Origin of the sequence: Sphaerisporangium krabiense (assembly GCF_014200435.1) — a bacterium.
Taxonomy (GTDB): Bacteria; Actinomycetota; Actinomycetes; order Streptosporangiales; family Streptosporangiaceae; genus Sphaerisporangium; species Sphaerisporangium krabiense.
In genome coordinates, this window is the sequence record NZ_JACHBR010000001.1 from 6100467 (window position 1) to 6155812 (window position 55346).

53 protein-coding genes (2 of these 53 cut by a window edge) are annotated in these 55346 nt (G+C 72.6%); 27 read left to right on the forward strand and 26 right to left on the reverse strand.

Features of this window, described 5'->3' with window-relative positions; all coding sequences use genetic code 11:
* Nucleotides 1-45: the 5' portion of an aminotransferase class IV gene (locus BJ981_RS26705; RefSeq protein WP_184614867.1), read on the reverse strand. 741 nt of this gene lie to the left of the window's left edge; the window shows 45 of its 786 coding nt (coding positions 1-45); it begins with the start codon at nt 43-45; its stop codon lies off the left edge, out of view.
* A 79-nt stretch (nt 46-124) separates the two neighbouring features.
* Entirely contained in the window at nt 125-832 is a 708-nt protein-coding gene (locus tag BJ981_RS26710; RefSeq protein WP_204070405.1) for a hypothetical protein, read from the reverse strand.
* Nucleotides 833-984: 152 nt separating this feature from the next.
* Here BJ981_RS26710 and BJ981_RS26715 point away from each other — a divergent pair, with 152 nt between their 5' ends.
* Together BJ981_RS26715 and BJ981_RS26720 are read left to right on the forward strand one after the other, a co-directional pair.
* The gene (locus tag BJ981_RS26715) at nt 985-1767 is read left to right on the forward strand and encodes an HAD-IIA family hydrolase (protein ID WP_239139399.1); all 783 of its coding nucleotides are present in this window, start codon (nt 985-987) and stop codon (nt 1765-1767) included.
* Nucleotides 1768-1845: 78 nt separating this feature from the next.
* Nucleotides 1846-2484, forward strand: coding sequence for a hypothetical protein (locus BJ981_RS26720; protein ID WP_184614869.1), 639 nt, complete (start codon nt 1846-1848; stop codon nt 2482-2484).
* Between the two features lie 41 nt (nt 2485-2525).
* Here BJ981_RS26720 and arfB read toward each other — a convergent pair whose 3' ends face one another.
* Complete coding sequence (arfB, locus tag BJ981_RS26725) at nt 2526-2951, reverse strand: alternative ribosome rescue aminoacyl-tRNA hydrolase ArfB (protein WP_184614871.1); 426 nt, start codon at nt 2949-2951, stop codon at nt 2526-2528.
* Between the two features lie 248 nt (nt 2952-3199).
* On the opposite strand from arfB, the gene BJ981_RS26730 reads away from it, so the two are divergent.
* From BJ981_RS26730 to BJ981_RS26750, 5 genes are all read left to right on the forward strand, one after another.
* Nucleotides 3200-4051: a hypothetical protein gene (locus tag BJ981_RS26730; protein WP_184614873.1), complete on the forward strand. Its 852-nt coding sequence runs from the start codon at nt 3200-3202 to the stop codon at nt 4049-4051.
* 20 nt (nt 4052-4071) lie between these two features.
* Entirely contained in the window at nt 4072-4677 is a 606-nt protein-coding gene (locus tag BJ981_RS26735; RefSeq protein ID WP_184614875.1) for an HAD family hydrolase, read from the forward strand.
* 88 nt (nt 4678-4765) lie between these two features.
* Nucleotides 4766-5044 (forward strand): GlsB/YeaQ/YmgE family stress response membrane protein, encoded by a 279-nt coding sequence (locus BJ981_RS26740; RefSeq protein WP_184614877.1) that lies wholly within the window; start codon nt 4766-4768, stop codon nt 5042-5044.
* A gap of 185 nt (nt 5045-5229) precedes the next feature.
* Nucleotides 5230-6819, forward strand: a complete 1590-nt coding sequence (locus tag BJ981_RS26745; protein WP_184614879.1) for an alkaline phosphatase D family protein — start codon at nt 5230-5232, stop codon at nt 6817-6819.
* Between the two features lie 27 nt (nt 6820-6846).
* Nucleotides 6847-8292, forward strand: coding sequence for an FG-GAP-like repeat-containing protein (locus BJ981_RS26750; RefSeq protein WP_184614880.1), 1446 nt, complete (start codon nt 6847-6849; stop codon nt 8290-8292).
* Here the strand turns inward: BJ981_RS26750 and BJ981_RS26755 are convergent.
* Nucleotides 8211-8843 (reverse strand): ATP-binding protein, encoded by a 633-nt coding sequence (locus BJ981_RS26755; protein WP_184614883.1) that lies wholly within the window; start codon nt 8841-8843, stop codon nt 8211-8213. The genes BJ981_RS26750 and BJ981_RS26755 overlap by 82 nt on opposite strands.
* A gap of 258 nt (nt 8844-9101) precedes the next feature.
* Here BJ981_RS26755 and BJ981_RS26760 point away from each other — a divergent pair, with 258 nt between their 5' ends.
* The 5 genes from BJ981_RS26760 to BJ981_RS26780 all read left to right on the forward strand — a co-directional run bounded on the left by BJ981_RS26760 (nt 9102) and on the right by BJ981_RS26780 (nt 14804).
* Nucleotides 9102-10463, forward strand: coding sequence for a helix-turn-helix domain-containing protein (locus BJ981_RS26760; protein ID WP_204070406.1), 1362 nt, complete (start codon nt 9102-9104; stop codon nt 10461-10463).
* The gene (locus BJ981_RS26765) at nt 10460-11371 is read left to right on the forward strand and encodes a phosphotransferase enzyme family protein (RefSeq protein ID WP_184614885.1); all 912 of its coding nucleotides are present in this window, start codon (nt 10460-10462) and stop codon (nt 11369-11371) included. The genes BJ981_RS26760 and BJ981_RS26765 overlap by 4 nt, the downstream gene beginning before the upstream one ends.
* Before the next feature lie 81 nt (nt 11372-11452).
* On the forward strand, nt 11453-12700 hold the full coding sequence (locus tag BJ981_RS26770) for a cytochrome P450 (protein WP_184614886.1): 1248 nt from the start codon (nt 11453-11455) through the stop codon (nt 12698-12700).
* Nucleotides 12701-12747: 47 nt separating this feature from the next.
* The gene (locus BJ981_RS26775; RefSeq protein ID WP_184614888.1) at nt 12748-13884 is read left to right on the forward strand and encodes an aminotransferase class V-fold PLP-dependent enzyme; all 1137 of its coding nucleotides are present in this window, start codon (nt 12748-12750) and stop codon (nt 13882-13884) included.
* 98 nt (nt 13885-13982) lie between these two features.
* A complete protein-coding gene (locus BJ981_RS26780) occupies nt 13983-14804 on the forward strand; it encodes an SAM-dependent methyltransferase (protein ID WP_204070407.1) in 822 nt (273 codons plus the stop codon).
* A gap of 23 nt (nt 14805-14827) precedes the next feature.
* On the opposite strand, the gene BJ981_RS26785 is transcribed toward BJ981_RS26780, so the two are convergent.
* Entirely contained in the window at nt 14828-16165 is a 1338-nt protein-coding gene (locus BJ981_RS26785; protein ID WP_184614892.1) for a glutamine synthetase family protein, read from the reverse strand.
* Nucleotides 16166-16327: 162 nt separating this feature from the next.
* On the opposite strand from BJ981_RS26785, the gene BJ981_RS26790 reads away from it, so the two are divergent.
* The 3 genes from BJ981_RS26790 (at nt 16328) to BJ981_RS26800 (ending at nt 20634) form a co-directional block, all read left to right on the forward strand.
* A complete protein-coding gene (locus BJ981_RS26790; protein WP_184614894.1) occupies nt 16328-17128 on the forward strand; it encodes an acetoacetate decarboxylase family protein in 801 nt (266 codons plus the stop codon).
* Between the two features lie 64 nt (nt 17129-17192).
* Nucleotides 17193-19886, forward strand: a complete 2694-nt coding sequence (locus BJ981_RS26795) for a CHAT domain-containing protein (RefSeq protein ID WP_184614896.1) — start codon at nt 17193-17195, stop codon at nt 19884-19886.
* A 175-nt stretch (nt 19887-20061) separates the two neighbouring features.
* Complete coding sequence (locus tag BJ981_RS26800; protein ID WP_184614898.1) at nt 20062-20634, forward strand: MarR family winged helix-turn-helix transcriptional regulator; 573 nt, start codon at nt 20062-20064, stop codon at nt 20632-20634.
* Between the two features lie 7 nt (nt 20635-20641).
* Here the strand turns inward: BJ981_RS26800 and BJ981_RS26805 are convergent, their stop codons facing one another.
* The gene (locus BJ981_RS26805; protein WP_184614900.1) at nt 20642-21337 is read right to left on the reverse strand and encodes a gamma-glutamyl-gamma-aminobutyrate hydrolase family protein; all 696 of its coding nucleotides are present in this window, start codon (nt 21335-21337) and stop codon (nt 20642-20644) included.
* Nucleotides 21338-21467: 130 nt separating this feature from the next.
* On the opposite strand from BJ981_RS26805, the gene BJ981_RS26810 reads away from it, so the two are divergent.
* The 3 genes from BJ981_RS26810 to BJ981_RS26820 are packed head-to-tail and all read left to right on the forward strand — an operon-like array spanning nt 21468 to nt 24688.
* Nucleotides 21468-22916: an aldehyde dehydrogenase gene (locus tag BJ981_RS26810; RefSeq protein WP_184614902.1), complete on the forward strand. Its 1449-nt coding sequence runs from the start codon at nt 21468-21470 to the stop codon at nt 22914-22916.
* On the forward strand, nt 22904-23803 hold the full coding sequence (locus BJ981_RS26815) for a 3,4-dihydroxyphenylacetate 2,3-dioxygenase (RefSeq protein ID WP_184614904.1): 900 nt from the start codon (nt 22904-22906) through the stop codon (nt 23801-23803). The genes BJ981_RS26810 and BJ981_RS26815 overlap by 13 nt, the downstream gene beginning before the upstream one ends.
* Nucleotides 23804-23842: 39 nt before the next feature.
* The gene (locus BJ981_RS26820; RefSeq protein WP_184614914.1) at nt 23843-24688 is read left to right on the forward strand and encodes a fumarylacetoacetate hydrolase family protein; all 846 of its coding nucleotides are present in this window, start codon (nt 23843-23845) and stop codon (nt 24686-24688) included.
* 134 nt (nt 24689-24822) lie between these two features.
* On the opposite strand, the gene BJ981_RS26825 is transcribed toward BJ981_RS26820, so the two are convergent.
* Genes BJ981_RS26825 through BJ981_RS26835 form a run of 3 tightly spaced genes read right to left on the reverse strand, consistent with a single transcriptional unit; the run spans nt 24823 to nt 26740 of the window.
* Nucleotides 24823-25569, reverse strand: a complete 747-nt coding sequence (locus tag BJ981_RS26825; RefSeq protein WP_184614916.1) for a VOC family protein — start codon at nt 25567-25569, stop codon at nt 24823-24825.
* Nucleotides 25570-25613: 44 nt separating this feature from the next.
* Nucleotides 25614-26567, reverse strand: a complete 954-nt coding sequence (locus BJ981_RS26830; protein WP_184614918.1) for an SDR family NAD(P)-dependent oxidoreductase — start codon at nt 26565-26567, stop codon at nt 25614-25616.
* Nucleotides 26552-26740 (reverse strand): putative antibiotic biosynthesis monooxygenase, encoded by a 189-nt coding sequence (locus tag BJ981_RS26835; RefSeq protein ID WP_184614920.1) that lies wholly within the window; start codon nt 26738-26740, stop codon nt 26552-26554. Before BJ981_RS26835 ends, BJ981_RS26830 begins: the two co-directional genes overlap by 16 nt.
* 303 nt (nt 26741-27043) lie before the next feature.
* Between BJ981_RS26835 and BJ981_RS26840 the strand changes: the two genes are divergently transcribed.
* Nucleotides 27044-27934, forward strand: coding sequence for a helix-turn-helix transcriptional regulator (locus tag BJ981_RS26840; RefSeq protein ID WP_184614922.1), 891 nt, complete (start codon nt 27044-27046; stop codon nt 27932-27934).
* 123 nt (nt 27935-28057) lie between these two features.
* On the opposite strand, the gene BJ981_RS26845 is transcribed toward BJ981_RS26840, so the two are convergent.
* From BJ981_RS26845 to BJ981_RS26855, 3 genes are all read right to left on the reverse strand, one after another.
* Nucleotides 28058-28522 carry a hypothetical protein gene (locus BJ981_RS26845; protein WP_184614924.1) on the reverse strand — a complete coding sequence of 155 codons (465 nt, stop codon included), beginning with the start codon at nt 28520-28522 and terminating at the stop codon, nt 28058-28060.
* A 608-nt stretch (nt 28523-29130) separates the two neighbouring features.
* Nucleotides 29131-29523, reverse strand: a complete 393-nt coding sequence (locus BJ981_RS26850) for a nuclear transport factor 2 family protein (protein WP_184614926.1) — start codon at nt 29521-29523, stop codon at nt 29131-29133.
* 90 nt (nt 29524-29613) lie between these two features.
* Nucleotides 29614-31038, reverse strand: coding sequence for an aminobutyraldehyde dehydrogenase (locus BJ981_RS26855; protein ID WP_184614928.1), 1425 nt, complete (start codon nt 31036-31038; stop codon nt 29614-29616).
* A 108-nt stretch (nt 31039-31146) separates the two neighbouring features.
* Between BJ981_RS26855 and BJ981_RS26860 the strand changes: the two genes are divergently transcribed.
* Nucleotides 31147-32856: an amidohydrolase gene (locus BJ981_RS26860; RefSeq protein WP_184614930.1), complete on the forward strand. Its 1710-nt coding sequence runs from the start codon at nt 31147-31149 to the stop codon at nt 32854-32856.
* Here the strand turns inward: BJ981_RS26860 and BJ981_RS26865 are convergent.
* The 3 genes from BJ981_RS26865 to BJ981_RS26875 form a co-directional block, all read right to left on the reverse strand.
* Nucleotides 32853-33713, reverse strand: coding sequence for a hypothetical protein (locus BJ981_RS26865; protein WP_184614932.1), 861 nt, complete (start codon nt 33711-33713; stop codon nt 32853-32855). The genes BJ981_RS26860 and BJ981_RS26865 overlap by 4 nt on opposite strands.
* Nucleotides 33710-34207 (reverse strand): SigE family RNA polymerase sigma factor, encoded by a 498-nt coding sequence (locus tag BJ981_RS26870; RefSeq protein WP_184614934.1) that lies wholly within the window; start codon nt 34205-34207, stop codon nt 33710-33712. The genes BJ981_RS26865 and BJ981_RS26870 overlap by 4 nt, the downstream gene beginning before the upstream one ends.
* Nucleotides 34208-34288: 81 nt before the next feature.
* The gene (locus tag BJ981_RS26875; RefSeq protein WP_184614936.1) at nt 34289-35314 is read right to left on the reverse strand and encodes a glycoside hydrolase family 113 protein; all 1026 of its coding nucleotides are present in this window, start codon (nt 35312-35314) and stop codon (nt 34289-34291) included.
* A 113-nt stretch (nt 35315-35427) separates the two neighbouring features.
* Here BJ981_RS26875 and BJ981_RS26880 point away from each other — a divergent pair, with 113 nt between their 5' ends.
* On the forward strand, nt 35428-36033 hold the full coding sequence (locus tag BJ981_RS26880) for a TetR/AcrR family transcriptional regulator (RefSeq protein WP_184614938.1): 606 nt from the start codon (nt 35428-35430) through the stop codon (nt 36031-36033).
* Between the two features lie 15 nt (nt 36034-36048).
* On the opposite strand, the gene BJ981_RS26885 is transcribed toward BJ981_RS26880, so the two are convergent.
* Together BJ981_RS26885 and BJ981_RS26890 are read right to left on the reverse strand one after the other, a co-directional pair.
* Nucleotides 36049-38037, reverse strand: a complete 1989-nt coding sequence (locus BJ981_RS26885; RefSeq protein WP_184614940.1) for a glycoside hydrolase family 44 protein — start codon at nt 38035-38037, stop codon at nt 36049-36051.
* A 184-nt stretch (nt 38038-38221) separates the two neighbouring features.
* Nucleotides 38222-38623 (reverse strand): ATP-binding protein, encoded by a 402-nt coding sequence (locus tag BJ981_RS26890; protein WP_184614942.1) that lies wholly within the window; start codon nt 38621-38623, stop codon nt 38222-38224.
* A 237-nt stretch (nt 38624-38860) separates the two neighbouring features.
* On the opposite strand from BJ981_RS26890, the gene BJ981_RS26895 reads away from it, so the two are divergent.
* Both BJ981_RS26895 and BJ981_RS26900 read left to right on the forward strand, forming a co-directional pair.
* Nucleotides 38861-39706 carry a helix-turn-helix domain-containing protein gene (locus BJ981_RS26895; protein WP_184614944.1) on the forward strand — a complete coding sequence of 282 codons (846 nt, stop codon included), beginning with the start codon at nt 38861-38863 and terminating at the stop codon, nt 39704-39706.
* Nucleotides 39688-39897 carry a DUF397 domain-containing protein gene (locus BJ981_RS26900; protein ID WP_184614946.1) on the forward strand — a complete coding sequence of 70 codons (210 nt, stop codon included), beginning with the start codon at nt 39688-39690 and terminating at the stop codon, nt 39895-39897. The genes BJ981_RS26895 and BJ981_RS26900 overlap by 19 nt, the downstream gene beginning before the upstream one ends.
* Nucleotides 39898-39940: 43 nt before the next feature.
* On the opposite strand, the gene BJ981_RS26905 is transcribed toward BJ981_RS26900, so the two are convergent.
* Complete coding sequence (locus BJ981_RS26905; RefSeq protein ID WP_184614948.1) at nt 39941-40249, reverse strand: putative quinol monooxygenase; 309 nt, start codon at nt 40247-40249, stop codon at nt 39941-39943.
* A gap of 218 nt (nt 40250-40467) precedes the next feature.
* On the opposite strand from BJ981_RS26905, the gene BJ981_RS26910 reads away from it, so the two are divergent.
* Complete coding sequence (locus BJ981_RS26910) at nt 40468-40731, forward strand: winged helix-turn-helix transcriptional regulator (protein WP_184614950.1); 264 nt, start codon at nt 40468-40470, stop codon at nt 40729-40731.
* On the opposite strand, the gene BJ981_RS26915 is transcribed toward BJ981_RS26910, so the two are convergent.
* Both BJ981_RS26915 and BJ981_RS26920 read right to left on the reverse strand, forming a co-directional pair.
* Nucleotides 40732-41631: a hypothetical protein gene (locus BJ981_RS26915; RefSeq protein WP_184614952.1), complete on the reverse strand. Its 900-nt coding sequence runs from the start codon at nt 41629-41631 to the stop codon at nt 40732-40734.
* 172 nt (nt 41632-41803) lie between these two features.
* Complete coding sequence (locus tag BJ981_RS26920) at nt 41804-42256, reverse strand: MarR family winged helix-turn-helix transcriptional regulator (RefSeq protein WP_184614954.1); 453 nt, start codon at nt 42254-42256, stop codon at nt 41804-41806.
* Between the two features lie 53 nt (nt 42257-42309).
* On the opposite strand from BJ981_RS26920, the gene BJ981_RS26925 reads away from it, so the two are divergent.
* The gene (locus BJ981_RS26925; protein ID WP_184614956.1) at nt 42310-43161 is read left to right on the forward strand and encodes an alpha/beta fold hydrolase; all 852 of its coding nucleotides are present in this window, start codon (nt 42310-42312) and stop codon (nt 43159-43161) included.
* A gap of 90 nt (nt 43162-43251) precedes the next feature.
* Here the strand turns inward: BJ981_RS26925 and BJ981_RS26930 are convergent, their stop codons facing one another.
* Nucleotides 43252-43929 (reverse strand): tetratricopeptide repeat protein, encoded by a 678-nt coding sequence (locus tag BJ981_RS26930; protein ID WP_184616429.1) that lies wholly within the window; start codon nt 43927-43929, stop codon nt 43252-43254.
* Between the two features lie 147 nt (nt 43930-44076).
* Nucleotides 44077-45726, reverse strand: coding sequence for an MFS transporter (locus BJ981_RS26935; protein ID WP_184614958.1), 1650 nt, complete (start codon nt 45724-45726; stop codon nt 44077-44079).
* Nucleotides 45727-46217: 491 nt separating this feature from the next.
* On the opposite strand from BJ981_RS26935, the gene lon reads away from it, so the two are divergent.
* On the forward strand, nt 46218-48596 hold the full coding sequence (lon, locus tag BJ981_RS26940; RefSeq protein ID WP_184614960.1) for an endopeptidase La: 2379 nt from the start codon (nt 46218-46220) through the stop codon (nt 48594-48596).
* A gap of 149 nt (nt 48597-48745) precedes the next feature.
* On the opposite strand, the gene BJ981_RS26945 is transcribed toward lon, so the two are convergent.
* Nucleotides 48746-49660, reverse strand: coding sequence for a M12 family metallopeptidase (locus BJ981_RS26945; protein WP_184614962.1), 915 nt, complete (start codon nt 49658-49660; stop codon nt 48746-48748).
* A gap of 315 nt (nt 49661-49975) precedes the next feature.
* Between BJ981_RS26945 and BJ981_RS26950 the strand changes: the two genes are divergently transcribed.
* On the forward strand, nt 49976-51292 hold the full coding sequence (locus tag BJ981_RS26950; protein ID WP_184614964.1) for a S1C family serine protease: 1317 nt from the start codon (nt 49976-49978) through the stop codon (nt 51290-51292).
* Nucleotides 51293-51457: 165 nt separating this feature from the next.
* On the opposite strand, the gene cydC is transcribed toward BJ981_RS26950, so the two are convergent.
* The 3 genes in view from cydC to BJ981_RS26965 are tightly spaced (at most 7 nt apart) and all read right to left on the reverse strand, a layout consistent with a single transcriptional unit that may run on beyond the window.
* Nucleotides 51458-53248: a thiol reductant ABC exporter subunit CydC gene (gene cydC, locus BJ981_RS26955; protein WP_184614966.1), complete on the reverse strand. Its 1791-nt coding sequence runs from the start codon at nt 53246-53248 to the stop codon at nt 51458-51460.
* Between the two features lie 7 nt (nt 53249-53255).
* Nucleotides 53256-55052, reverse strand: coding sequence for a thiol reductant ABC exporter subunit CydD (gene cydD, locus BJ981_RS26960; RefSeq protein WP_184614968.1), 1797 nt, complete (start codon nt 55050-55052; stop codon nt 53256-53258).
* Nucleotides 55053-55059: 7 nt separating this feature from the next.
* On the reverse strand, nt 55060-55346 hold the 3' portion of the coding sequence (locus BJ981_RS26965; protein WP_184614970.1) for a cytochrome d ubiquinol oxidase subunit II. It continues 520 nt past the right edge of the window; only the last 287 of its 807 coding nucleotides appear in the window; the start codon falls outside the window, past its right edge — the gene reads right to left on this strand; its stop codon occupies nt 55060-55062.

A 55346-nucleotide genomic window follows, 5' to 3' on the forward strand; every position in this document is an offset into this window, starting at 1 on the left:
GTCGTCCACGGTGGCGGGGCGCCCGTCGATCTCGATTCGCTCCACCTTCCCGGACTCTAGCCGCACGGCCCTCGAAATGGGCAGGGCCCTCGGGGAATCGAAGCGGGCGAGTGGGAGCGTCGCGTTACGAGAACGGAAATCCGCTCAGTTCGCCGTTGAAGCAGTGCCGGGCGTGGTGACGCATTCGGGGGCCATAGTCCGGATGGGTTTCCAGGGCGGTGATCCCGCGGGAGAAATCGATGTCCAGCACGCCGGCCATGTGCGCGAGGTACACGTCGAAGCCGGGGTACTGCACGCCGAATTCCGGCACGTCGCGAGCGAGCTCGGCGTAGTAGAAGACCGGGTGCTCGCCGAACTCGTCTCCCTCGCCGGTCACGAGGACGAGATGAAGGCCGGCGCTTCGTCCCGGGCTGGGCAGTGGCAGGCATTCACCGAACCGGGCCAGAGGCCGGAGCGCTTCGCGTCCCCAGATGTCGTTCCAGGACACGCCTTCCTCGTCGGGCTCGTCGAGGTCCGCGTCCTCGTACCCGCGTATCTCGATCGCACGGACGAAGTCCGTCAGCGTCACCGGGGTGAGCCGATCGGTGTCCTTGCCGGCGAACCAGTCGGACCGGCGCAACAGGCCGGTGTCGAAGGCGAGCCACGTGAGCAGGCCGGCCGGGAGCGGCCGGCCACTCGGCAGCGTCAGACTCTCCAGCGACGCGGCCGCCATCGGCTCGGGTTCGCCGTCGATCCACGGCCCCAGCCACCGGTCGTGTCCGGCGAACAGCCGACCTGGGTCGGACCTGACCGACTCGATGACCCGTTCGACGAGTCCAGCTCCATGATCCACGGGCGCGAGGCTACCAGCCACCAGCGACCCGGCCGCCGCCTGGACCGGCCGCCCCGGCCGGAGCGCTTGGGGAGGACCCGGACGTGCGGGTGGCGTGAGGGGGCCTGGCATTCTTGTTGCGTTGAAGGCCGGCACGCACATCCGGGAGAACGGTGAACGAGCGCAAGCCGATCGAATGCTGGCTGTCCGACATGGACGGCGTCCTGGTGCACGAGGGACACCCCGTGCCGGGGGCCGAGGAGTTCATCCGCCGGCTTCGCGATTCGGGCAAACGATTCCTGGTGCTGACGAACAACTCCATCTACACGCCACGCGATCTCTCGGTGCGGCTGCGCGGCGTCGGGCTGGAGGTGCCGCCGGAGTCCATCTGGACCTCCGCGCTGGCGACCGCGAAGTTCCTGGGCGACCAGCGGCCGGGCGGCTCGGCGTACGTGATCGGGGAGGCGGGGCTGACCACCGCCCTGCACGAGGTCGGCTACATCCTCACCGACACCGCTCCCGACTACGTGGTGCTCGGCGAGACCCGCACCTACAGCTTCACGGCGATCACGCGGGCGATCCGGCTGATCGACGCGGGCGCGCGGTTCATCGCGACCAACCCCGACCCGATCGGGCCGTCCGCCGAGGGGTCGCTGCCGGCCTGCGGCGCGGTCGCCGCGATGATCACCAAGGCGACGGGCGTGGAGCCGTACTTCGTGGGCAAGCCGAACCCGATGATGATGCGCAGCGCGCTGAACGCCATCGACGGGCACAGCGAGACCACGGCGATGATCGGCGACCGCATGGACACCGACATCGTGGCGGGCATGGAGGCGGGGCTGCACACGATCCTCGTGCTGACGGGGGTCACGTCCAAGGACCAGGTCGAGCGGTATCCGTTCCGTCCCTCGCAGGTGGTCGACTCCGTGGCCGATCTGATCGACGTGGTGGAGTAGCGGCCGGTTCCCGAGCGGCACGGTCGGCGATTTAAGTAGTTGTCAGGTTGTGACAGGTATACGGGGAAGTATGGCGTCATGACCGATGTGTATCTGGAGATCGGCCCCAAGAAGGTCTTCGCCTGCGCGCATGACTGGCCGGGGTGGTGCCGTATCGGAAAGGGCGAGGAGGACGCCCTGGAGAACCTCGTCCGGTACGTCCCCCGTTACCGGCTGATCGCCGAGCGGGCGGGACTGCCGTTCGATCCGGACGCCTTCACGGTGGTGGAGCGGGCGCGGGGCGGGACGACCACCGACTTCGGGGCCATCGAGGCGATCCCCGAACTCGACTCACGCCCGGTGGACGCCGCGACGGCCGAGCGCGACGTCGCGCTGCTGCGCGCCGCCTGGGAGGTGTTCGACGAGGTCTTCACGGGGTCCCCGGAGGAGCTGCGCAAGGGGCCGCGGGGCGGTGGCAGGGACCGCGACAAGATGGCCTCCCACGTGGTGGAGGCCGAGCGCGCGTACGCCCGCAAGATCGGCGTCCGGCACCGGCCCTTCCCGTTGGACGACCTGACGGCACGGGGCGCGATGCGCCAGGAGATCACCGCCGTGCTGGGCGTGCCGTCCGACGGCTCGCCGCCGGTACCGGGCGGCTGGCCCCCGCGCTACACGGCCCGGCGGATGGCCTGGCACGTGATCGACCACCTCTGGGAGATGGAGGACCGCCGCGACTGACCCGGCGCGCGAACCACAGGCGGCCGGGGGATGGACGAGGGTCAGGCGTCGTCGGCGCGGCGGAGGCGCTTCAGCTCGGAGCGGTGCCGCTTGGCGGCGAGGCGGCGCTCGGCCACGCGGCGGGACGGCTTGGTGGCCCTGCGGCTCTTGGGCGGGGGAGCGATGGCCTGGGCGATCGCGTGGGCCAGCCGCGCGCGGGCGGCCTCCCGGTTGCGGAGCTGGGAGCGGTATTCGGAGGCGGCGATGGTGAGCACGCCCTCGACGAGCCGCGGGGCGAGCCGTTCCAGGGCGCGGGCCTTCAACGGCGGGGACAGGGCCGTGGTGGCCGCGAGGTCGAAGCTCAGCTCCACGCGGCTGTCGGTGGTGTTGACGCCCTGACCGCCCGGCCCGGACGAACGGGAGAAACGCCAGGCGAGCTCGGCGTCCGGAATGACGACCGAGCCCCCGACGAGCAGCGGACCAGGCATGGCACCAGCGTAACCGCACCCTCCCGTCACCGATCAACCCATTTGTACGGCGATGGAGGTCCCGCTCGGGGGGTGGTGCGGGGACGGGCGGCGTGAGGGGGGACGGGCAGGGGTTTGCGGGAGGGAATTGTGGCTTGCGCATGTGGGGGATCGGCTTGTGGGGATCAAGCCGGTCCGGCACAGTGTGCTTGTCGTTGAGCGCCGGTCGTGCCCGGCGGTGGGCGGGGCGACCGTGGGAGGGCCGTACTGTGGCGGCGATCGTGGGTGTGCACGGCATCGGGAAGTACCGCTATTTCCAGGCGGCCGGCACGGCCGAGGGCGCGGCCGGGACGATGCGCGCCAAGTGGGACCGTTACCTGCACGCCGGCCTGACCGGCGGCGCCCCTTACACCGGCCAGTCCTACATCACCGACGTCGCCTACTACGCGCACCTGCTGCGCGCGAGCACCCCCGCGGCGCTCAGAACCGATTTGCGCAAGATGGACACCGAGTCCCAGCTCGTGCTGACCGGGTGGATGCGCCAGCTCGGCCAGGCCGGTGACTTCGCGGGGGAGCGGCTCACCGGGCTGATCCACCGGCTCGCCGAGTGGCTGCTGCTGCGGCTCGGCCCGCACGCCAAGGACTTCGCCGAGGACTTCTGCCCCGAGGTCGCCGCCTACCTGGCGAGCGCGGACGCGGCCGCGCGGGTGCGCGCCCGTGACGCCGTCGCCGCGACGATCCGCCGCCATCGGCCCGCGGTGGTCATCGCGCACTCGCTGGGCAGCGTGGTGACCTACGAGGCGCTGTGGGCGCACCCGGACCTGTCGGTGGACCTGCTGATCACCCTCGGCAGCCCTCTGGGCATGCGCGGAGTGATCTTCGAACGGCTCCAGCCGCTGCCGCAGCAGGGGCGGGGCCGGTGCCCGCGCGGGGTGCGCCGCTGGGTGAACATCGCCGACAAGGACGACATCGCCGCCATTCCGGGCGCGCTGAAGGGGTCGTTCGACGGCGTCGCGCTCGACGAGAAGGTGAACATCGACTGGGCCGACTTCCACACCGTGCGAAACTACCTCGCCTGCGGGGCGGTCAACGAGCATGTGGAGCCGTTCCTCAAGGTCTGACGTTCGGTAATATCGCGATCATGAAATGGGTGCTCTTCGACTACGGGGAAGTGCTGAGCCAGTCTCAGCCGGAGGCCGACCGCGCGCGCATGGTGGAGGCGTCGGGCGTCGACCCCGACCTCTTCTGGCGGGGGTACTGGGAGCACCGGCTGGAGTTCGACCGCGGCACGCTCACTCCGGCCGCGTACTGGTCGGAGGTCCTCGGCCGCCGGGTGCGCGACGCGGAGGTCGAGCTCCTGGTGCGGCTGGACATCGCGAGCTGGACCCACGCCAACGAGGGCGCCGTCGCCGTCCTGGAGGAGGTCCGCGCGGCCGGCAGGCGCGTGGCCCTGCTGTCCAACGCGCCGGTGTGCGTGGCGGACGGCATCGAACGCCTGCCGTGGATCACCACCATGAACGCCCGCTTCTACAGCGGGCACCTGGGCCTGGTGAAACCCGACGCCGAGATCTACCTGCGGGTGGCCGCCGAGCTGAGCGCCCGCCCGTCCGAGTGCGTGTTCATCGACGACCGCCTCGTGAACGTCTCCGGCGCCGAGTCCGCCGGCATGCCGGCCATCCATTTCCGCGGCGCCGACGCGTTGCGGGACGGTCTCAAGGCGGTCCTGGACGGCCCGGGGACGCGGTAACACACCCCTGTTGACCTGCGCTGACGCGTATCGGTCCTCCATCTTTGGGGCATATGGAGGGCAACCGAACTACGGAGGCGTGAAGGCAATGCAGATAACCGGAATCTTCAGCGCGATCATCGTCGGTCTGGTGATCGGCGTGATCGCGCGGCTCGTCGTGCCCGGACGGCAGAACATCCCCATCTGGCTCACGATCGTGATCGGCATCGTGGCCGCGCTCATCGGCACCGCCATCGCCGACGCGCTGGGGGCGGGCGCCACGCGGGGCATCCACTGGCTGGAACTGGTCCTCCAGATCGTCCTCGCCGTCATCGGCGTGATCATCGCGGCCAGCCTGTACGGCAAGAATCGCAGCAAGGTGACCTAGCGCGGCGGGGGCCGGCGGCGGGGAGCGGCGAGCGGGGAACTTCGCCCGGCGTCCCGGAAGAGTACGCCTCGGCGTAGACGGGCGTTCAATCACCGTGGGTAGCGCCGGTGCCTGTCCCGCAGTTGTTCACGTGGCCGACATCGGGCAATCGCCCGCAGGTCGGCCAGGCGGACTGCACTTGTGGCGTGGAGCAGAAGCCGTCACGAAGAGTATTCCTGATCGCCACCGCGGCGGGGGCCGGAGGACTCCTCGTCCCCGGGTCCGCCGCCGCCTCCGGACCGCCTCCGGCCGGCTCGCGGGCCGCCTCCACACGAGCCGGGCGCCTCGCGCCGGACCCGTTCACGCTCGGCATCGCCTCCGGGGATCCGGCGCCGGACGGCTTCGTCCTGTGGACGCGGCTCGCCCCCGACCCGCTGGCCCCGGACGGCCGCGGCGGCATGCCGTCCCGCGACGCCGAGGTCGGCTGGCAGGTGGCGGCCGACGAGGGCTTCCGCCGGATCGCGCGCGCCGGGACCGCGACCGCGCGGCCGGGCTCGGCGCACGCCGTGCACGTCGAGGTGCAGGGGCTGGAGCCCGGGCGCGAGTACTTCTACCGCTTCCGCGCCGGCGGCCACGTGTCGGAGACCGGGCGCACCCGCACCGCGCCGGCCGCGTCCACGGCGACCGGCTCGTTCACGTTCGCGGCCGTCTCCTGCGCCCAGTACGAGCACGGGTTCTACACCGCCTACCGCCGGATGGCCGAGCAGCACCCCGACCTGGTGGTCCACCTCGGCGACTACATCTACGAGTACTCCGGCGGCGTCTACACCGCCGCGCAGGGCAACGTGCGCCGCCACGTGGGCGGCAAGCTGCAGACGCTCGCCGACTACCGCCTGCGGCACGCCCAGTACAAGACCGACCCCGACCTCCAGCTCGCGCACCGCACCAGCCCGTGGGTGGTCGTCTTCGACGACCACGAGGTGGAGAACAACTGGGCGGGCGACGTGCCCGGCACGCAGGCCCCGGACTTCGAGACGCGCAAGGCGGCGGGCTTCCAGGCGTACTACGAGAACATGCCGCTGCGCGCCTCGGCCGTCGCGCGCGGACGGCACGTGAAGATCAGCCGCCGCGTGGACTGGGGCGCGCTGGCCACGTTCCACCTGCTGGACACCCGCCAGTTCCGCGACGACCAGCCGTGCGGCGACGGCATGCGCTCCGGCTGCGACGAGCGGCTCGCCCAGGAGCGGGTCATGCTCGGCGAGGACCAGATGACGTGGCTCACCGCCGGCCTCGGGGCCTCGCCCGCCACCTGGAACCTGATCGCGCAGCAGGTCGTCGTGGGCCAGCGCGACTACCACCTCGGCCCGGGCCGCGAGCTCAACGTCGACGCCTGGGACGGCTACCCCGCCGACCGCGACCGCCTGCTGCGCGCCCTGAGCTCCTCGAACGCCGGCAACCCCGTGGTGCTCACCGGCGACGCCCACGTGGCCTCCGCCTCCGACCTCACGGCCGACTTCGAGGACCCCGATGCCCGGCGGGTCGGCGTGGAGCTGGTCAGCACCTCCATCTCCAGCGACGGCGACGGGTACCACGACCCGGCCAGGGACGCGGCGCTGCTGGCGGAGAACCCGGCGCTGAAGTTCGTCAACGAGCGCCGCGGCTACATCATGTGCACCGCGGGCCCCGACGCGCTCACCGCCGACTTCAGGACGCTGGACTTCATCAGCCGCAAGGGCGCCCCGGCCAGGACCGCCGCCACCTTCACCGTCCCCGCCGGCGAGCGCACCCTCACCTGACCGCCCCACCCGAGGGAGATCCCGAACATGACCCCCTGGCGCGCGCTGCGCGTCCTCGCCGCCACGTCCCTGGCGCCCGGCCTCCTCACGGCCCTCCCGGCGCACGCCCTGGCCGCCGTTCCGAGCAAGGCCCTCGCCGCCGCGTGCGCGGGCCCGTACCTGGCCGTGGCGGCGCCGTACGACACCGTGGACGGCCAGGCGCGGGCCGGCACGGTCACGCTCTACCGGGGCGGGAAGAAGGCCGCGGTGCTCGCGCAGGGCACGGCCGGGCTCGGCGACGCGCCCGAGCGCGGCGACGCCTTCGGCGCGGCGGTGGCCTCCGGCGACTTCGACGGCGACGGGTGCGCGGACCTGGCGATCGGCGCCTCGGAGGAGTTCGCGGGCACGCCGGTCCCCGACGGCGCCGACGGCAACGGCGTCGTCCACCTGCTGCGCGGCACCGCCCGCGGCCTCGTCGCCGACGGCACGCTCGACGTGACCCGCCTCGGCCGCTCCCGCGACACCGACCGCTTCGGCGCGGCGCTGACCGCGGCCGACCTGGACGGCGACGGCGACGACGAGCTGATCGTCGGCGTCCCTGGCCTGGAGGAGGGCGGCGGCGTCGGCCTGTTCGGCCTCGGCGGGCGCCCGGTGCGGGGGAAGGGCACGCTGCTGACCGAGGCGACGCCGTGGATCGCCCAGGAGCACACCGAGACCGACCTGTTCGGCGCGGCGGTCGCGGCCGGCGACTTCGACGGGGACGGCAGGGCGGAGCTGGCCATCGGCGCGCCCGGCGCCAACGTGGGCACGACCTCCGGCGTCGGCGCGGTCACGATCGCCGACCCGCGCCGCAGGCAGGCGGGCGTCTACACCCAGAACAGCCCCGGCATGCCGGGAGAGGCCGAGAAGTGGGACAACCTGGGGGCGGCGCTGGCCTCCGGCGACTTCGACGCGGACGGTCGCGACGACCTGGCCATCGGCGTGCCCGGCGAGGGCCTGGACGCCTACCAGGACGGCCCGATGTACGGCAACGGCGCGGTACACGTCCTGTACGGGACGGCGGACGGGCTCACCGCGGCCGGTAGCGAGTTCTGGTCGCGCAAGACCAAGGGCATCAGCGGCAAGAGCCTCAGCACCGACAGGCTCGGCTCCGCGCTCGCGGCCGGGGACCTCAACGGGGACGGCGACGCCGAGCTCGCCGTGGGCCTGCCGGGCGCGGGCGAGGTGCTCGTGCTGGCGGGCACCCGTACCGGCGGCCTCACCGCCGACCACCACGTGGTGGTCGGCGGCCGGGACCGGCGGCCGGGGGACCTGTTCGGGTCGTCGGTCGCCATCACCGGCTCCGGCCTGGTCGTGGGCGCCCCCGGCGCGGGCAGGGTCACCGTGATCCCCACCCGGGTCAGGAAGGGCTCCTACACGGGCCTGCGCACCTCGGACGCCCGCGCCCTGACCGGCGCCGCCGGCGGCCTGTTCGGCTTCGCGGTGTCTTCCTGAGCGCCGCGGTCGCGGACGCAGGCGGGCGCGGGGAGGCGGAAGGCGACGGCCTTGGCGGGCCCGCCGCCGCAGGACAGCGTGGTCGGATAGGCGTAGCAGCGGCCGTGCGAGAGCCGGTGGGCCAGCAGCAGCCCGCGCCCGCTCTCGGCGAACATGGGGCCCGTCGCCGGCGCGGTGCTCAGGCGGCGCAGGATGGCGGGGACCTCGCCGAGCTCGCCGCCGTCCACCATCTCGCACCAGATGGGGACGCCGTCCACCTGGTGGACGCGCAGCTCGTAGGGCTGGCCGGCGTGCCGCTCGGAGTTGGCGGCCAGCTCGGCCACGATGATCTCGGCGTCGCCGATCGCGTCCTCGGCCACCCCCGCCCACGTCAGCGCGCCGCGCACGACCAGGCGGGCGACGCGGGACGCCGAACCGGGGGACAGGCGGGTGACCAGCACGGTCAGCCGTGTGGAGCCCCGGGGATCTCGCAGGCCGCCGTGGGAGGGCCGCTCCTGCGCCGTGACCCCGGTGCGATGGAGAGCCTTGGTGACGGGCTGCTCGGCGCGCATCAGTCGACCACTCCTTGTGATCTCTCGACCTCGGTGACGGGCGGAGGAAGCGCGCGGTGATCCCTCCGGGGTGTGAACTCGATGGTGGGGGAAGTTTGCACCCGGAGGGAAGCAGTACCACCGATAGCCATCCCGGATCTGCCCCTGATCGGCCGAACCGATCAGCCCGCACGATCGCTCCTCCCGTTCACCCCCCAGGAAGCCCTTGTCACCTGGTTAATTGGGAGGTCAGCCCCCTAGGCTTGGCGAAAGGTCGGCATGAACGTCACTCATGCGAGCGAGCAGACCATCAGCTTCACCGTCTGGGAAAGACCGCAAATGCGGCAGGCCCTCTCGTCCCGTGACATCGCAACCGTCTATCTCCTCCTGCAGCGCATCGGCGTCTCCCAGCGCCGCATCGCCGCGCTCACCGGCCAGTCACAGTCCGAGATCTCCGAGATCATGAACGGGCGTCAGGTCATGGCCTACGACGTGCTCGCGCGCATCGCGGACGGCCTCGGCATCCCGCGCGGGTACATGGGCCTGGCCTACGACGACTCCGCCATGCCCGCGCTCGCGCCGGCCCTCCCCGAGGACGACGCCGACGAGGACGAGAAGGCGCGCCGCCTGCTGGCGCACGCCGCCCAGGTCGCCATCGGGGCGAGCGCGGCCGATCTGGACGACTGGAGCCTGCCGGTGACCCGCGTCGACACCCCGGTCCCGTGCAGGATCGGCGACACCGAGGTCGACCAGGTCGAGTCGATCACCAAGGCCCTGCGCCACCTCGACTACCGCTACGGCGGCGGCATCTGCCGGGACTCGATCGTGGCGCAGCTGTCCTGGTCGCAGCGCCTGCTCGGCGCCTCCTGCTCGCAGGACGTCGGCCTGCGCCTGCACCGGGCGCTGGCCGACCAGCACAACCTCGCCGGGTGGACGTCCTTCGACGTCGGCCTGCACGTCCACGCCCGCCGGCACCTGGCGCGCGCGCTGGAACAGGCCAAGCACGCGGGCGACGCCTCCCTCGCGGCCAACGCCCTGTACCGGTTGGGCCGGGTCTTCCTGCACATCGGCCGCGTCGAGGACGCCCTGCGGTTCTTCCAGCTCGGCCAGATCTGCGCCCAGGACGCGAGCTGCGAGCTCACCGTCGCCATGCTGTGCGCCAACGAGGCGTGGGCCTACGGGCTGCTCGGCGACCGCAGGCTGGCGCTGAAGTCGATGGAGCGGGCCCGGGACGAGTTCATGCGCGCCGATCCCCTGAGGGCTCCCGCATGGGTGAGGTTCTTCGGCCAGGCCGACCTCAAGGCCGCCGAGGGCATGACCTATTCCGCGCTGTCGTACCACTATCCCGGGCAGCTGGAGAAGGCGGCCGACTGCCTGTCGGGCAGCGTGCGCCAGCGGGGCGACACCTACGTGCGCAGCAAGGTGTTCGAGCTCATCGCGCTGGCGACCGCCCAGCTCCTGCTCCGCGACGTCGAGAACGGCGTGGACAACGGCAACGAGGCCGTCACGCTGGTCACCCAGATCAGGTCGGTCAGGACGGTCGACCGGCTCAAGCCGCTGCAGGCCGCGGTGAAGGAGCTGCCGCGCGACCCCGAGGTGCGGGAGCTGGGCCGGCGGATCGCCGACGTGCGCGCCCTATGAGCCTCACCACGGTCGACCCCTCGGGGGGCCTCACCCGCGACAACCTCCGTTCGCTGCTGGCCGCCGTCTGCGCCGGGACCGGCCTGGACCCGGCGCACGCCGAGCTGATCAAGTTCACCAACAACGCCGTCTTCCGGCTCGTCGCGGACCCGGTCGTCGTCCGCATCGCCGGGTCCACCGCCACGCGCGAGCGCGTGGAGACGGTGGTGCGGGTCGCGCGCTGGCTGGAGCGCCACCGCTTTCCCGCGGTGCGGCTGCTGGCGGGCGTCGAGCAGCCCATCCGGCTGGACGGCCAGGTGATCACGCTGTGGGAGCGGGTGCAGGACGTCGGGCCGCGCCCGGACGGCGCCCAGCTCGCGGGGCTGCTGCGCCGGCTGCACCGCCTGCCCCCTCCGCCCGGCGGGCTGCCGCCCTGGTCGCCGATGGACGAGGTGCGCAGGCGGCTGGCGGAGCCGGAGGAGCTGTCGGCGGAGGACCACGCCTTCCTGCTGCGCGAGTGCGACGAGGTGGAGGCGTCGCTGGCCGGGCTGCGGTTCGTGCTGCCGCCCGGCGTCATCCACGGCGACGCGTTCCTCGGCAACCTCATCGCCGGGCGGCGCGGCCCCGTGCTGTGCGACTTCGACGGCACGAGCGTCGGCCCCCGCGAGTGGGACCTGACGCCGGTCGCGGTGGGCCGCCTGCGCCTGGACTACCCGGGCGACGACCACGCCCCGCTGGCCAGGCGCTACGGCCTCGACGTGATGCACTGGGAGGGCTTTCCCGTGCTGCGCCGCCTGCGGGAGCTGAAGCTCGTCACCAGCGTGCTGCCCATCCTGCGCAGCAACCCGGCCGTGCGCGCCCAGTGGGAGCACCGCATGCGCACCTACAAGGCCGGCGACCTGACCACCAGGTGGCAGCCGTACCGGTGAGCGCCGGGGGCCGGCCGCCTCCAGGCCGTGGGCGTGCCTTGCCCGTGCCCGGCCGAATCATGACCGTGCCAGGATTGGACCGTGACGACGGCGGTGGAGACGGGCATCGATCTGGCGGACCTGGCGTTCTGGCGCAGGCCCCCGCACGAGCGCGAGCGCGACTTCGCGCGGCTGCGCGCGCTCCCGCACCCGGTGTTCTTCCCCGAGCGCCGGGTGCCGCTGCTGCGCTCGGGCGCCGGTTTCCACGCGCTCGTGCGGCACGCCGACGTCGTGGAGGCCAGCCGCAACGCCAAGGTGTTCTCCAGCGAGCCCGCCGTCACCAACCCCGAGCCGCCGGGCTGGGTGAAGCACGTCTTCGGCGACTCGATGGTCAACCTCGACGACCCCCGGCACGCCCGCCTGCGCAGGATCGTCTCGCGGGCGTTCTCCCCCAAGATGCTCGCCCGGCTGGACTCGGGCATCGCCGAGGCCGCCGCGCGCATCGTCGACGACGTGGCGGCGCAGGGGCCGCGCGACTTCGTCGCCCAGGTCGCCGCCCGGCTTCCCATCACCGTCATCTGCGACATGATGGGCATCCCCGGCGACATCCGGGCCAAGGTGCACGCGCACGTGGACGCCTCCACCGCCTACACCGGGGTGCGCATGAGCCTGGCCCGCACGGCCGCGATGGCCGGGCGCAACATGGCCGCCCTGTTCGCCCTGCAGCGGCTGGTGATCCGGCTCGGACGGGCGCGCGAGCGCGAACCCGGGGACGATCTCGTCTCGGCCCTGGTGACCGCCAACGTCGACGGCGAGCGGCTGACCCCGCGCGAGCTCGGGTCGTTCTTCACGCTGCTGCTGGTCGCGGGCAACGAGACGGCGCGCAACACGATGGCCCACGGCCTCAAGCTGCTCACCGACAACCCGGGCGAGCGCGAGCGCCTCGCCGGCGACTTCGAGGGGCACATCGGCGGCTTCATCGAGGAGACCGTCCGGTACGTCTCGCCCATCATGCAGTTCCGCCGCACGGTCACCGAGCCGTACGAGCTGCGCGGGGTGCGCCTGTCGCCCGGCGACAAGGTCGTGCTGTTCTACGGCTCGGCCAACCGCGACGAAGAGGTCTTCCCCGACGCCGGGCGCTTCGACATCACGCGCAAGCCGAACCCGCACGTCGGGTTCGGCGGCCCCGGCCCGCACTTCTGCCTGGGCGCCAACCTGGCCCGCCAGGAGATCAAGATCATGTACCGCGAGCTGTTCACCCGCCTGCCCGGGATCAGGACGGTCGGCGACCCTGACCTGCTGCTCTCCAACTTCGACAACAGCGTCCGCTCACAAGACTTCACGTTCTGAGCGGGCCGTGCGCCGCGGGCGGGGGCGCGCGGGTTAGGGTCCGTTGCGTGAACGCCGACGATTTCCGCCTGGACCCGTCCGTCGCCCACCTCAACCACGGGTCGTTCGGCGTGGTGCCCGCCGTCGTGCGGCGGCGCCAGGACGAGTTCCGCGCCGAGGCCGACCGGGACCCCGACGGCTACCACGCGACCCTGGGGGAGCGCGTGGCCGAGGCCAGGGAGGAGGTGGCCGCGTTCCTCGGCGCCGACCCCGGCGGGCTGGCGTTCGTGGACAACGTCACCGAGGGCGTCGCCGTGGCGCTGGAGTCGGTGCCGCTCGCGCCCGGCGACCGGATCCTGGTCTGCGACCACGCCTACGGGGCCGTCGACATCGCCGCCCGCCGCAGGGCCCGCCGCGCCGGCGCGGCGGTGGACACCGTGACCCTGCCGGGCCGCTCGGACGGCGAATGGTCGGCGCAGGACGCCGCCGCGGCCCTCCTCGCGGCCGTCACCCCGCGCACGAAGGTCGCGGTCTTCGACCACATCACCTCCACCACGGCGCGGCTGCTGCCCGTGCGCCACCTCGTGGCGGAGTTGCGCGCGCTCGGCGTGGTCACCGTCGTGGACGCCGCGCACGCGCCCGGCATGCTGGAGGTGGACCTCGGCGGGATCGGCGCCGACTTCTGGACGGGCAACCTGCACAAGTGGGCGTTCGCGCCCCGGCCGTGCGGGGTGCTGGCGGTGGCGCCGGCGTGGCGCGAGCGCGTCGAGCCGCTCATCGCCTCCTTCTACCTCGGCGAGGGGTTCCCCCACAGCGTGGAGTTCCAGGGCACCCGCGACCACACCACCTGGCTCGCCGCGCCGTACGGCCTGCGGTTCCTGAAGGAGCTCGGGGCCGCAGAGACCCGGGAGCGCAACGCCGCGCTCGCCCTGCGCGGCCAGCGGATCGTGGCGGAGGCCACCGGGCTGCCGGCGTGGCGGGGCGACGCGGAGCTGTCCATGCGCGTCCTGCGCCTGCCGCGCGGGGTGGCGGTGACCCAGGACGCGGCCGGGGCGCTGGCCGACCAGATTTTTCGCACCTGCGGCTGCCGGACCGCGGTGAGGCCGTGGCCCGACGCGGGCTTGTTGCGGGTGTCAGCGCAGGTCTACACCAGAGAAAGCGACTTCGAGCGCCTTGCGGCCGGTTTGCGCGACATCTTCTCGTAAGGCGCGACTCCCGGACATACCGGCCAGTTACGTGGCGGATGATTTGGAAAGCCGATAATCTCCAGCGAAAAGGGGGGATCAGCTCCATGGAGGACGCGGTGCCATCGTCAACTCCGGCACGGCCGAAGCTCGACACCACCTCGCCGAACATGGGCCGGGTCGCCGACTACATCCTCGGCGGGAAGGACAACTTCGCGGTCGACCGCGAAGCGGCCGAGGCCGCGATGGCGATCATCCCCAACCTGTCCCTGCTGTGGCACGAGGGACGTCGCTTCCTCGGCCGCGCGGTGCGCTACCTCGCCGGCGAGGCCGGGATCCGGCAGTTCATCGACATCGGCTGCGGCCTGCCCACCCAGGGCAACGTGCACGAGATCGCGCAGGCGGTGGCCCCCGGAGCCCGGGTGGCCTACATCGACAACGACCCGATGGTCGTGGTGCACGGCCAGGCCATCCTGCAGGACGACGGCATCACCGCCGTGATCGAGGCCGACGCGCGCGACCCCGAGAAGCTGCTGGCCCACCCGGCGCTCACCGAGATCATCGACCTCGACCGGCCCGTGGCGGTGCTGCTGTTCGGCATCCTCCAGGACATCACCGACGACGCCGTGGCCGCGCGCATCGTCCAGGGGCTGCGTGAGGCGATTCCGCCCGGCAGCTACATGGCGATGTCGCAACCGGTGTCCGACCTGTCGCCCGAGTCGACCACCGAGATGGCCGTCATGTACGAGGACAGGGGCGCGGTCGAGGGGCCCACCCGCAGGGGCGGCGTGCGCAGCAAGGCCGAGGTGGACCGCTTCATGGACGGGCTCGCGCTCGTCGAGCCCGGCCTGGTGTACATCCCCTGGTGGCGTCCGGACGGCCCGATCATCCACGGCGCCGAGTCGGTGTGGGTCGTGGGCGGGGTCGGCCGCAAGGACTGACCCCGCGCCCCGCCCGGCGCCGCCTACAGGTGGTAGGCGTACTCCTGGAACTCCCAGTCGGTGACGTGCCGGGAGAACCGCTGGACCTCGTGGCGCTTGTAGGCGACGTAGGCCGTGGCGAACTCCTTGCCGAGCACGTCCAGCAGCGCCGCGTCGGCCTCGAAGGCGTCCAGCGCCTCCGGCAGCGACTCGGGCAGCACCGGCGCCTTGGCCGGGTCGTAGCCGTAACCCTCCAGCGGGCCCGGCGGTTCGACGCGGTCGCGGATGCCCAGGTACACGGCGGCGAGCAGTCCCGCGACGCCGAGGTAGGGGTTGGCCGAGGCGTCGCCGAGGCGCACCTCGACGCGGCTGCCCGCGCCGCGCTCGGGCGGGATGCGCACCATGGCGCTGCGGTTGTCCAGCCCCCAGTCGGCCAGCCACGGGGCGAGTGAGTCGGGGCCGAGCCGCTTGTAGGAGTTGATCGTCGGGGTGAGCAGCGCCGCGAGCGCGGGGGCGTGCGCGAGGATGCCGCCGATGGCGTGCAGGGCGGTCGAGGAGAGCCCGTAGGAGGAGCCCGGGTCGTCGAAGACGTTGCGGCCGTCGCCGTCCACGCACGAGATGTGGACGTGGAAGCCGGAACCGCCCTCGTCGGTGAACGGCCGCGCCATGAACGTCGCCATGAGGCCGTCCTTCCGCGCCAGCTCCTTGATCGCGGACTTGAAGCGGAACGCGCGGTCGGCGGCGTCGGGGGCCTCGGAGTGGTGCAGGTTGATCTCGAACTGGCCGCCGGAGAACTCGTGGTTGCCCATGGTCGCGCCGATGTCGAGGTCGCGCAGCAGGCGCAGGCTGCGCAGCAGGTGGGAGCCGCGGTCGCCCTTGCGCCCGGTGACGTACACGTTGCCGGTCGCGTCGTCGTACCGCCGCCAGTTGGGGCCGTCCGGCTCCAGCAGGAAGTACTCCAGCTCGGGGCCTGCCACGCCGGTGAGGCCGAGCTCGCCGAGCCGCGCGGCGACCGAGCGCAGCAGGGTGCGCGGGGACTCGGAGAAGGGCTCGCCGGTCTCGGGCAGGAACGCGTCGCCCAGGCAGTGCGCCACGCCCGGCTCCCAGGGCAGCTTCACCAGCGTGGACAGGTCCGGCTTGATGGTGATGTCCGGCAGGCCGCGGTCCAGCCCGCCAGGCACGGGCACCGTGTCGCCGCGCGGGGAGGTGTAGTACACCGCCCGGCAGAACGCCACCCCGCGCTCGGCGACCTCGGGCAACTGCTCCAGCAGGACGTCCTTGCCCCGCTCGGTGCCGATGAGGTCGGGGTAGCCGATCCGGACGACGTCGACGCCGTCGCGCGCGAGCCGCTCGACGATCGCCTCCACCGATTCGGCGCTCACTTGGCCTCCCGCTGTCCAGGAAATATCGTTTGGGTGCGAACAATACGCGCCGCGTCCTCGGAGCCACAAGGTGGCCCCGGGTGACAGGAGGGCCGGTGGCGGCCTATCGTGTAGGAAATCGTATGGGCCCAAACAGTCCAGGGTTCCGAGGTCGGAGGCGCCATGTCCACGGTACGCGGCTTTTTCACCCCACGGACGGCGACCGGCCGCTCCTCGCTGGTCCCCGCCCCGCCGTGGTACTACTCCGGGGACCTGCTCACCGTCGAGTACCGCACCGACCCCGCCAAGGTCGCCGAGCTGCTGCCGGGCCCCCTCACGCTCGCCGAGGAGGACCCCGGGGCGGTCGCCGTCATCTGGGCCGACTGGCAGTCCTGCTCCGAGGGAGGGGAGGAGCTGCTCGACCCGGTCCGCTCCCAGTACAAGGAGTGCTTCGTGGTCGTGCGCTGCTCCTACCAGGGCCGCACCTACTCGCGCTGCGTCTACATCTGGGTCGACAAGGACTTCGCCATCGCCCGCGGCCTGCACCAGGGCTACCCCAAGAAGCTCGGCTCCATCCACATGACCCGCCCCCACCCCTTCGGCCAGGCGGCCCCGCGCATCGGCGCGGGCGGCCTCTTCGGCGCGACCCTCGCCGCCGCCGACCGCCGCCTCGCGCAGGCCGTCGTCCGCCTGCGCGAGCCCAGCCCGTCCGCCGGGTTCGTCAACGGCCACCCGATGGCCCACAACCGCTGGCTGCCCTCCATCGAGCCCGGCGCGGCCCCCGCCCTGAACGAGCTCATCAGCAGCGGGGCGGCCGAGTTCGAGGGCGGCCAGGCCTGGGCCGGGGACGCCGAGCTGGAACTGTTCGACGCCCCCACCGAGGAACTGGCCGGCCTCACCGTGGACGAGATCATCGGCGGCTACTACCGCCAGGTGGGCGTGGTCTGGAACGGCGGCACCCTGCTCGAACGCGGCGCCCTGTAGCGTCTCCGGCCGGGGGGCCGATGGAGCATGCGAGGCCCGCGCGTGCCGGCCCCCGAGGAGGCGCATGTTACGCCGGATGTTCCGCCGCCTGGGCGGGGCCGTCATCTTCCACGCCTACCGCAAGACGCTGATGACGACCCAGGAGCACATGCTCGCCGGAGACTTCCGCAAGGCGCGGTTCACCGCGCTGCTCGCGCTCCGGACCGCCGTGGACACGTTCGGGCCCGACGACGAGCGCACCGCGTTCGTCCTCGCGACGCTCGCCTCCGTCGACATCGCCGAGGGGGACCTCGACGCGGCGGCCGAGCTGATCTCCGCGGCGCGGCGCATCCTGGACGGGCTGCCGGACGCCGACCCGCACGCGCGGGCCCTGCTGCTCGGCCAGCACGCGGCCGTCCAGGGCATCGCCGGACGGCACACCGCGGCGCTGGAGGACATGCGCGCCGCCGTCGCCCTCCTCGCCTCCGCCCCCGGCGCGCCGCCCTTCGCCGAGGCGCTGCTCCACGCGGGGCTCGGCGCCGCCGAGGCCGAGGCCGGGCTCCCGCGCGACGCCCTGCGCTCCTACCGCGCCGCCCTCGCCGTCGTCCGGGCCGCCCGGGACGACTCGGCGGTGCTGGAGCCCCAGATACTGATCGACGTCGCCCTGATCCACCGCGACCTCGGCGACCGGCGCCGCGCCGACACCCTGGCCGGCGAGGCGATGGCCGTCGCCGCGGCCATGCCCGCCGTCCACGGCGCCGCGCTCGCGCGGATGCGCGTCACCGCCGCGCTGATCAAGCGCAGGACCGGCGACCTGGAGAGCGCCGAACACCTGATCCGGCAGGTGGAGGACTTCTGGAGCGGCCTGCCCGGCCACCAGTCCGAGCGGGTCGCCGCCACGATCGCGCGGGCCGCGATCGCCGCCGACCGCGGGAACCCGGCCGAGGCGCATCGCGTCCTCGCCGGGCTCGACGGCGTCGTGTCCGGCGGACCGGCCGTCGTCGCCGGGTACGGGCTCGCCCTGTCGGCGTACATGGCGGGGGACCTGGGCGAGGCGGAGCGGCGGCTGGAGCGGCTGGAGGAGGAGTCGGCGGCCGCGTTCGGGGCGGGCCACCTGCAGACCGCGCAGACCCTCGTCCTCGCCGCCGCGCTGCGATCGGCCGGGGGAGAGCACGGCCGGGCGCTCGACCTGGTCGCGCGGGCGACCGCCGCCGAGGCGCGGATCCAGTGGACCTCCTTCGGCGCGGGCGGCAGGGACGTGCACAGCGCCATCATGGACAGGCTGGCCGTCTCGCTCGACGTCGAGCTGACCGTCGCGCTCGCCGCCGAGGGCCACGACCCCCGGGCCACCGAGACGGGCTTCGCCGCCGTGCTGCGCCGCAAGGGCGGCCTGCGCGAGGCGTTCACCGCGCTGCGCTCCGCCCGCGACCGGGAGACCTGGGAGGAACTGCGGGAGGTCTGCGGGCGCATCCTGGCCGCGACCACCGGGCACCCCGAGGGCGCGCTCGTGTCCGAGCTCACCGCGCTGTACGAGCGGCAGGAGGAGCTGGAGGCGCGCCTGGCCGACGGCGTCCCCGAGGAGGCGCTGCGCGCCCGCGCCCGGCACGCCACACCCACCGCGGTCCTCGGCGCGCTGCCCTCCGGCGCGGCCGTGCTGGAGCTGTTCCGGTGGGTGCCCTTCGACCTGCGCGCCGGGGTCAGCCGGGGCGCCGAGCACGCCGAGTACCTGGGCTACCTGCCGGCGGCCGGCGAGACCCGCCTGATCCGCTTCGGCCCCGCCGCCGCCATCGAGGCCGCGATCCGCCGCTGGAGCCTCGCCGAGCTCTCCGGGATGCTGGCCGGGCCGTTGCTGGGCGCGCTGGACGGCGTGGACGTCCGGCACCTGTACGTGGCGCCCGACGGCGCGCTCGGGCTGTTGCCCTGGGAGATCCTGACCGGGCCCGACGGCGTCCCGCTGCTCGACCGGCTGTCGCTGAGCTACCTCACCGCGGCCCGCACGCTGCTCGGCGCCGGCCCCCGCACGGACCCGTCCGGGGACCCTCTCGTCATCGGCGGCCCCGACTTCGGGCACGCCCCCGCGGGCGGCCCGGCGGCCGAGGCGGAGGGCGGGGTGGCGGGGATGGCGTTCGCGGCGTTGCCGGGGACCGTCCGGGAGGCCAAGGCGGTGGCGCGGCTGCTCGGCGTGAGCCCGTTGCTCGGGGCCGAGGCGACCCGGGCGGCGGTCCTCGGGGCGCGGTCCCCTCGCGTCCTGCACCTGGCCACCCACGGCTTCTTCCTGGACACCCCGGACGGCGCGTCCTCGGGGCTGTGGGCGATGTGGGACGCCGAGCCCGCGCCCGAAGGCGCGCCGCGCCGCCGCGTCCCCTGGTACGCCGCCCCGCGTCCCCTGCTGCGCTGCGGCGTGGCCCTGGCCGGGGCCAACACGCCGGGCGCCGCGAGCACGCCGGGGTTCGTCACCGGCGAGGACATCATCGCGCTCGATCTCCGGGCGACGGACCTGGTCGTGCTGTCGGCGTGCGACACCGGCAGGGGAGAGGCGCACGCGGGCGACGGCATCCTCGGGCTCGCGCACGCCTTCGCCACCGCCGGGGCGCGGCACGTCCTGCTGAGCCTGTGGGCGGTCAACGACCACCTCGCCGCGCGGCTCATGCGCGTCTTCTACGAGCACCTGACGGCCGGGGCGTCCCCGCGGGCCGCGCTGCGCGCCGCCCAGAACCGGATTCGGGACGACCATCCGGATCCCCGGTTATGGGCAGGTTTCGTCCTTTACGGCGGCTGAAATGCGGTGATCGACCCCTAAAGCACGCCCGTACCGGATGGGCGTTCTCCGCCGCCGGGGTGGTGCGTGTACAAATGGGGGGCGAGAGTCCACACGGCCGGGCGCGCCGGCGTCCGGAGACTCTTCACGAAAGCAGGGGCGCGCCGCCGCGTGCCCGACACCAGAAGGAGCACGCGTGCCCGCGCACTTCTCGTTGACCGAGACCGAGCAGGCGGTCACCCGCAGGCTCGGCTCGATGCCGATCAGCCGCGAGGCACTGGTCGCCGTGTCCAACCTGCACCGGGCGGCCGCCATCGTCCGGCAGCACCTGGAGAACTCCGCCCTGCGCGTGGCCTCCCTCACCTGGAGCGGCTTCGTCGTCCTGTGGGTGGTGTGGATATGGGAGGAGATCGAGACCCGGCACGTCGCCGCCGAGGCCGGCATCTCCAAGGGGACGCTGACCGGCATCATCAAGACCCTGGAGTCGCGGGGCCTGGTCCAGCGCAGCCAGCACCCCGACGACGGCCGCCTGGCGCTGCTGCGCCTGACGCCGGAGGGCCTCGCGCTGATGGAGCACCTCTTCCCCGCCTTCAACGAGGAGGAGGCGTTCGTGGTGGAGGCCCTGGACGGTGAGGAGTCCACGCGCCTGGCCGACACGCTGCGCCGCATCGTCACGCACCTGGAGACGCACGGCGAGCAGCGCCGCGCCCACCTGCGCGCCAAGACGCCCGTCCCGCCGCGCAGGGGCGGCAGGCGCCGCGCCACCTGAGCCCGGATCAGCGGCGCGCGGCGGCGTGGGTCAGGGCGTCGAACAGGCGCTGGTTGGCGGGGTCCTCACCGGCGGTGTCCTCGGGGTGCCACTGGACGCCGAGGAACCAGCCACGCGGATCGGCCAGCTCGTACGCCTCGGCGGTGCCGTCGGCGGCGTGCGCCGTGGCGACCAGCCCGGCGCCGGGGACGGAGACGCACTGGTGGTGGAAGCAGGACGCCTCGACCTTCCCTGCGCCGGTGACCTCGGCCAGCAGCGAGCCCGGCCGGACGGCGACCGGGTGGACCAGGTGGCGGTGCGCGGACTCCATGTGCTGGCGCAACCGCCCGCCGAGCGCGACGTTCACCACCTGCAGGCCGCGGCAGATCGCGAGCAGGGGCAGGCCCGTCTCCAGCGCGTGCCGGGCCACGGCGAGGTCGAACGCGTCCTGGGCGTCGTCCACGTCGTAGACGGTGTCGTGCGCGACGCCCTCCCCGTACGTCGCGGGGGCGAGGTCGCCGCCGCCGGGCAGCAGCACCCCGTCGGCGAGCCACAGCCGGGACGCCGCCTCGGCGGCGTCGCCCGGATGCACGAGGAACGGCTCCGCGCCCGCGCGCAGCACGGCGTCGGCGAGGGCGCGCGCGGTCACGACGGCCGCGTACCGCAGGGCCGAGGTCTGGGCGGCGAAGCGGGAGGGGATCGCGATGATCGGTCGGCGGGGCATCCCGGCCTCCTCACAGATGCTTGTTTGAGGCCAAACGATATCCTGAAGCCGTCTGGGAGGCACGGGTGCCTTGACCGGATCGCGACGTACGTCCTAATTTTGTTTGGGTACAAACGATTGGGAGGCTTGCATGCCCACTGTCGCCGGAGTCGAGGTCGAAGGCAGGCATTGGATCGGAGGCGAACGCGTCTCCTCCACCCGCACCTTCGAGGACGTCTCGCCCATCGACGAGCAGGTGATCGCCGAGATCGCCCGGGGAGGCGCGGACGAGGCCGCCGAGGCCGTGCGCGCCGCGCACGCGGCCTTCCCCGCCTGGGCGCGCACCACACGCGAGGAGCGCGCCCGGCTCCTGCACGCGATCGCCGACGGCGTCGAGCGCCGCCTGGAGCGACTCGCAGGCGTCGAGACCACCGACAACGGGGCGCTGCTGCGCTCCCACCTGCGCGGCGTGATGCCCCGCGTGGCGCACAACTTCCGCTTCTTCGCCGACCACCTGCTCGGCCTGGGCCACGACGACTTCGAGACCCGGGGCCACCGCAACCACGTGAGCTGGGACCCGGCCGGGGTGTGCGCGCTGATCACCCCGTGGAACGCGCCGCTCATGCTCGCCACCTGGAAGATCGCCCCGGCGCTCGCCGCCGGCAACACGGTGGTGCTCAAGCCCGCCGAGTGGACCCCGCTCACCGCCTCCCTGCTGGCCGACATCACCGTCGAGGCGGGCCTGCCCGACGGCGTCTTCAACGTCGTCCAGGGGTACGGCCAGGAGGCCGGCGCCGCCCTCGTCGCCGACCCGCGGGTCAAGCGGGTCAGCTTCACCGGCTCGGTGCCCACCGCCCAGCGGATCGCCGCCGCCGTCGCGCCCAACCTGACCCCGATGTCGCTGGAGCTCGGCGGCAAGTCCCCGCTCATCGTCTTCGCCGACGCCGACCTCGACCTCGCCGTCGACCTCGCCGTGGAGCAGTACGACAACGCCGGGCAGGTGTGCCTGGCCGGCACCCGCCTGCTGGTCGAGGAGCCGATCGCCGAGGAGTTCACCGCCCGCTTCCTCGCCAAGGCGGGCGCGCTCGTCCAGGGCGACCCGCGCGACCCGGCCACCGACATCGGCCCGAACATCCACCGCAAGCACGTCGACCGCGTGGACGGCTTCGTCCGCAGGGCCCTGGACGCCGGGGCCAAGCCGCTCATCGGCGGCGGCCCCAACACCGACCTCGGCGGCCTGTACTACCGGCCGACCCTGCTCACCGGCGCCGCCCCCGGCAGCGAGATCCTCACCGAGGAGGTCTTCGGCCCCGTCCTCACCCTGCAGACCTTCCGCACCGAGGACGAGGCCGTCGACGAGGCCAACGGCACGCGCTTCGGCCTCGCCGCGACGCTGGCCACCGGCTCGCCCGAGCGCGCCGAGCGCGTCTCGGCCCGCCTGGTCGCCGGCACCGTCTGGGTGAACTGCTTCTTCGTCCGCGACCTCAGGGCCCCGTTCGGCGGCGCCCGCCACTCCGGCGTCGGCCGCGAGGGCGGCGACTGGAGCTTCGACTTCTACTGCGACGTCAAGAACACGGTGACCGCGCCATGGGCGAGGTAGTGGGAGCGGGCCTGCTGGCCCACGTGCCGACCATCGTGCTGCCCGAGGCGACCCGGCTGGAGCTCAACGAGGGCAAGGAGATCACCCTGGTCACCGGGCTGCGGCAGCTCCGCCAGGAGGTCTTCGACACCGTCGAGCACGACGCGGTCGTCGTGCTCGACTCGCACTGGGCCACGACGGTGGAGTTCGTCGTCACCGCCCAGCAGCACAGGGCCGGGCTGTTCACCTCCGAGGAACTGCCGCGGGGCATGTGCCGCATGCCCTACGACTTCCCCGGCGACCAGGAGCTCGCCCGCGCCATCGCCGCCAAGGCCGGCGAGCACCACACCTGGATCACCCCGATCGACGACCCCTACCTGCCGATCTACTACGCGACGATCAACCTGTGGACCTACCTCGGGCTGCCGCGGAAGCCGTGGCTGTCCATCGGCGTCTGCCAGACCGGGGACATGGAGGACCACCTGCGGCTCGGCCGCGCGCTCGGCGAGGCGATCCGCGAATCCGACCGCAAGGTGATGGTCATCGCCTCCGGAGCCCTGTCGCACACCTTCTGGCCGCTGCGCGAGCTGCGCGACCACGAGTCGTCCGACCCCGTCCACATCTTCTCCGACGGGGCCAGACAGGCCGACCTGGAGCGGATCGCCTGGTTCAAGGCCGGTGACCACGCCCGCGTGCTCGACACGATGCCGGAGTTCGCCCGGTACAAGCCCGAGGCCGGCTTCCGCCACTACCTGATGCTGGCCGGCGCCCTGGGGGAGGGCGACTGCACCGCCGCCGCGCGGCAGTACGGCGAGTACGAGAACTCCGTCGGCACCGGCCAGGCGCTGCTGTGGTTCGACCGCCCCGAAGGCGGCTTCCCCGCCCCCCGCCCCACCGTCCCCGCCTGAGAGACGGGATCCCGGTCCCGCCGTTGTGAAAGGTCCCTGATGCCCGAGTACCGCAGGATCCTGCTGGACGGCGCCGTCACCCAGGTGCGCCGCGAGGGGGACGAGCTGGTGAGCGCCGACGGCCGCGTCGTCGGCGTGGAGGACGCCGTCTACCTGCCGCCGTGCGAGCCGACGAAGATCATCGCCGTGCACCTGAACCACCGCAGCCGGGTGACCGAGTTCATGACCACGCTGCCGCCCGCGCCCACGTACTTCCACAAGCCCACCTCGGCGCTCAACGCCCACAAGGGCGCGGTCGTGCGGCCCGAGCGGTGCGAGTACCTCAACTACGAGGGCGAGATCGCGATCGTCATCGGCCGCACGACGCGCAACGTCTCGCCCGCCGAGGCCGGCGACCACATCGCCGGGTACACCATCGGCAACGACTACGGCCTGCACGACTTCCGCGACACCGACGCCGGCTCGATGCTGCGCGTCAAGGGCTCCGACACGCTGTGCCCCCTCGGCCCCGGCCTCGTCACCGGCTGGGACTTCCGCGGCAAGGCCCTGCGCACCTACGTCAACGGCCACGTCGTGCAGGAGGGCTCCACCGACGAGATGGAGTGGGACATGCACTACCTCGTCGCCGACATCGCCCGCACGATCACCCTGTACCCCGGCGACGTCCTGCTCTCCGGCACCCCGGCGGGCTCGCGCCCGGTCAAGCCCGGCGACGTGGTCGAGGTCGAGGCCGAGGGCCTCGGCAAGCTGTCCAACCACATCGTCACCGGCCCCGTCCCGATCCGCGACGACTGCGGCGCCCAGCCGACCACCTCCGAGGAGGTCCTCTCGACCGCCTTCGGCGGCGACTGGGAATTCCGCGGCATCCGCGCCCCCCGCCGCTGACCCCCACCACCCCGAACACCCGGAGGCCCGGTCCCCGCAGGGGGGATCGGGCCTCCGGGCCGCGTGGGGGAGATGCGCGGCTCGCACGGGACCGGGCCGGGGGCGTGCAGGGCCGCCGTCGGTGAAGCTCCGCGTCAGGACGGGGCGAGGACGCAGAACTCGTGGCCCTCCGGGTCGGTCAGGCACGTCCACGGGACGTCGCCCTGGCCGAGGTCGAGGTCGGCGGCGCCGAGGGTCCGCAGCCGGGCCACCTCCGCCGCCTTGTCGTCACCGGGGTACGGCAGCAGGTCGAGGTGGACCCGGTCCGGCACGGTCTTCACACTCGGCGTGCGGACGAACTCGAGGTACGGGCCGCCCCCCTTGGCGGAGCGCGACACCGCACGATCGTCCGTCACCTCATGCAGGGGCCAGTCCATCGCCGCACCCCAGAACCGGGCCATGGCTCGCGGATCCACGCAGTCGACGACCACCCGGGCGATCGGCCCGGTGTCCCGGTAGACCTCCCGAGGCTCCAGCACGCAGAACTCGTTGCCCTCCGGGTCGGCGAGGACCGTCCACGGCACTTCGCCCTGGCCCACGTGGGCGGGTGTCGCACCGAGAGCCTGGAGGCGCGCCACCAACTCCGCCTGATGGGCCGCGGACGTGGTGGCGACATCGAGGTGCACACGGTTCTTCGTTGCCGTTTTGGGCTCCGGGACGGTGACGACGTCGACGCAGACGGCGACCGGGTCCGGCCAGACGAAGTCGCCGCCCGGTCCGACGTAGGAGGTCACGCCGGGCACCCCGCCGGAAACACTCCAGCCGAGCGCCTCCGCCCAGAACCGGCCCACCACGGAGTCATCAAGAGCCTTGATGTTCACCTGGACAGGTCGCAGTGCCATGCCGGCGATCCTACGCCGACGGACTCACGGCGCCGGTGACGTGTTCATCGGAGATCCTTCGCGTGAGCATCGATCAGGCGCTGGGACAGGTTCCACAAGCGGTCGGCGTCGGCGGGGTCCAGCGCGTACGGCAGGTAGTGGCCGCGGGGCGGGGGACCGTGGCCGTGCCAGGGGCGGCCGATGGCGCGGTCTTCGAGATACCGGCCGCCGACGCCGGTCAGCTCCGGCGCGACGGCCGCCCACACGCTCGTGGCCGCGCCCTGTTCCGGCGTCGTCCAGCCCGGTCCCGGCCAGCCCTGCGCGGCCTGTTCGGCGGTGTCGAGGTGCCGCTGGAGTCCCGTGGCGACCGCGCCGGGCATGACCGCGTTGGCGATGATCCCGCGAGCCCCGTACCTGAGGTGCAGGCTCAGGGCGAACAGCGCGTTGGCGGTCTTGGACTGCCCGTAGGCCTGCCAGCGGTCGTAGGGCCGGGCCAGGTAGTTGGGGTCGGTGAAATCGACCCTGGAACGCCGGTGGGCGCTGGAGGTCAGCACGACGACGCGGGCGCCGCCGGCCGCGAGCAGGTTGGGCACCAGGCCGGTGACGAAGGCGAAATGCCCCAGGTGATTGGTGCCGAACTGCAGCTCGAACCCTTCCGCGGTACGGGCCGGCGGGGTGGCCATCACCCCGGCGTTGGCGACGAGGATGTGACACGGTTTGCCGGTGGCACGGTGCCGCGTCGCGAAGCCGATGACCGACCTCAGGGACGCGAGGTCGAGGTGGCGGTACACCACCTCGCCACGCGAAACGGCGCTCAGCGCGCGGGCGGCGGCCTCGCCACGCTGAGGATCGCGCCCGGCGATGACCACCCGGGCTCCGGCGCTCGCCAGGGCTCGTGCGGTCTCGTACCCGATGCCGCCGTGCCCGCCGGTGACGATCGCCTCCTTGCCCGCCAGGTCCACGCCGGCGACGACCTCCAGCGCGGTGGCGTCCACGCGCCCGATCACCGCGCCAGCCACGAGCCGAAGACACGGTGCAGCAGCGGCACGACGACCCACAGCATGAGCGCCACCATGACCGGAACGATGATCGCGAACCGGGCGGCCGACGGCAACCGGTCCAGCAGCGGCGCGGCGAGCGCCACGCTGACGGTGATGATCGGATACAGCGTGACGACGACCAGCAGCCACAACTTCCACCGGGCCGGCCGTCCCGACGGCGCCGATCGTGCCGAGGGCGCGGGCGCCGATCGTGCCTGACGTGCCGATGAATCCCGATGTGCCGATGGTTCCTGCCGTGCCGATGAATCCCGACGTGTCGATGGTTCCTGCCGTGCCGATCCTGCCGAGCTTGCCGAGCGTGCCGGTTGTACCGGTTGTGGGACTTCCTTCATGGCTTCAGCCTCGACCGGCCCGCCCCAGGCGGACCAGGCCGCGTGATACCTGGCAGCGACACGGCCAGGCTGAAGGCGGTGGACGGCTGCCACAATGGGCGGATGCCGCAGTCCAACCCCTTAGGGGAGTTCCTGCGCGCCCGCCGCGCGCGCGTGACCCCCGCGCAGGCCGGCCTGCCCGCCACCGTCGGCCGCCGGCGCACGCCGGGACTGCGCCGGGAGGAGCTCGCCGCGCTCGCGGGGCTGAGCGTCGACTACTACACGCGGCTGGAGCAGGGCCGTGAGCGCAACCCCGGCCCGGCCGTGGTCGAGGCGCTGGCCACCGCTTTGCGACTGGACCCGGACGAACGCGACCATTTCGGCCGGCTCACCGATTACGCGGCGGGTCGCCGCACCACACGCCCGCAACCGCCGCCGTCGGCGTCACGCCCCGCGCTCGACCTGCTGGAGCGGGTCCGCCCCTGGCCCGCGCTGCTGCTGGCCCGCAACGGCGACGTGCTCGCCGCCAACCCGGAGGGCCTCGCCCTGTACGCGGGCCTGAGCGAGTGGCCGGCGCGGCGCCGCAACACGGTGCGCTACACCTTCCTCCACCCGGCCGCGCGCTCGGTGCTGGGCGACTGGGAGGGCGCGGCGGCCATGGGCGTGGCGAACCTGCACCACTGGACGAGCGCCGACCCCGACGCACCCGACCTCCGCGGAGTGCGCGACGAACTAGCCGAGGCCAGCGCCGACTTCCGGCGCCTGTGGGACCGCCACCACGTCCGCCCCCGCCGCTCCAGCCACAAGCTCTTCCACCACCCCGCGGTCGGCGACCTGAGAATGGAACACCAGGTCTGGTACCTGGACCACTCACCCACCCGCCTAAGCCTCTACCAACCCGAACCAGCCCACACCGACCAGGTCGCCCTGCTGGCCCTCAGCCTGGACACACCCGCGAACGTGACGCGGCCCGGCTCGGGGCGTACGGGCCTCGGCGAGCAGGATGGCCCGTGACCCGCCCGCACCAGGTCGACCAGGGCACTCCGGCTCTCGGCCGCCTGGACCAGCCGGCCGCGGAACACGGCGGTGTCATGAGCGGGCGACACGCCTCCCAGAAAGACCGCAGCGTCCTTGATGTCAGTCGTCGTCCGCGAACCAGGCCATGACCGTGACGGGCCCATCACCGGAACGTTCTTGGAACGCATAGACATCCACCTCGCGATCGTCGACCCTCCCCGAGACCGCCGTGGCGTCCTGGTCGGACTCCGCCTGCTCGCGGACCTTTGATTCCGGCAGGGGAGTCCATGCCGGGGAGGCGAACCCGCCCAGAGCCTTCTCGACAGACGTGCCACGCAGTTCCACCTCCACCCACGCGCCCCTTTCCGGAGGCTCACACCCGTGTCCGCCTTCGACGTCGTCAAGTCGTATGGAGGGCAGGTGCGGTGCGATCGCGCCCGCCAATCTCTCGTTGTCCGCGGCGGCTTTCGCGACGCACGCCGGGTCCGGTCTCATGAAGGTGAAGTCCAACAGTGACTGCCCCCTCATGAAGGCGAAGACCGCGAGGGCGACCCCAGAAAGCGCCGTCGCGACGATGGTGTTCACCGTTCGTGTGCGCATCTCGCCGCCCTCGGTTCAGTACTTGTAGTCCTGAACGGCCTCAACGCAGCTCTTGGAGCCCCACAGCGACCGGCGGGGCTCCTTCACCAGCATCTGGCGCGGCGAGGCCGTTTGTTTTTCCCATGCTCTCCATCATGGACATCCTTCGGGGACGAATCTCTGATCCCAGATGTCACTCGAACCGGAGCGACCCACATGTGTCGGTGGACCCCGCGGAGACCGAAGGTGCCAATAGAACGCGGACCGCAAGGCGCCAAGAGAACGTCGGCAGACGCGAACGAGCCGACCTTTGTCCTGCGCGGTAGCGCTGCCGCCTCCTGCTCCGCTCGGTGGGCGCGCGGTTTCAGGGTGGGCTAGCGGCGAGCAACCACGACGGACCCGCACGGGTGGGGCCAACACACCTCAACCAACCCGACGATCACCTACAAGCACGGCTACCTAACCGATCCTTGCACGGTGACCTCGCCCGGTCGTAACGCGCGCGACAGGCCGTGCCCACCCCCCACCCGACTCGGGGAGATGCGGTGCAAGGGCCGGCCCGGCCGGGGAGGCGTTGCCCGGGGCGTCGGGTGGGGCCTCCCCGGAGATCGGGGTCAGGGCTGGAGGGCCTGCTGGACGAGGGCGGTGTCGGTGAACTGTTCGAAGCGCTTGGCTACGCCGTCTTCGCAGTGCCAGACGTGGACGAAGCGGACGTCCATGTACTTGCCGGTGGCGCGGTAGGTGGCGCGGTAGTTGCCGATGACGACGATCACGTCACCGCCGTCCACGTACTGCTCGGGCACCGCCTGGTAGTCGTCCCACTCCGAGCCGAGGCGCGAGAAGACCTCGGACTTCACGCCGTCGGGGCCCACGTAGGTGCCGCCGTAGGGGAAGCCGGCCATCTCGGTCCAGCGGGCGTCGGGGGCCAGCAGGCGCAGCAGGCCGTCCACGTCCCCGGCCGCCGACGCCTCGTACGAGCCGCGGACGGCGTCGAGGTTCTTGCTCACGTTTCCTCCTACGGGATCCCGGTCGGAGCGGAATCGTATAGGACATCATCGATGATGGTCAGCCCCCCGGAGCGCCCGGGAGGGGCGCGGTCAGGAATGGTCGATCATCACGTGCTTGATCCGCGTATAGGCGTCCAGGCCGTACCGGGAGAGGTCCTTGCCGATTCCCGACTGCTTGAACCCGCCGTGCGGCAGGTCCGGCACGATCACCTGGTGGCAGTTGACCCAGACCGCCCCGGCGTCGATCCCCGCGCTCAGGCGCATCGCCCGCCCGGTGTCGCGGGTCCACACGCTGGCCGCGAGGCCGTAGTCGACGCCGTTGGCCAGCGCCAGCGCCTCCTCCTCGCCCTCGAAGGGCTGGACCGTCACCACCGGCCCGAACACCTCCTGCTGGACGATCTCGTCGTCCTGCCGCACGTCGGCGACCACGGCGGGGGAGAAGAAGTAGCCGGGCCGGTCCAGGCGGGCGCCGCCGGCCACCAGGCGGGCGTGGGCGGGCAGCCCTCGCAGGAAGCTCTCCACCCGGGCGGCCTGGGCGGCGTTGTTGACCGGCCCGAGGAAGACCCCCTCCTCGTCCGGGCCGCCCGTGGTGAGCCCGGACGCCGCCTCGGCGAGCGCGGCGGTCAGCTCCTGGTAGACGGACGCCTCGACCAGGACCCGGGTGATGGCGGTGCAGTCCTGCCCGGCGTTGAAGAACGCGGCCTCGGCGATGGCCCGCGCGGTGGCCTCGACCGGCGCGTCGGCGAACACCACGGCCGGGGCCTTGCCGCCGAGCTCCAGGTGGACGTCCTTGATGTCGTCCGCGGCCGTCCGCATGACCTCGGAGCCGGCCCGCGTGGACCCGGTGACGGCCACCATCTCGACGTGCGGGTGCGAGGCGAGCGCGCGGCCGGTGTCGCGGTCGCCGCAGACGACGTTGACCACGCCCGGCGGCAGCACCTGCGCGCACAGCTCGCCGAGCAGCACCGCCGACCCCGGGGTGGTCTCGGCGGGCTTGAGCACCAGGGTGTTGCCCGCCGCCAGCGCCGGGCCGATCTTCCAGGCGGCCATCATCAGCGGGTAGTTCCACGGGGTGATCTGCGCGACCACGCCGATGGGCTCGCGCCGGACGAAGGAGGTGCGGCCTTCGGCGTACTCGGCGGCGCCGAGGCCCTCCAGCACCCGCGCCGCCCCGGCGAAGAAGCGGATCGCGTCGATGGCGCCGCCCACGTCCACGCGGCGCGTCGTGCCGCGGGGCTTGCCGGTGGAGCGGACCTCTTCATCGGCCAGCGCCGCCGTCTCACCCTCCATGAGCGCGGCCAGTTCCAGCAGCAGGCGCTGGCGCGCGGCCGGGGTGGCGCGCCGCCAGCCCGGCGCCGCGGCCCTGGCGGCCTCGACGGCGGCGGTGACGTCCGCGTCCCCCGAGCGCGGCGCCCTCCCGTAGGTCTTCTCGGTGGCGGGGTCGACCAGGTCGGTCCACTCGTCCGAGACGGGCAGGCGGCTCTGGCCGTCGATCACGTTGCGCAGCACGTCCATGGGGGCTCCTCAGCGGGGCGGGGTCTCGGCATGGCCCGGGGGGTCTTTGACGGGAAATCGTTTGGGCCCATACATTCTTACCCCAGACCAGCACATTGGAGACCGGAGATGGACAACCCAGCCGACCTCATCCTCGTCGACGGGGACGTCCTGACCGTCGACGCCCGCTTCACCGTCGCACGCGCCGTGGCCGTGCGCGACGGCCGTGTCCTCGCCACCGGCGACACCGCGGACATCCGCGCGCTGGCCGGCCCCCGCACGCGGGTGGTCGACCTCGACGGGCGCACCGTGCTGCCCGGCATCAACGACTCCCACCTGCACGCCGCCGCCTGGGCCCTGACCAGGCCTCCTTTCTCCCTTGCCGTCGGCCACCCGCACGTGCGCTCGATCGCCGACGTCGCCGAGGCCGTACGCGGCGCCGCCGCGACCACCCCCGCCGGGGAGTGGATCACCGGCCTGGGCTGGGACGTCGGCTACCTCGCCGAGTGCCTGGCCGACCCGGCGCGCCGCCCGCACCGCCGCGACCTCGACGCCGTCGCGCCCGGCCACCCCGTCGCCCTCACCGACTTCTCCGCCCACACCATGTGGGTCAACTCACGGGCCCTGGAGGTCGCCGGCATCACCCGCGACACCGCCGCCCCCGACGGCGGCACGATCGACCGCGACGCCGGCGGCGAGCCCACGGGCGTCCTCAAGGAGAGCGCGATGACGCTCGTCCAGGAGCTCCTCCCGCCCCCCGGCGTCGCGCGCCGCAAGGAGGCCATCCTCTCGGCGGTGTCCGCCCTGCACGCCTTCGGCATCACCAGCTACACCGAGCCCGGCCTAGGCCCCGGCGGCACGCGCATCCTCGGCGGCGGGCTCGGCACCGAGACGCTGGACGCCTACGTCGAACTGGCACGCGCGGGCGAGCTGGCCGCCCGGGTGCGCGTGCTGCTGCTGCCCGCCCCCATCGGCGGCTCGGCCGCCGAGGTGTCCTCGGGCCTGCGCGGCCTCGCGATCCCGCCGGACATCGACCCCGACCTGCTCTCCGTCATCGGCGTCAAGGTCTTCGCCGACGGCGTCCCCCCGAACGAGACCGCGTGGATGCGCGAGCCCTACGTCAGCGGCGCCTACGGCGCGCTGTGCGTGCACGGCGCCGACGCCGGGCTCAAGGAGGCCGAGCTGCGGGAGATGATCCGCATCGCGCACGCCGCGGGCCACCAGGTCGGCGTGCACGTCACCGGCGACCGCGCGATCGACTCCGTGGTGGCGGCGTTCGCCGCCGCCGACCGCGCCCACCCGCGCCGCGACCCCCGCCACTACCTCATCCACGCCGACTTCGTGTCCAAGGAGAACCTCGTGGAGCTGGCCTCGCGCGGGTACTCGGTGAACATGAACCCGGCCATCAAGTGGACCACCGCCGACCTCATGGACGGCGTCGTCGGGCCCGAGCGCTCGGCCTACCAGTGGCCGGTCCGCGCGGCGGCCGACGCCGGGCTCGCCGTCTGCGCCGGCTCGGACGCGCCCATCACCGAACCCGACTGGCGCCAGGGCGTGGCGTCCATGATGCTGCGCGAGTCCCGGGCGACCGGGCGGCCCAGCGGCCCCGAGCAGTGCGTGGACCTGGAGACGGCGATCCGCGCCTACACCGTGAACGCCGCCCGCCAGGACTTCGCCGAGCGGTGGAAGGGCACCATCGAGCCGGGCAAGGTCGCCGACCTGTGCGTCCTCGGCGGCGACCTGCGCGCCGCCGACCCGCACGACATCCCGTCCATCCCGGTCGACCTGACCGTCCTCGGCGGCGAGACCGTCCACGACCGCGTGGCCGCACCCGCCTAGCCCGCGGACCGGGCGGACGTCCTCCCCTCGTAGACGCCCAGCGTCCACGTGCCGGCGGCCGGGCCCAGCGCGTCGACCAGGCTGTCCGCCGACCGCTCCGGCGACCCGATGTCGATCAGGTAGCTGCCGTCGCAGGTGCGCGGCGGCCCGTCGCTGCCCGGGCACTTCCCTCTCAGGCCGGGCTCGTCGGCCCGGATGGAGACGCCGGACGGGAAGATCCACACCTTGACGGACTGCCGCCTGCCCGTCCAGTCCAGCCCCGCGGACAAGGTGTCGTACTGCCATTCGACGTAGTCGCTCTGCGGCCCGCCGCAGCGGCCGATCTCCAGCGAGGCTCCCTCGCGCGTCTTCCCGCCCCGCTCCCGGGGCGCGGGCGACTCGGCCGCGCTGCGGCCGAGTGCCCGGAGCTCCTCCTCGGTCCACGCGTACCGCGTGGTCGCGGTCACCACCCACGCCCTGGGGTCGGAACAGTGCATGACCATCGTCGTGTTCGTGCTGGTGGGCACGAACACGACGTCCCGCCCGCCCGGCAGCGTGCCGCGTTCGCCGTGGATCAGCGACATCACGCCGGCCTTGGAGACCCACCGGTCCGGCGGCTCCGCGTCCAAGGCCGGCGCGAAGGCCGGACGGCCCGCGGCGGGAGACGGGAGAGGCGCGGTGACGCCCCGGGCGACGGTCACGGCCCCTCCGACGGACACCGTGACGGCGACGAAGGCCGCCCCCGCCGCCAGACGCCGCCTGCGCCGGAGCCGCTCGCCCTCACGGACGATGACGTCCACGGGCACGGACCACCCGTCCGCTCGGGAACTGCGGTCGGCGAGGACCTCGCGCAGATCGTCCTCGCTGAAGTCCGTCACGGGGCGACCTTCACCTTCATCGCCTCGAGGGCCGGGTTGACGCGCAACCGCTTCAGAGCCCTGCTCATCTGCGATTTCACGGTTCCCAGTGAGCAGTCCAGCGTGTGGGCGATCTGCTGCAACGTGAGTTCCTCGAAGTAGTACAACACGACCACGGCCCGCTGGCGGGGCGCGAGACCTCGCAAGGCCGCCCATATGACGTCACTGTCGGCGATCCGCTGGGAGAAATCCGAAGGCTCCGCCCTCTCGGGCATCACCTCCTGCGGGATCTCGTTGCGCCAGTGCCGGCGGGACCAGGACGTGTAGGTGTTGATGATGATCCGGTACACGTACGGGTCCGGGTCGCCGTCGATCCGGTGCCAGGCTCCCCACGCCCGGACGAGCGCGGTCTGGGTGAGGTCCTCGGCCGTCATCCAGTTGTGGCTGAGCAGGTACCCGATCCGGCATAACCGCTCGTACCTGGCCGCGGCGTATTCGGCGAACCCCTCGGACATGCCCCCGCCTTCCCGACGCTCCAACGGCTCCCCGAGAGATACGCCCCAGGGGTCGCGAAAGGTTGACACCCCTGCGCGATCTCAATGTTTGCGGTAATGGCCGGCGACGGCGGCGAACGCGGCCTTCGGTTCCCACGGCATGCCGGGGTAGGCGGCGCCGAGGCGGTCCTCGTAGACCTTGACGATGCCGTAACTGGCCAGGTCCAGGTCCTCGCGGGGGTCGCCGCCGGGGCGGTGCGGAAAGTCGTGGAGCGCGAAGGTGAACACGAAGGCGCCGTCGATCCCTCCGGCCTCGAACGCCTCCAGCAGCTCGCGCAGATACGCGGCCTGCCCGGCCTCGTCGCGGGTGTACTCGCCGTTCAGCCGGACCGGCGCGCGGGTGTCCTTGTCGTACTCGACGACCTCCAGGCCACGCGCGCCCTTCGCGCCCGCGCCCTCGTAGCAGGCCGAGCCGAACTCGGTGATCGCGACCGGCTTTCCCTGGGCGACCAGGCGGCGAACGCCGTCGGCGAACTGGTCGGCGATCTCGGCCGACCGGTACAGGTCCACGGACAGGATGTCGAAGGGCGCCCAGTCGACGCCCTCGAGGTGGACCGAGGCGTAGGTGACCTTGCCGCCGAAGCGTTCGCGGACGAGCGCCACGGCCTCGCCGAGGAAGTCGTTGACCCGCGCGCTGAGCTCGCCGATCCGCTCGCGCACGCCGTCCGGCCTTCTCAGCGACGCCACCCGCTCGTCGGTGTCGTCGCCGGGCAGGAATCCCTTGTTCATGAGGCTGATCTCGGCGCCGGTGACGAACACGACCTCGGCTCCCCGCCGCCTGAGCCGCTCCGCGCGCACGGCGCAGTCGGCGAACAGCGCCAGCATCTCCTCGGTGGTCAGTTCCAGAGGGTAGGGGGAGAACCAGACCTCCAGGCCGAGGTCGGCGGCGTGCGCCGCCGCGAGCTCGATCCGTTCCGGGTCGCCGCCCATGACGCGGACGGCGGTGCAGTGCAGGTCGTCGCGGATGATCCGCATGTCGCGCCTGACCACCTCGGGGTCGAACCCCTCGTAGCCGATCGCGCCGTTGTAGACGAAGCCGGTCTCGTAGCTGACGCCTTTGGCTCGCATGTCGCGCCTCTCCCTGAGGATCGTTAAGGTACTCGCCGTACCTTAACCCCCTGGGGTACCGCGATGACAACCCGATTCGGACGGTACGATCGGTACCTGTCGGAGGGAGGGCCATGGCGGGGGAGCGGCCGGGCGCCGGGCGTACGCGGCGACGCGGAGCCGCCCTCGAGGAGGCGATCCTGCGCGCCGCCGTGGACGAACTCACCCAGTCCGGATACGGCGGGCTGACCATCGACAAGGTCGCCGCCCGTGCCGGCACCAACAAGAACGCCGTCTACCGGCGCTGGCCGAACCGCCTCGCCCTCGGCATGGCCGCCTACCGCCAACTGACCACGACGGTGCAGCCCCCCGACACCGGCGAACTGCGCGCCGACGTCCTGGAACTGCTGCGCGGGGCCAACCGCCACTGGAGCTCCCCCCTCGGCGCGATCCTGCGCGAACTGCTCGCCGCGGCAGGCGGCGCGTCGGAACTCCTGGAGCAGGTGCGGGACAACTCCGGCGACGCCGTGGCCGCCCCCTGGTTGATCATCCTCGGCCGCGCGATCGCACGCGGCGAAGCCGCCCCCGAGGCGCTCCATCCGAGGGTCGCCACCGTGGCCATCGTCCTGCTCCGCAACGAGTTCGTCGTACGCGGAGTGCCCAGCGCCCCCGACGAGGTCCTCGTGGAGATCGTCGACGAGGTGTACCTGCCCCTGGTTCGGCGACGCGGGGAGCCCTGAGGCTCCCCGCCGACGCTATGAGCTGCGGGCGGGAGCCGTGCCCCGCGGGGTGGTGACCGTCGCCGGGGCGGACCAGGGGCCCCGGTTGCCCGCCGCGTCACGGGCGCGGACGCGGAAGGTGTAGCGGTGGCCGGGGGCCAGGCCGGTCACGGTGACGGAGGTCGCCGTGGTCGTCGAGCCGACCGTGCCGTCCGGGCCCGTGCGCGCCAGCTCGTACCCCGTCACGGCGACGTTGTCACCGGCGGGCGCCCAGGTGAGGGTGACCGTGCGGGGGCCCGGCCGGCTCGCGGACGGCGTGCCGGGCGCACGCGGCGGAACCGTGTCGGGCACGACGAGTTCGGTGACCGAGTTCGCCGGGAACGTCGCCGATATCGTGCTCACCCCGCCCGCGGCCGGGCGTACGGGCAGGTCGGCGCCGCGGACGATACGGGTCAGGTCCGCGCCGCCGTACCGGTACACCTGCGCGGCGCCGCCCGGTGCCCGGCCGGTGACGGTGACCGGGGAGGTCAGGTCCGCCCCGGTCTTGTTGACGACCATCAGCGTCAGCGCGCCGTCCGCGCCGCGGGTCGCCCCGTACAGCGCCAGCCTCGACTGGTCGGCGCTGACCGAGGCCACCGAGGTGTCGCCGAACCGGCCACCCTGGCCGTCGTAGTTCAGGTACATGCGGAACGCGTACGCCCCCGGGTCCGTCGCGGCCGGTGGATCCCACAGGGTGGCGAGGTCCGCGCCCTCCCTGCCCAGGATGCCGAGCATGTCGGCCTGCGCCAGCGCGCCGTTCAGCGAGCCGAGGGCGCCGAAGTCGTACTCGGTGAGGGCGACCTTGGTGCCCGGATAGTTCCGGGCGGCCATGTCCTTCATGCGGGGGATCAGGTACACCGGCTCCCCGATCCAGCTCTCGTCGGTGTAGGTGCGGTCCCACAGCGAGCGGGTCTGCCGCAGCCGCAGCGCCTGCGTCGCCGCGTCACCGGGATCGTCGTCGACGACGCCCCGCCCTTGCGGATACCAGTGGTTGTCGTAGTAGTCGAGGACGCGTACGCCGTGCTCCTGCTCGTACGCCCTCATCTGCCGCAGATACCACTCGCCGAAGGGCACGCCGCCGTGCGCCGCCCGGTCCGGCGGGTTGCCCCAGCAGCCCTCGATCGCGCATCTCTGCTGGTCGGAGCCGGACAGCGTCAGCGAGGACCAGCCCCAGCCGACCGGGCCCAGCGTGGCGGCCCCCGGGTCGGCCGCCTTGACCGCGCTCGCGATCGCGTACGTCCGGTCGCGCATCTCGTCGTAGGACGCTCCGGCGGGGTGGACGTCGCGGTGCGTCGCGTGCCAGATGTCCGGTTCGTTGTCCAGGTTGTAGAACCGCACGCCGCCGTGGGCCGCGTCGCCGTACCGGTCGCGCAGATGGGCGATCCAGCCGGTGACGTACTCCGGGCCGATCTCGGCACTCGTGTCGTGCGGGTCGTTGCCGGTGACGTAGGTGCCGTCGGGCCGGACGCCGTTGCCGCAGTCGGGCGCCCAAGGGTCGGTCGACTGCTGCGGGCCGTACTTGGCCACGCTGAACCCGCACGCCCGGGCCCGGTCCTTCGGCGCCCAGCCGATCAGCGGCACGGTGATGAGGCTGTCGGTGCCGGTTCGCCGGTCCTGGTCGGCGAACCGGTCGGTCTCCGAGCCGTCCGGCGGCGCGCCCGGGCCGGGATCGTCGCCGGGGATGTTCTCGAAGTACCAGTCCGAGGCCCGGTTGGTGGTGTCCAGCCGGTAGTCGTACCGGGTGGTGGCGTTGCCGCCCCAGCGGCGTACGGGCAGGCGCAGTTCCCTGGCCAGGTCCTCGCCGGCGAAGTTCATGCCGTACACCTGCGGGCTGATGGGGTGCGTGGCCGCGGTCAGGTCCACCGTCAGGGCCGGTCCGGCCTCGGCGGCGAACCCGGCCCCGGCGGCCTGGGCGGGTGGAGCGACGGCGGCGACGACGAGCACGGTCGTCGCGACCAGGGCGAGCCGGTACCGATGCGATGGCATGTGGACGCTCTCCTCGAGGTGGGCGTGGGCGCGTGGGGGGGTGCACCATTACGCGCCACATGGTGCCGCCCTGCCGCCGGCAGGTCCAGACCATCGACACCGACCAGGGGTTGATCCGCCGGTCAGATGAGAAAAGAGGCGCACCTTCGAGCCCCTACATCGCCGTATCGACCCAGGCCCTCATTCACCGGAAGGTGATCTGGAACCAGACGGCACGACGGGCGCCTTCCGGGTAGGTGCCCCAGCGTTTGGCGAGTGCCCGGAGAATCTGGAGTCCCCGGCCGTTCTCGTCCGTCGGCTCGGCGGTACGCGGCCGCGGAACGCCGTACGGCGAACCATCGTCGAGGACGACCACGTGCAGCCTCCTGCCGGGCAACTCTCCGATGCTCAGCCGAACGGTCCCGCCGCCCAGCCGCGAATCGGAATAGGCCACCGCGTTGGTGACCAGCTCCGAGACGAGCAGGGTCACGTCCTCCAGAACGGGATGGTCCTCGCCGAGCGTTTCTCTGACGAATTGCCGCGCGGCCCGGACGCTGAGAGGGATGCCTTCGAGCTCCGTCTCGCCCAGGAGAATTCCTACCGTCATACGCCTCGTCTCCTGCCGCCTATTCCGTGGCTTTGTCATGTTTCGCGCCATGACCGGCCGACAGAATTCGGTTACCATGCGCAAAGAATGCCTGCGGCGGGAGACGAGTCGAGGTAAATTCACACGGCGGAGGACGGCGATGAACGTCGGGCGACGGCTATTGACGACGGGCGTTGCCGTGGCCGGTCGTAATCTGTCGTTTCCGTCGCGTGTAGTCCCCCCGATTGAGGAGTGGCCGTGGAGGGTCAATCCGGTCCGAAGGCGATTTCCCCGCTGGAGCGCTTCGGCGCGGAGCTTCGTGCGTACAGGAAGGAGGCAGGTCTCTCACAAGCCCGTATAGGAGAACGTCTGGGCTGTTCGCAGGATTTGGTGTCCCAGATAGAACTGGCCAAGCGAACGCCGTCCCGGGACCATGCCGCGCGACTTGACCAGATCTTCGGGCTTGTCGAGAAAAAGTACTTCATCGGCCTATATCGGCGGATCGCCTATCCCACCGGCGGACCACAGTGGTTCTTGCGGTGGGCGGAAGAGATCGAGCCGAACGCGGGCGTCATCCGGGGATGGGATCCCCTCCTGGTTCCCGGCCTGCTCCAGGTCCAGTCTTACGCCCGCCACATCTTCCAGCGGGCACCGATGGTCACGGCGGCTCAAGTGGACGAGTTGCTCGCCAACCGCATGCGGCGAAAGGTGATCTTCGACCGGCAGGCCCCTCCGATGCTTTGGCTTCTCCTGGATGAGGGGGTGCTTCACCGTCCGGTCGGCGGTCCCGCGGTGATGTGCGAGCAACTGGACCACATGATCGCCTTCGCAGAGGAACCCAATGTGGCGATCCAGATCGTGCCGATCGCGGCCGGTTGCACCCCCGGAATGCTGTCGGCATTCGCCATGGCGGAGCGAAATCCGGGCGCTGTGCCCGACACCGTGTACGTGGAATCCGCCTCTGGAGGGGTTGTCACGGCGGAGGAGGCCGTCGTGAACTATATCCGTACCCGATACGACTCCATACGAGCCGATGCCCTCCCTCAGAAGGCGTCACTCAAGATCCTTAAGGATGTGTGCGAACAATGGCGCAGCCGAATTTGACGAACGCGCAGTGGCGTAAGTCGAAGTGGAGCGGGGACCACGGTGGCGGATGCGTAGAGGTGGCCACCAACCTCCCGGGCCTGGTGGCCGTCCGGGACTCCAAGAATCCTTCCGGACCCGCACTGGTCTTCCCTCCGCAGGAGTGGTCCCGCTTCCTTGACGGCACCGCGAAGGGGCGGTTCGACCTCTGACCGGGTCCCGCGAACGGCCGAGGGGTGGAGGCCGGAATCCAGGTCACTCGTCCAGATTCGACGCGACGCTGTGTCCGAAGGGGATGACCATGGTCCAGCCCTCGACCAGGTCGTTCATGATCTCTCCGAACCTCCGCACCGGCCCGTTCCTGATGTGGTTCTCAAAGGCGGCGACGTCCTTGTAGGCCTCATAGACGTACACCACATCAGGCTCCGCCTCCACCTCCCACAGGTCGAGACGCAGGGTGCCCGGCTCGGTATCCCTGGCCACCTGGGTGTTCCAGCGCGAGAACTCCAGGAACTCGGATCGCTTTCCTGGCTTGACGACGAGCCTGACGAGTGCTCCGTACATCACATGCTCCTGATCGTGGACGCGTTGTGCCGGCGGGGGTGGGTGGTTACGACGCCCCGGCGCCCGGGGCCCGCCCGGTGATGTATCCGTCGACCGACACCGCGTGGGCACTGAAGACCTTGCTCATCTCGGCGACTCCCTTATGAGTTCCTTTAAGAGACTATCTGACCCTAGCAGTGTTAGTTCCTTAAGGGAACCCTGGCGCTGGACTCAACCGCATGCAGCGCACGAAGTTCGGGGAGATGGCCTGTTCCATCGCGCGCATGCTCGACGTGATCGGGGAGCCGTGGTCGCCGCTGATCCTGCGCGATGTGTGGGCGGGCATCAATCGGTTCGACCGGCTCCAGGCCGGCCTCGGGATCTCACGCGAGGTACTGACGCGGCGACTCGGCCACCTCGTCGACCAGGGCGTGCTCGAACGCCGCCCCTGCGACGAGCGGCCGCGCCACGAGGGGGTAGATGCCTGCTCCGGGACCTCGTGATCAGCCCGGGGGGAGCTGGTTGTCGATGGCGACGGGCACGGCCAAGAGCGTCGGGGTGGTGAGTGTGGCGGGTTCGGACGGTCGTCTGACCAGCCTGGGGTTGTTGTGCCGCAGGGTCAGATACGCGGCCTCTCCGTTGGGCACTGCGCTCGCGTCGTGGGTCACCAGGCTCACGTAGCGTGCGGTCTCCAGCACGTCCGGCGGAATGTTGTCGCCGGCTATCTGGACCGGCACACAGAGGTGGCGGCGGGTGCCGAACCCGACGCCCGCCGGCCGGATCTGCGAGGCGAGCGTCGGGTTGAGCTGCTCGATCCCCATGTAGTTCATCGTCACGCCGGCGCTGTTCACCGGCATGACGGCCGTCGCCTTGTAGCACAGCAGGGAGATACGGGAGACGAGCGCCTTCACTCCGGAGGGCGGCCCGTAGATGTCGTTGCTCACGGGAAGGCAGAGCCGGCCCGGTTCGGTCATCCTGACGGAGACGGGCGGCGCGTTCTCGAAAAGCGGGTTCAGGTACTTCAGCACCAGTTCCCTGGTCCCGATGCCCCCATCTGTGGTGAACCAATAGCACGACACGTTGGCGTACCTGATGAAGTCCAGAGCGGGCAATGGCGGGGTCTGATAGTTGATGGAGATCGGTCCGCAGACCTGCTCGCGCGCATCGAGATGGACCGTGACGGGCGGCAGGTCGGCCAACGCCGGATGGATGTGCTTGAGCGTCAGGTCGAGGGGGGTCGGCACGTAGGTACCGGCCCGCCAGCACTCCAGGTTCAGGTTCGACACGAAATAGGGCGGAAACGCCAGCGCGGCGGCCGGCGCGGGCACCGCGACGTACACCGCCGCCAGTAGTGCCGCGAGGCCGGCCACCAGGCGACGGACCGCGATGCCGCGCTCGCCCATGGTGCCTCCATCGCTCGTCATCCGGCAGAGGTGGGCCGAGTGTGCGCCATGGCGGCCGCCCTGACAATGCTCATGACCGACCTCGGACACGCGCGGTTTTCGGTCGGATCTCCTTATGCCGGCCTTCCGGTTGAAAGAGCGGACCGGAACGTCCGAGGATGCCTGGTTCTGGTCAGGACTTGTGGACGTGTGCGTCGTACAGCCGCCGGAGGAGGTCGTTGAGGCGCCGGCGGTCCTGGTCGTCCAGCGGTTCGAGGAAGTCGTCCTGGCTCAGGGCCGCCTCGGCGGTGATGGCGTCGGCGAGCGCGCGCCCATGGGCGGTGAGGGTGATCATGCGGCGTCGGCCGTCTGCCGGATCGGGCCGTCGCTCGATCACGTCTTTGGCGGCCAGCACGTCGAGCACCGGCACGATGTTGCGGGCGTCCATGGCGACCAGGTGTGCGAGGCGTTGCTGGCCGATGGGTCCCTGATCCCTGAGCACCACAAGTATCGAGTGCTGGCTCTGGGTCAGCTCGTGGGCGGTCAGGAACGCCGTCCACGAGCGCACGGCCAGCGATCCCAGGCGCGCCAGCAGGAAGCCGGTGCCGCGCTCGTATGCGGGACGGTCTTCGCTGCTTCCCTTCATGGCCGCCACGCTAGCAGATAGACATGAATCATGTATTTCGATATACATGGCTCATGTCTATCGAGCTACGTCACACCTTCCTCGACACCGGAGACGGCGCGCTGCACGTCGTCGAGGCCGGAGACCCCCACGGGCGGCCGTACCTGTTCCTGCACGGCTGGCCGGAATCGTGGCAGGCATGGAGGGACGTCATGACCCTGGCCGCGCCGGACGCCCGCGCCATCGCCATCGACCTACCGGGAGTGGGCCGGTCGGCCGCCACAGGAGACAGAGGCGTCAAGCGGCTCCTGGCCGCCAGGGTCCACGAACTGATCCGGTCCCTGGATCTCACCGACGTCACCCTGGTAGGTCACGACGCCGGAGGGATGGTGGCCTACGCCTACCTCCGCCGGTACCCCCGGATCGCTCGCGTCGTCATCATGAACACGGCGATCCCCGGCGTGGAGCCGTGGACCGAGGTTCTCAAGAATCCCTATATCTGGCACTTCGGCCTGCATAATGTGCCGACACTGCCCGAGACGCTGGTGCAGGGACATCAGGCCGAGTACTTCGGCTACTTCTATGACGTCTTGTCAGCCGACCCCTCGAAGATCGGCCCGGAGTCGCGTGCCGCCCACGCCGCCGCGTACGACAGCGACACCTCCCTCACCGCCGGGTTCGATCTCTACCGGGCGTTCGCTCAAGATGCCCACGACAACACCGCTTCCGCCGTGGCCATTCGCACCCCGCTGCTCTACCTGCGCGGCCGGCGCGAGCAAGGCGACATCGCGACCTACGAATCCGGTTTCCGTGCGGCCGGGATCGAGAACCTGACCACGGCCGTGGTGCCGGGCGCGGGCCACTTCGCGCCGGAAGAAGCACCTGCCGAGGTGTGGCGGCTCATCCGCGAGTTCGCCGGCCGGTGACTCCGCGACGACCGGCGCCGTCGACGAGCTCATCCTCAACAGGACCGTCGCCCGCTACGGACACTACGAGCCTGCGGCTCATGGCGCCTTTCAGTCCCGGGTCTCGCTACGGTCAGCGTCCGGCGCCATGATCTGGGAACGCGCTTCCGTGACCTGCCTCATGATGCGTTGAGCCCCGCAGGCCTCGGCGGTGGCATACGCCTCCTCGGCCAGTGCCAGCGCGTCGTCACGCCGGCCTTGTGCGACGGCGATGTAGATCAGTCCGACCTGATCCGCGGCGGCGCCGGCCAACAGCCCGATCTCTCGGCGCAGTCGTGCCGCTTCCTCCAGACGCTCCCGGGCGGCGTCCAGCCGACCCGCGTGGTGGTCGGCGATCCCCAGATGTCGAAGCGCCTCCGACCGGGTATACCGGTCTCCCGCCAGGGTGGCCAGGTCGTATGCCTGCTCAAGGAGGGGCAGGGCACTATCAAGATCATTTCGTACGACCTGGTGAAAACAGCCCAGCCAGAACACCGACTCGGCTTCGCCCGTCGAATCACCGAGCATCCGGTACAACTGCGTCGCACGCTCGAACAGCGCCAGCTCGCGCGGATCCTCATGCCGCTCATTCAGAAACCGCGCGTGCAAGATCCGGCCACGAGCCAACGCCAGACCGGCTTCGGCCCTGTCCAACTCCCGCTCCGCCTCTGCCAGCCCACCGAGGTCACCGACGAAAACAGCGCGCTCATAGGACAGCCTGGCCTGCTCGATGGCTCTCTCCGCGCCCATCCCGCCCCCACCGGTCATCCACCACATTGACGATGCGATCGTAGTCAGCCGGTTCGGCCGGTCGTACGCGCAGGCATCGGCTCACGATCACCGATCGTCCCGGCACTGAGGGGGCGCCGCAAGGTGAGGGGTCTCGCCGTACCTGCTCTAAGGGTGGCGGCCTGCCTTCCTCGTAGGGGGGTGCTGTTCCAGGGGTGGGGCGCAGAGGTCGCAGGCGGTGGGGCGTTCGGGTTCGGTGGGGGCGGTGCGGAGGACGTTCGTTCTGATGGTGAGGAAGGTCAGGAGGGCGGAGCAGGCCATCATGGCGGCGCTGGTCAGCATGGCGGTGCGGAAGCCCGCGGTGAACGCGGGCGCGGAGGTGTAGGCGGCGCCGGTCAGGCCGACCAGCGGGGGGATCGCCGCCACCGCGAGCAGGCCGCCGGTGCGGGCGACCGCGTTGTTGACGCCGCTCGCCACCCCCGCGTACCGCTCGTCGGCCGTGGCCAGCACGGTCGCGGTGAGCGGCGCCACCGCCGCCGACAGCCCGAGCCCGAACAGGGCGACGCCGGGCAGCACGTCGGCCAGGTACGAGGCCCCGGGGCCGACCCGGGCCAGCAGGAGCAGCCCCGCCCCGCACAGCAGGATGCCGGCGGTCATCGGCAGGCGCGGGCCCACCCGCCTGGCCAGCTCGCCCGCCCGCGGGGACAGCAGCAGCATGAGCAGCATGACCGGGAGCATCGAGGTCCCGGCCGCGACCGGGGAGAACTTCGCGGCCACCTGCAGCTCGACGACCAGCAGGAACGTCACCACGCCGAGCGCCGCGTACATGATCAGCGTCACCACGTTGACGGCCGTGAACTCCCTGCGGGCGAACAGGCGCACCGGCACCAGCGCGGGCACCGGGGACCCGGGACGGGAGCGGCGCGTCTCCACGATCGCGAACGCCACGCCCAGGGCCACGCCGAGCCCCGCGGCCAGCGGCGGCAGCGCGGCGTCGCGCTCGATGAGCCCGTAGGTGATCCCGGCCAGCGCCAGGGCCGCGAGCGCCGCGCCGAGGACGTCGAAGCGCCCGGTGGCCGACTCGTCCTTCGTCTCGGGGACGTGCCGCACGGCGATCAGCACGACCAGCGCGGCGAGCGGCAGGTTGATCAGGAAGACCCACCGCCACCCCGCGGACTCCACCAGCCAGCCGCCGAGCAGCGGCCCGACCGCGCCCGCCACCCCGCCGAGGCCGGACCAGATGCCCACGGCCCGCGGACGGTCGTCGCGGGCGAACGACGCCTGGATGATCGCCAGCGATCCAGGGGTGAGCAGCGCCCCGCCGATCCCTTGCAGGGCGCGGGCCAGGATCAGCGTCCTGATGTCGGGGGCGAGGCCGCACAGGGCCGAGGCCAGGGCGAACCAGGCGACCCCGATGACGAACACCTTCCGCCTGCCGAACCGGTCGCCGAGGGAACCGCCGAGGAGGATCAGGCCCGCCAGCGTGAGCGTGTAGGCGTTCACGGTCCACTGCAGGCCCGACATCGAGGCGTGCAGGTTCTCGCCGAGGGTGGGCAGCGCGACGTTCACCACGGTGCTGTCGAGGAAGGCGATCCCGGACCCGAGCACGGTGGCCAGCAGGATCCACCGGCCCCGGGCCGAGTTCACCCGGACACCGTTACCTCCGGCACCTCCGACCGTGCCGCTCCCGCCGGCCGTGCCGTTCCGGGAGTCCGTGCCGCCGGGGCCGGCGAGACCGTGCGTGGTCTGCGTGACCTGCGGATCTGGTGTGTTCTGCGTGCCCTGGGGGTCGTCCTCCGCGCCGCGTGTGCCGCTCATGGTGCCCATCATGCTGGACGAAACTCCTCTTCCGGGCATCCGGTGCAGGTCTCGATCTCCGGCCATGGTCACCCCGGGGCGCCGATGCCGGACGGACAAGGGGGATCGGTGGGATGAGACGACGGCGGGCCTCAAGAATGAACGGCGGACCAGGGAGCGGGATGAACGCGGCGGGCCGGAGTGTTATGGGCGGCAAGGCCACCCGGGGGGGGGCATCCCCCCGGTGATCGGAGCCGGAGGCGCGCGCACCCGGCTGTGGTCGAGCGAAGTGTCCCGTGGTGGCCGAGGGCCGCCTTCGGGCGCGCAACGGCCGGTGCCGGAGCGAACGTGTCTCCGACCTGGGAGAACTCAATGATCAGACGCTTCTCCTGAGCGACGTCCACTGCGGGGATTACAGGATTACGATCGCTGGCAGCGAACACGCGCAGGCTCGGGAACAATCCAGGGCTCTCATTAATTGAGTCCATGTAACTCAACCCATTGGAGTTCGCATGAGTCAGAGCTTGATCCTCCCGGTTCTGCCGCTCGACGACGAGGTCGTCCTCCCCGGCATGGTCGTCCCCCTCGACCTGTCGGACGGTGAGGTCCGCGCGGCCATCGACGCCGCACGGGCGTCGACCTCGTCTCCGAGCAAGCCGCGGGTGCTGCTCGTGCCCCGGATCGACGGCAAGTACGGCGCCGTGGGCGTCACGGCGGTCGTCGAGCAGGTCGGGAGGCTTCCCGGCGGCGAACCCGCCGCCGTTGTCCGTGGTGTGGAGCGGGTGCGCGTCGGCTCCGGCACCACCGGGCCGGGCGCCGCGCTCTGGGTGGAGTCGACCCGCATGGACGTGATCCCCGCCGACGCCCGCGCCGCCGAGCACGCCAAGGAGTACAAGGCGCTGGCCACCACGATCCTGCAGAAGCGCGGCGCCTGGCAGGTCGTCGACGCCGTGAACCAGATCGAGGACGCCTCGGTGCTCGCCGACAGCGCCGGCTACGCCCCCTGGCTGACGACCGCCCAGAAGGTCGAGCTGCTGGAGAACCCCGACCCGACCGAGCGCCTCGTCAAGCTCGTCGAATGGGCCCGCGAGCACCTCGCCGAGCTGGACGTCGCCGAGACCATCCGCAAGGACGTCCAGGAGGGCATGGAGAAGCAGCAGCGCGAGTTCCTGCTGCGCCAGCAGCTCGCCGCCGTCCGCAAGGAGCTGTCGGAGCTGAACGGCGAGGCCGCCTCCGAGGAGGAGGACTACCGCGCCCGCGTCGAGGCCGCCGACCTCCCCGAGAAGGTCCGCGAGGCCGCGCTCAAGGAGGTCGACAAGCTGGAGCGCACCTCCGACCAGTCGCCCGAGAGCGGCTGGATCCGTACCTGGCTGGACACCGTCCTCGACATCCCGTGGAACGTCCGCACCGAGGACGGCTACGACATCGCCGCCGCCCGCGCCGTGCTGGACGCCGACCACACCGGGCTCGACGACGTCAAGGACCGCATCGTCGAATACCTCGCCGTGCGCAAGCGCCGCGCCGACCAGGGGCTCGGCGTCGTCGGCGGTCGCCGCAGCGGCGCCGTCCTGGCCCTGGCCGGCCCTCCCGGAGTCGGCAAGACCTCGCTCGGCGAGTCCGTGGCGCGCGCCATGGGCAGGAAGTTCGTCCGCGTCGCCCTCGGCGGCGTCCGCGACGAGGCCGAGATCCGCGGCCACCGGCGCACCTACGTCGGCGCGCTGCCCGGCCGGATCGTGCGGGCCATCCGCGAGGCCGGCAGCATGAACCCGGTCGTCCTGCTCGACGAGGTGGACAAGGTCGGCGCCGACTACCGCGGCGACCCGACGGCCGCCCTGCTGGAGGTGCTGGACCCGGCCCAGAACCACACCTTCCGCGACCACTACCTGGAGGTCGAGCTCGACCTGTCGGACGTGCTGTTCCTGGCGACGGCCAACGTCCTGGAGGCCATCCCCGGCCCGCTGATCGACCGCATGGAGGTCGTCACCCTCGACGGCTACACCGAGGACGAGAAGGTCGCCATCGCCCGCGACCACCTGCTGCCCCGCCAGCTCGACAAGGCCGGCCTCACCGCCGCCGAGGTCACCGTGGACGAGGAGGCCCTGCGCCGCCTCGCCGGCGAGTACACCCGCGAGGCGGGCGTGCGCTCGCTGGAGCGCGCGATCGCCCGCGTGCTGCGCAAGGTGACCGCCAAGGCCGCCCTGGACGACGCCGCGCTGCCGGTGTCGGTCGGCGCCGCCGACCTGGAGGGCTACCTCGGCAGGCCGCGGCACGTCCCCGAGTCCGCGCTGCCGGAGTCCTCGCAGCGCACCGCCGTCGCGGGCGTGGCCACCGGCCTCGCGGTGACCGGTGCGGGCGGCGACGTCCTGTACGTCGAGGCGTCGCTCGCCGACCCGGAGACCGGCTCCACCGCCGTCACGCTCACCGGCCAGCTCGGCGACGTGATGAAGGAGTCCGCCCAGATCGCGCTGTCCTACCTGCGCTCGCGCGGCGCGGAGCTGGAGCTGCCGGTCGGGTCGCTGAAGGAGCGCTCGGTGCACATCCACGTCCCCGCGGGCGCCATCCCCAAGGACGGCCCCTCGGCGGGCGTCACGATGACCACCGCGCTGGCCTCGCTGCTGTCCGGCCGCCCGGTGCGCCCGGACGTCGCGATGACCGGCGAGGTGTCGCTCACCGGCCGGGTGCTGCCCATCGGCGGCGTCAAGCAGAAGCTGCTCGCCGCCCACCGGGCGGGCATCACCACGGTGCTCATCCCGGCGCGCAACGAGCCCGACCTCGACGACGTGCCCGAGGCCGTCCGCCGCGAGCTGACGGTCCACGCCGTCAGCGACGTGCGCGAGGTGCTGGAGATCGCGCTCACCCCGGCGACGGTGGCCGAGCGCGCCGCGGCCTGAGCCGGACGTCCCGGGGCCCGGGCGGTCCCGGGTTCCGCGGTCCGTCACGGAGGCGGGTCACCCTTCCGGGTGGCCCGCCTCCGCGCGTCCGGCGGCGGGGGCTCGCGCGGAGGTTTCCGCCGAGCGCGCGGTCAGGGGACGGGCAGCGGTCAGGGGCGGCGCGGAGGGCATGCGTAGAGGGTCCGCACGGCGGCCAGGTCGCCCAGGCTGAAACCTCTTCGCTGGCCGATCTCGACGGGAACCGCCGGAACCAGCGTGTCCTGCCCGTTGCTGCTGAAGAACTTCCTGCCGTACAGCATCACCGAACCGTAGTCGAGCGGCCCGAACAGCCGGCTCCGGGCCGGGTCCAGCTTCCTGAACTGCGACTCGAAGCCTTTGATGACGTTCTCCAGGTGGACGGTCACCGCGGCGTCGCGGTCGGAGCGGGAGTGCTCGTGGTAGAAGCCGATCGCGTGCATCAGCTCGTGGATCACGATGCCCTTGTGCTCGCAGCCCCGCCCGATCGACAGGTCCTGCCCGCCCGCGCCCACGCGGCCCACGGACGAGTAGCAGCCGTCGCCCGGCAGGACGCGCAGGAAGTTCTCCTCGGAGGTCCTGGGCACGAACCGCACGCAGGTGTACCCCTGGAAGTCCTGCACCGCCGCCTCCAGCGCCTCGCGCGCCGCCGCGGGCAGCTCGGGCGACACCTCGTAGGGCACCGTGCGGCCGGGCCACAGCGCGCCGTCCTGCGTGGTCACCGTGCCCGCGCCGGGCTCGCGGCAGTCCCGCGAGCGCGCCGGGACCCCATCCGGGGTCTCGGGGACCCGGTCCGCGCGGCGGGCGCCGGGCAGGCGGAAGGCGCCCGCCGCCGCCTCCTCGGGCGTCCCGATGACGATGTCCCCCTCGGTCACCGCGTGCCCGTCGATCTCGACGTACTCGACCGTGCGCGGGTGGCCGGCCGGGTCGGGGACGGTGACGGACATCAGCGGGTGCTCGATCTGCTGCCGCCAGAGCGCGTCCAGCAGGTCGGACGGATCGTCCTCCGCGGCGGCCGGGACGGCGCCCGCCACCAACCCGGCCAACATGATCCCCAATATCGCAATTATTCGCATGAAATGCCCCCGGAAATGCGCCCGTAAGGTTCACGGGCATCGCGGGGCCAACCTACCCACGCCCTCATGCGGCAATTCCTCGGCAATTCCGCCGCCCATCGCCTCTGACCTGCGCCGCCGCCGTCCAGGCCGGCCGTCCCGCCACGGCCGCCGCGACGCTCAGGCGCGTTCAGCAAACCCTCAGTCAGGGCTTAGGCAGCTCTTATCGGCCGTTTGTCATCCTTGATTTACCGGTCCCAAGCCGGCCGCCGCCGGATGACGGCGAGTGCGGATGACAGTGGGGGAGCGATGAGCACCGAAGACCCGCGTGAGAAGACGACGGACGACACCACCCCGGTTCAGACGCCGGGTTCGCGGGGATGGAGCCAGTTCGGTAACACGCCGCCCGAGACGGGCGGCTACCGGCGGACGTGGCTCGGTGAGGAGGGCCCCGCCGTGACCCAGGCCCTCCCCGCGCGCCCCGGCGAGACGACGGCCTGGTGGACCAACGGGCGCAAGGCCATCGCCGGCCTCGCCCTGGCAGCCGTGGCGATCGGGGGCGGGGCCGCCGGGGCCTTCGTCGCCACCGCCGCCGCCGGCGGGCAGCCCGTGGTCACCAGCCCGATCATCAGGCCCGCGTCCGACTCCAGCGCGACCACCGTGGCCGACGTGGCCAAGGCCGTGCAGCCGTCCGTGGTGTCGATCACCGTGACGGGCGGCGGCGGGCAGGCCGAGGGCTCCGGCGTGATCCTTTCCACCGACGGCCTGATCCTGACCAACAACCACGTGGTGTCCGGCGCCGGGGGCGGCGGCCAGGTCCAGGTGAAGTTCAGCGACGGCAAGACCGCCTCGGCGACCATCGTCGGCACCGACCCCACCACCGACCTCGCGGTCGTGCGGGCGAGCGGGGTGTCCGGGCTGACCAAGGCGGCACTCGGCGACAGCGACAAGCTGCGGGTCGGCGACGCCGTCCTCGCCATCGGCAGCCCCCTCGGCCTGGAGGGCTCGGTCACGGCCGGCATCGTCAGCGCGCTGGACCGCACGCTGACCGTCGGCGGGGAATCCCAGCAACAGCAGCAGCTCCCGCCCGGCTGGGGCGGCGGGTTCGGGCGGCAGCAGCAGCAGTCGCAGGATTCGGGCACGACCATCGGCGGCGCCATCCAGACCGACGCGGCCATCAACCCGGGCAACTCCGGCGGCGCCCTGGTGAACGCCTCCGGCCAGGTGGTCGGCATCAACAGCGCCATCGCCACCAACGGCGGGGACGGCAACATCGGCGTCGGCTTCGCGATCCCGATCAACACCGCCTCGCAGGTCGCCGACCAGATCATCAAGACCGGCAAGGCGACCCACGCCTACCTCGGCGTCAACCTCGCCGACGCGACCGGCGACGCCCAGGGCGCGGTCATCGGCTCGGTGCAGCAGGGCAGCCCGGCCGAGCAGGCGGGCCTCAAGGCGGGCGACGTGATCACCAAGCTGGACGGCAAGCCGGTGTCCGGGGCCGAGACCGTGGTCGGCGCGGTGCGCGGCTACCGGCCGGGCACCAAGGTGACCGTCACCTACGCGCGCAACGGCGCCACGGCCACCGTCACGGTCACCCTCACCGAGAGGACCGTGTCGAGCTGACCTCCGACCGGCCGAAGGAGGGGGTGGCCGGACGAGGAAAGGGGCCGCCGGGACCGTGATGGTCCCGGCGGCCCCTGTCTTCGCGCTACCGGCACGGGCCGCAGGCCGGCCGTCATGAGGGGACGGCTCATGCCGGGCGCCCGGCCCAGCGTCCTCCCGGGCGGGTCAGCGGTGGCCGGAGGTGAGGGCCTCGGACTCCCACAGGTCGCGGTAGTAGCCGGGCTCGGCGAGCAGGTCCTCGTGGCGGCCGCGCTGGGCGACCCGGCCCTCGGACAGGACCATGATCTCGTCGACGTCCTCCAGCCCGCGCAGCCGGTGGGTCACCAGGACCGTCGTGCGGCCGTGGGTGACGTCCAGCAGGTCGGCCATGAGCGCGTCGGCGGTGCGCTCGTCCAGCGACTCGGCGGGCTCGTCCAGCAGCAGCACCTCCGGGTCGCGCAGCAGCGCGCGGGCCAGGGCCAGGCGCTGGAGCTGGCCGCCGGAGACCGTGCGCCCGTCCTCGCCGAGCGTCGCGTCCCATCCGGTCCGCTCGACGAAGGCGTCCAGGCGGGCGCGCCGCACCGCGGCCTCCAGCTCCTCCTGGCCCGCCTCGGGACCCGCCAGGCGCAGGTTGTCGCGCAGCGAGGCGCGGAACACGTACGGGTCCTGGGTGAGGCCGGTGATCCGGGCGCGGACGTCGTCGGGGGAGAGCGTGCGGACGTCCACGTCGTTGAGGGTGATCCGCCCCGAGGAGGGCTCGGCGACGCGCATCAGGGCGGCGAGCAGCGTACTCTTGCCCGCGCCGCTCGGCCCGACCACGGCCACCCGCTTGCCCGGGGTGAGCGTCAGCGACACGCCGTCCAGCGCGGGCGGCCTGCCGGGGGAGTGCCGGACGACCAGGTCCTCCGCGACGACGGTCAGCGGCCCCGCGGGCAGGGCGGCGGGTTCGGCGGGCGCGGGGACGGCCGGCGGCGTCGCGCGGACCTCGCGGAGCCTGCGCAGCGCCGCGGTGACCCCGGCCAGCCGCTCGCCCGCCGCCGCCAGCGGCAGGACCGGCTCGAACGACACCAGCGCCGTCAGCGCCAGGACGGCCGTCGGCACGGCGCCGAGGCCGGCGCGCGCCGCGACCAGGACGATCGCCGCGACGGTGAGGCCCTGGACCAGGGTGCCGAGCGCCAGCGCCGCCGCGTTCACCAGCGACCTGCGGCGCTCCAGCGCGGCCAGCCGGGCGTCGGCCTCCGCGGCGGCCTCCCGGGCCCGCTCGCCCGCGCCGTAGGCGGCCAGGTCCGCGGCGCCGTGCACCAGGTCGGCCACCCGGGCCGCCAGCTCCGCCCGCGCCGGGGCGAGCCTGGCCGCCCAGCGGCGCGTGGCCGCGTTGGTCACGGCGGGCAGCGCGACCCCGGCCACGGCGAGGCCCGCGAGCAGGACGAGCGCGGCGGACGGCAGCAGGAAGACGGCCAGCGTGGTGGCGGCGACGGCGGTCACCGCCGCCGCGACGGCGGGCAGCAGGCAGCGGACGAGCAGGTCCTGGACGGCGTCGGTGTCGTCGACCATGCGGCTCAGCAGGTCGGCGCCCCGGTGCCCGAGCGGCCCCGAGGGAATCAGCGCCTCGTACAGGCGCTCGCGCGTGGTGGCCTGGGCGCGCAGTGCGACGTCGTGGCCCGCCAGCCGCTCGCCGTACCGGAACAGGCCCCGGCTGGTCGCGAACGCGCGCACCGCGACGATCGCCACGCTCAGCGCCGCGAGCTCCGGCTGCTCGGCCGCCCGCGTGATCAGCCACGCGGCGGCCCCGATCAGCCCGAGCGCGGCCAGCTCCGCCGCCGCGCCCGCCGCGGCGGCCGCCACGAGCCGCCCCCGCGCCCGCCGCTCCGGCCTCGGCCCGGCGCCTCCGGACGCCGTGGCGCCGCCGGCCGGGGCGCGATCCGGTGCGGGGGTACGGGGGGTGGTGGCGTCGGGTGTGGGGGTCTGGGAGTTCATGGGGTGCTCACTCTCCCGTCAGGCCGGCGGGGACGCGGACGACGGGGCGGTCGGAGACGACGCGGCCGTTCTCGACGCGGATGACGCGGTCGGCCAGGTCGATCATCGCCGGGCGGTGCGCCACGATGACGGCCGTGCGGCCCTCGGCCAGCGTGCGGGTCGCCTCGACGATCGCGGCCTCGCTGCGGCCGTCCAGGCGGGCGGTGGGCTCGTCCAGCAGCAGCACCTCGGCGCCGGGACGGCAGAACGCGCGGGCCAGCGCCAGACGCTGCCGCTGGCCCGCCGACAGGTCCGCGCCGCGCTCGCCGAGCACGGTCGCGTAGCCCTCGGGAAGGGCGGCCACGAAGTCGGCGGCCCTGGCGGCCTCGGCCGCGGCCCGCACGTGGCCGGCGGAGGCGCCGGAGCCCATCGCGATGTTCGCGGACACCGTGTCGGCGAACAGGTGCGGGCGTTGCGGCACGAACGCCAGCCGTGCCCGCCACAGGCCGAGCTCGTCCTCGGAGAGATCGGCGAGGTCGGCGCCGCCGACGAGCACGCGGCCCCGCGCCGGCGTCACGAAGCCGAGCAGCAGGTGCAGCAGGGTGCTCTTGCCCGCCCCGCTCTCCCCGGTGAGCGCCACCCGCTCGCCCGGCGCGATCACCAGCGATACGCCGCTCAGCGCGGCGTCCTCGCGACCCGGATACCGGACGGTGACGTCCTCCAGGCGGATCTCCGGCACCCCGGCGGGCACGGCGCCGAGCCGTCCGGCCGCCGCCGCGCGCACGGGGGCCTCGGGCGCGGAGCTCGCTTCGGGCCCGAGGGTCGCCGCCGGCACGGGGGGCGTCTCATCGGACGAGGTCCGCTTCTCCCCGGGGGCGTCGTCGTTCGCGGGGGCGCGGTCGTCCAGGACGGCGAAGGCGTCGTCGGCCGCGGCGACGCCCTCCATGGCCGCGTGGAACTTGGTGCCCATCGCGCGCAGCGGGATGTACGCCTCGGGGGCCAGGAGCAGGACCAGCAGGGCGACGCGCAGGTCCAGGGAGCCGGACAGCAGCCGGAGCCCGACCGGGACGGCGACCAGGGCCAGTGACAGCGAGGCCACGAGCTCCAGGACCAGCGAGGACAGGAAGGCGACCCGCAGCGTCCGCATGGTGGCCGCGCGGTGGGCGTCGGCGACCTGGCGGATGACCGTGGCCTGGTAGCGGGCCCGTCCGAAGGCGCGCAGGGTGGGAAGCCCGCGCACGACGTCCAGGAAGTGGCCGCCGAGCTGGGAGAGCGCCCGCCACTGCCGGTCGGTGACCTCCTTGGTGCGCCATCCGACCAGCGCGCCGAAGACGGGGATCAGCGGCAGCGTCACCAGGACGATCACCGCGGTGCCGAGGTCGGCGGCGAACAGCCGGGCCAGCACGGCGACGGGCACCACCCCGGCCACCGCGACCGCGGGCAGGTAGCCGGTGACGTACGGGTCCAGCGCGTCCAGCCCGCGCCCGGCGAGGGTGACCAGCTCGCCGGAGCGGCGCGAGGCGAGCCGGGCGGGCCCGAGTTCGCCGAACCGGGCCAGCAGCCGCCCGCGCAGCACCGATTTCAGGGCGGACGCCGTGCGCCCGGCCGCCGCGCCGTGGAGGAGGCCGAACAGGGCACGCGCCGCCACGACGCCGGCCAGGGGCAGCAGCGCCGCGGTCGTGAGCGCGCCCGAGAGCACGCCGGACAGCAGCTCGGCCTGCGCCAGCACCAGCAGCCCGGCGAGCACGGCCGCCGCCACGCAGACGAGCAGATGGCGGCGAACCGCCCGCTCGGTTCGCGCCAGCAGCAGGAGATCTTTGTGCATCGCTTCCCTAGAAGAACGACGGGATACGGCCGGCGGCGCCGACGGCCGATCCGAGGGGGCCGAACGTGCGCCATACCCATACTTGCGCGCCTATGAGGATGGGTGTGACCGGCAGGGCGATGAAACTGAGCACATTCAGCGTCTCGGGGGGCGCGGTGTGGCCGAGCAGTGAGGAGGCGACCACGGCCAGCGGGACGGCGGCGGGCAGGGCGGCGAGGGCGGCCGTCAGCAACAGCCGCCGCCCGGTGCGCGCGCCCTCGGCCCGGCCGGACAGGCGCCAGGCGACGAAGGAGC

Excerpts from the sequence above, each read along its gene's own strand:
- cydD (WP_184614968.1), bottom strand. The coding sequence starts at position 55,052 with ATGCACAAAGATCTCCTGCTGCTGGCGCGAACCGAGCGGGCGGTTCGC.
- BJ981_RS26815 (WP_184614904.1), top strand. The coding sequence starts at position 22,904 with ATGGGCGAGGTAGTGGGAGCGGGCCTGCTGGCCCACGTGCCGACCATC.
- BJ981_RS26790 (WP_184614894.1), top strand. The coding sequence starts at position 16,328 with ATGTCCACGGTACGCGGCTTTTTCACCCCACGGACGGCGACCGGCCGC.
- BJ981_RS26950 (WP_184614964.1), top strand. The coding sequence starts at position 49,976 with ATGAGCACCGAAGACCCGCGTGAGAAGACGACGGACGACACCACCCCG.
- BJ981_RS26795 (WP_184614896.1), top strand. The coding sequence starts at position 17,193 with ATGTTACGCCGGATGTTCCGCCGCCTGGGCGGGGCCGTCATCTTCCAC.
- BJ981_RS26810 (WP_184614902.1), top strand. The coding sequence starts at position 21,468 with ATGCCCACTGTCGCCGGAGTCGAGGTCGAAGGCAGGCATTGGATCGGA.
- BJ981_RS26915 (WP_184614952.1), bottom strand. The coding sequence starts at position 41,631 with ATGGGCGAGCGCGGCATCGCGGTCCGTCGCCTGGTGGCCGGCCTCGCG.
- BJ981_RS26935 (WP_184614958.1), bottom strand. The coding sequence starts at position 45,726 with ATGAGCGGCACACGCGGCGCGGAGGACGACCCCCAGGGCACGCAGAAC.
- BJ981_RS26890 (WP_184614942.1), bottom strand. The coding sequence starts at position 38,623 with ATGACGGTAGGAATTCTCCTGGGCGAGACGGAGCTCGAAGGCATCCCT.
- BJ981_RS26880 (WP_184614938.1), top strand. The coding sequence starts at position 35,428 with ATGGCGGGGGAGCGGCCGGGCGCCGGGCGTACGCGGCGACGCGGAGCC.
- BJ981_RS26885 (WP_184614940.1), bottom strand. The coding sequence starts at position 38,037 with ATGCCATCGCATCGGTACCGGCTCGCCCTGGTCGCGACGACCGTGCTC.
- BJ981_RS26740 (WP_184614877.1), top strand. The coding sequence starts at position 4,766 with ATGCAGATAACCGGAATCTTCAGCGCGATCATCGTCGGTCTGGTGATC.
- BJ981_RS26750 (WP_184614880.1), top strand. The coding sequence starts at position 6,847 with ATGACCCCCTGGCGCGCGCTGCGCGTCCTCGCCGCCACGTCCCTGGCG.
- BJ981_RS26870 (WP_184614934.1), bottom strand. The coding sequence starts at position 34,207 with ATGTCCGAGGGGTTCGCCGAATACGCCGCGGCCAGGTACGAGCGGTTA.
- BJ981_RS26920 (WP_184614954.1), bottom strand. The coding sequence starts at position 42,256 with ATGAAGGGAAGCAGCGAAGACCGTCCCGCATACGAGCGCGGCACCGGC.
- BJ981_RS26910 (WP_184614950.1), top strand. The coding sequence starts at position 40,468 with ATGCAGCGCACGAAGTTCGGGGAGATGGCCTGTTCCATCGCGCGCATG.
- cydC (WP_184614966.1), bottom strand. The coding sequence starts at position 53,248 with ATGAACTCCCAGACCCCCACACCCGACGCCACCACCCCCCGTACCCCC.
- BJ981_RS26755 (WP_184614883.1), bottom strand. The coding sequence starts at position 8,843 with ATGCGCGCCGAGCAGCCCGTCACCAAGGCTCTCCATCGCACCGGGGTC.
- BJ981_RS26930 (WP_184616429.1), bottom strand. The coding sequence starts at position 43,929 with ATGGGCGCGGAGAGAGCCATCGAGCAGGCCAGGCTGTCCTATGAGCGC.
- BJ981_RS26875 (WP_184614936.1), bottom strand. The coding sequence starts at position 35,314 with ATGCGAGCCAAAGGCGTCAGCTACGAGACCGGCTTCGTCTACAACGGC.
- BJ981_RS26905 (WP_184614948.1), bottom strand. The coding sequence starts at position 40,249 with ATGTACGGAGCACTCGTCAGGCTCGTCGTCAAGCCAGGAAAGCGATCC.
- BJ981_RS26840 (WP_184614922.1), top strand. The coding sequence starts at position 27,044 with ATGCCGCAGTCCAACCCCTTAGGGGAGTTCCTGCGCGCCCGCCGCGCG.
- BJ981_RS26765 (WP_184614885.1), top strand. The coding sequence starts at position 10,460 with ATGAGCCTCACCACGGTCGACCCCTCGGGGGGCCTCACCCGCGACAAC.
- BJ981_RS26860 (WP_184614930.1), top strand. The coding sequence starts at position 31,147 with ATGGACAACCCAGCCGACCTCATCCTCGTCGACGGGGACGTCCTGACC.
- BJ981_RS26820 (WP_184614914.1), top strand. The coding sequence starts at position 23,843 with ATGCCCGAGTACCGCAGGATCCTGCTGGACGGCGCCGTCACCCAGGTG.
- lon (WP_184614960.1), top strand. The coding sequence starts at position 46,218 with ATGAGTCAGAGCTTGATCCTCCCGGTTCTGCCGCTCGACGACGAGGTC.
- BJ981_RS26825 (WP_184614916.1), bottom strand. The coding sequence starts at position 25,569 with ATGGCACTGCGACCTGTCCAGGTGAACATCAAGGCTCTTGATGACTCC.
- BJ981_RS26925 (WP_184614956.1), top strand. The coding sequence starts at position 42,310 with ATGTCTATCGAGCTACGTCACACCTTCCTCGACACCGGAGACGGCGCG.
- BJ981_RS26805 (WP_184614900.1), bottom strand. The coding sequence starts at position 21,337 with ATGCCCCGCCGACCGATCATCGCGATCCCCTCCCGCTTCGCCGCCCAG.
- BJ981_RS26900 (WP_184614946.1), top strand. The coding sequence starts at position 39,688 with ATGGCGCAGCCGAATTTGACGAACGCGCAGTGGCGTAAGTCGAAGTGG.
- BJ981_RS26945 (WP_184614962.1), bottom strand. The coding sequence starts at position 49,660 with ATGTTGGCCGGGTTGGTGGCGGGCGCCGTCCCGGCCGCCGCGGAGGAC.
- BJ981_RS26760 (WP_204070406.1), top strand. The coding sequence starts at position 9,102 with ATGAACGTCACTCATGCGAGCGAGCAGACCATCAGCTTCACCGTCTGG.
- BJ981_RS26720 (WP_184614869.1), top strand. The coding sequence starts at position 1,846 with ATGACCGATGTGTATCTGGAGATCGGCCCCAAGAAGGTCTTCGCCTGC.
- arfB (WP_184614871.1), bottom strand. The coding sequence starts at position 2,951 with ATGCCTGGTCCGCTGCTCGTCGGGGGCTCGGTCGTCATTCCGGACGCC.
- BJ981_RS26855 (WP_184614928.1), bottom strand. The coding sequence starts at position 31,038 with ATGGACGTGCTGCGCAACGTGATCGACGGCCAGAGCCGCCTGCCCGTC.
- BJ981_RS26735 (WP_184614875.1), top strand. The coding sequence starts at position 4,072 with ATGAAATGGGTGCTCTTCGACTACGGGGAAGTGCTGAGCCAGTCTCAG.